Annotated in this window: 61 protein-coding genes and 2 pseudogenes (1 of these 63 cut by a window edge); 34 read left to right on the forward strand and 29 right to left on the reverse strand. The window is 43.5% G+C overall.

What is annotated here, in order from left to right; genetic code table 11:
- Positions 1-11: 11 nt before the first annotated feature.
- The 10 genes and pseudogenes from AC0L46_RS06710 (at position 12) to AC0L46_RS06755 (ending at position 8,039) form a co-directional block, all read left to right on the forward strand.
- The gene (locus AC0L46_RS06710) at positions 12-428 is read left to right on the forward strand and encodes a rhodanese-like domain-containing protein (RefSeq protein WP_317002507.1); all 417 of its coding nucleotides are present in this window, start codon (positions 12-14) and stop codon (positions 426-428) included.
- A 10-nt stretch (positions 429-438) separates the two neighbouring features.
- A complete protein-coding gene (gene grxC, locus AC0L46_RS06715) occupies positions 439-693 on the forward strand; it encodes a glutaredoxin 3 (protein WP_317002506.1) in 255 nt (84 codons plus the stop codon).
- Positions 694-754: 61 nt separating this feature from the next.
- The gene (gene secB, locus AC0L46_RS06720; RefSeq protein WP_347984085.1) at positions 755-1,237 is read left to right on the forward strand and encodes a protein-export chaperone SecB; all 483 of its coding nucleotides are present in this window, start codon (positions 755-757) and stop codon (positions 1,235-1,237) included.
- A 271-nt stretch (positions 1,238-1,508) separates the two neighbouring features.
- On the forward strand, positions 1,509-3,167 hold the full coding sequence (locus tag AC0L46_RS06725) for a COG3014 family protein (protein WP_473506738.1): 1,659 nt from the start codon (positions 1,509-1,511) through the stop codon (positions 3,165-3,167).
- Between the two features lie 69 nt (positions 3,168-3,236).
- A complete protein-coding gene (locus AC0L46_RS06730) occupies positions 3,237-3,866 on the forward strand; it encodes a penicillin-binding protein activator LpoB (RefSeq protein ID WP_473506740.1) in 630 nt (209 codons plus the stop codon).
- Between the two features lie 2 nt (positions 3,867-3,868).
- Positions 3,869-4,894: an LPP20 family lipoprotein gene (locus AC0L46_RS06735; RefSeq protein ID WP_473506742.1), complete on the forward strand. Its 1,026-nt coding sequence runs from the start codon at positions 3,869-3,871 to the stop codon at positions 4,892-4,894.
- 108 nt (positions 4,895-5,002) lie between these two features.
- On the forward strand, positions 5,003-5,176 hold the full coding sequence (locus AC0L46_RS06740) for an RSP_7527 family protein (protein WP_473506744.1): 174 nt from the start codon (positions 5,003-5,005) through the stop codon (positions 5,174-5,176).
- A 203-nt stretch (positions 5,177-5,379) separates the two neighbouring features.
- Positions 5,380-6,035 (forward strand): annotated as a pseudogene (locus AC0L46_RS06745) (EAL domain-containing protein); the annotation flags it as partial.
- A gap of 18 nt (positions 6,036-6,053) precedes the next feature.
- A complete protein-coding gene (locus AC0L46_RS06750; protein WP_473507113.1) occupies positions 6,054-7,142 on the forward strand; it encodes a diguanylate cyclase domain-containing protein in 1,089 nt (362 codons plus the stop codon).
- Between the two features lie 93 nt (positions 7,143-7,235).
- Positions 7,236-8,039, forward strand: coding sequence for a UDP-2,3-diacylglucosamine diphosphatase (locus AC0L46_RS06755; RefSeq protein ID WP_414681212.1), 804 nt, complete (start codon positions 7,236-7,238; stop codon positions 8,037-8,039).
- A gap of 162 nt (positions 8,040-8,201) precedes the next feature.
- On the opposite strand, the gene AC0L46_RS06760 is transcribed toward AC0L46_RS06755, so the two are convergent.
- The 5 genes from AC0L46_RS06760 to AC0L46_RS06780 all read right to left on the reverse strand — a co-directional run bounded on the left by AC0L46_RS06760 (position 8,202) and on the right by AC0L46_RS06780 (position 12,859).
- Positions 8,202-8,438 (reverse strand): NIPSNAP family protein, encoded by a 237-nt coding sequence (locus AC0L46_RS06760; RefSeq protein ID WP_473507115.1) that lies wholly within the window; start codon positions 8,436-8,438, stop codon positions 8,202-8,204.
- A 199-nt stretch (positions 8,439-8,637) separates the two neighbouring features.
- Positions 8,638-9,444, reverse strand: coding sequence for a DUF4145 domain-containing protein (locus AC0L46_RS06765; protein WP_473506746.1), 807 nt, complete (start codon positions 9,442-9,444; stop codon positions 8,638-8,640).
- A 126-nt stretch (positions 9,445-9,570) separates the two neighbouring features.
- Complete coding sequence (locus tag AC0L46_RS06770; protein WP_473506748.1) at positions 9,571-10,026, reverse strand: hypothetical protein; 456 nt, start codon at positions 10,024-10,026, stop codon at positions 9,571-9,573.
- A gap of 283 nt (positions 10,027-10,309) precedes the next feature.
- Positions 10,310-10,972 carry a 3'-5' exonuclease gene (locus tag AC0L46_RS06775; protein ID WP_473506750.1) on the reverse strand — a complete coding sequence of 221 codons (663 nt, stop codon included), beginning with the start codon at positions 10,970-10,972 and terminating at the stop codon, positions 10,310-10,312.
- A complete protein-coding gene (locus AC0L46_RS06780; protein ID WP_473506752.1) occupies positions 10,973-12,859 on the reverse strand; it encodes a DUF294 nucleotidyltransferase-like domain-containing protein in 1,887 nt (628 codons plus the stop codon).
- Between the two features lie 300 nt (positions 12,860-13,159).
- Between AC0L46_RS06780 and AC0L46_RS06785 the strand changes: the two genes are divergently transcribed.
- The 9 genes from AC0L46_RS06785 (at position 13,160) to fecE (ending at position 21,581) form a co-directional block, all read left to right on the forward strand.
- Entirely contained in the window at positions 13,160-14,176 is a 1,017-nt protein-coding gene (locus AC0L46_RS06785; RefSeq protein WP_414681207.1) for a TRAP transporter substrate-binding protein, read from the forward strand.
- Between the two features lie 82 nt (positions 14,177-14,258).
- On the forward strand, positions 14,259-14,816 hold the full coding sequence (locus AC0L46_RS06790; protein ID WP_414681206.1) for a TRAP transporter small permease subunit: 558 nt from the start codon (positions 14,259-14,261) through the stop codon (positions 14,814-14,816).
- Positions 14,809-16,125: a TRAP transporter large permease gene (locus AC0L46_RS06795; protein ID WP_473506755.1), complete on the forward strand. Its 1,317-nt coding sequence runs from the start codon at positions 14,809-14,811 to the stop codon at positions 16,123-16,125. Before AC0L46_RS06790 ends, AC0L46_RS06795 begins: the two co-directional genes overlap by 8 nt.
- Positions 16,126-16,207: 82 nt before the next feature.
- Positions 16,208-16,699, forward strand: a complete 492-nt coding sequence (locus tag AC0L46_RS06800) for a gluconokinase (protein ID WP_414681204.1) — start codon at positions 16,208-16,210, stop codon at positions 16,697-16,699.
- 116 nt (positions 16,700-16,815) lie between these two features.
- Positions 16,816-17,844: a gluconate operon transcriptional repressor GntR gene (gntR, locus tag AC0L46_RS06805; RefSeq protein ID WP_414681203.1), complete on the forward strand. Its 1,029-nt coding sequence runs from the start codon at positions 16,816-16,818 to the stop codon at positions 17,842-17,844.
- 108 nt (positions 17,845-17,952) lie between these two features.
- Positions 17,953-18,834 carry a Fe(3+) dicitrate ABC transporter substrate-binding protein gene (locus tag AC0L46_RS06810; RefSeq protein ID WP_473506758.1) on the forward strand — a complete coding sequence of 294 codons (882 nt, stop codon included), beginning with the start codon at positions 17,953-17,955 and terminating at the stop codon, positions 18,832-18,834.
- Between the two features lie 4 nt (positions 18,835-18,838).
- Positions 18,839-19,840: an iron chelate uptake ABC transporter family permease subunit gene (locus AC0L46_RS06815; protein WP_473506760.1), complete on the forward strand. Its 1,002-nt coding sequence runs from the start codon at positions 18,839-18,841 to the stop codon at positions 19,838-19,840.
- Entirely contained in the window at positions 19,840-20,796 is a 957-nt protein-coding gene (gene fecD, locus AC0L46_RS06820; RefSeq protein WP_473506762.1) for a Fe(3+) dicitrate ABC transporter permease subunit FecD, read from the forward strand. Before AC0L46_RS06815 ends, fecD begins: the two co-directional genes overlap by 1 nt.
- Positions 20,797-20,813: 17 nt before the next feature.
- The gene (gene fecE, locus AC0L46_RS06825; protein ID WP_473506764.1) at positions 20,814-21,581 is read left to right on the forward strand and encodes a Fe(3+) dicitrate ABC transporter ATP-binding protein FecE; all 768 of its coding nucleotides are present in this window, start codon (positions 20,814-20,816) and stop codon (positions 21,579-21,581) included.
- A 12-nt stretch (positions 21,582-21,593) separates the two neighbouring features.
- Here fecE and AC0L46_RS06830 read toward each other — a convergent pair whose 3' ends face one another.
- Positions 21,594-21,944, reverse strand: a complete 351-nt coding sequence (locus AC0L46_RS06830; RefSeq protein ID WP_473506766.1) for a hypothetical protein — start codon at positions 21,942-21,944, stop codon at positions 21,594-21,596.
- A gap of 162 nt (positions 21,945-22,106) precedes the next feature.
- On the opposite strand from AC0L46_RS06830, the gene AC0L46_RS06835 reads away from it, so the two are divergent.
- A complete protein-coding gene (locus AC0L46_RS06835; RefSeq protein ID WP_473506768.1) occupies positions 22,107-22,697 on the forward strand; it encodes a LysE family translocator in 591 nt (196 codons plus the stop codon).
- On the opposite strand, the gene AC0L46_RS06840 is transcribed toward AC0L46_RS06835, so the two are convergent.
- The 7 genes and pseudogenes from AC0L46_RS06840 to AC0L46_RS06870 form a co-directional block, all read right to left on the reverse strand.
- Positions 22,690-23,541 (reverse strand): AraC family transcriptional regulator, encoded by an 852-nt coding sequence (locus AC0L46_RS06840; RefSeq protein WP_473506770.1) that lies wholly within the window; start codon positions 23,539-23,541, stop codon positions 22,690-22,692. The genes AC0L46_RS06835 and AC0L46_RS06840 overlap by 8 nt on opposite strands.
- Positions 23,542-23,554: 13 nt before the next feature.
- Positions 23,555-24,196: a response regulator gene (locus AC0L46_RS06845; protein ID WP_473506772.1), complete on the reverse strand. Its 642-nt coding sequence runs from the start codon at positions 24,194-24,196 to the stop codon at positions 23,555-23,557.
- A 33-nt stretch (positions 24,197-24,229) separates the two neighbouring features.
- A complete protein-coding gene (locus AC0L46_RS06850) occupies positions 24,230-25,567 on the reverse strand; it encodes a cache domain-containing protein (RefSeq protein ID WP_473506774.1) in 1,338 nt (445 codons plus the stop codon).
- A gap of 163 nt (positions 25,568-25,730) precedes the next feature.
- A pseudogene (locus AC0L46_RS06855) lies at positions 25,731-27,019 on the reverse strand (TRAP transporter large permease).
- A 33-nt stretch (positions 27,020-27,052) separates the two neighbouring features.
- Positions 27,053-27,592: a TRAP transporter small permease subunit gene (locus AC0L46_RS06860; protein ID WP_347983313.1), complete on the reverse strand. Its 540-nt coding sequence runs from the start codon at positions 27,590-27,592 to the stop codon at positions 27,053-27,055.
- A 65-nt stretch (positions 27,593-27,657) separates the two neighbouring features.
- A complete protein-coding gene (locus AC0L46_RS06865; RefSeq protein ID WP_473506777.1) occupies positions 27,658-28,743 on the reverse strand; it encodes a TRAP transporter substrate-binding protein in 1,086 nt (361 codons plus the stop codon).
- 282 nt (positions 28,744-29,025) lie between these two features.
- A complete protein-coding gene (locus tag AC0L46_RS06870; RefSeq protein ID WP_473506779.1) occupies positions 29,026-29,715 on the reverse strand; it encodes a platelet-activating factor acetylhydrolase IB subunit in 690 nt (229 codons plus the stop codon).
- Between the two features lie 55 nt (positions 29,716-29,770).
- Here AC0L46_RS06870 and AC0L46_RS06875 point away from each other — a divergent pair, with 55 nt between their 5' ends.
- Entirely contained in the window at positions 29,771-30,496 is a 726-nt protein-coding gene (locus tag AC0L46_RS06875; protein ID WP_473506781.1) for a DUF1223 domain-containing protein, read from the forward strand.
- Positions 30,497-30,603: 107 nt separating this feature from the next.
- Here AC0L46_RS06875 and fabG read toward each other — a convergent pair whose 3' ends face one another.
- On the reverse strand, positions 30,604-31,383 hold the full coding sequence (gene fabG / locus AC0L46_RS06880) for a 3-oxoacyl-ACP reductase FabG (RefSeq protein ID WP_414681182.1): 780 nt from the start codon (positions 31,381-31,383) through the stop codon (positions 30,604-30,606).
- 135 nt (positions 31,384-31,518) lie between these two features.
- Here fabG and AC0L46_RS06885 point away from each other — a divergent pair, with 135 nt between their 5' ends.
- Positions 31,519-32,547: a phosphotransferase enzyme family protein gene (locus AC0L46_RS06885; RefSeq protein ID WP_473506783.1), complete on the forward strand. Its 1,029-nt coding sequence runs from the start codon at positions 31,519-31,521 to the stop codon at positions 32,545-32,547.
- 25 nt (positions 32,548-32,572) lie between these two features.
- Complete coding sequence (locus tag AC0L46_RS06890) at positions 32,573-33,892, forward strand: aspartate aminotransferase family protein (RefSeq protein ID WP_473506785.1); 1,320 nt, start codon at positions 32,573-32,575, stop codon at positions 33,890-33,892.
- 40 nt (positions 33,893-33,932) lie between these two features.
- Here AC0L46_RS06890 and AC0L46_RS06895 read toward each other — a convergent pair whose 3' ends face one another.
- Positions 33,933-34,700, reverse strand: coding sequence for a DeoR/GlpR family DNA-binding transcription regulator (locus AC0L46_RS06895; protein WP_473506787.1), 768 nt, complete (start codon positions 34,698-34,700; stop codon positions 33,933-33,935).
- Between the two features lie 237 nt (positions 34,701-34,937).
- On the opposite strand from AC0L46_RS06895, the gene AC0L46_RS06900 reads away from it, so the two are divergent.
- The gene (locus AC0L46_RS06900) at positions 34,938-35,216 is read left to right on the forward strand and encodes a type II toxin-antitoxin system RelB/DinJ family antitoxin (protein ID WP_473506789.1); all 279 of its coding nucleotides are present in this window, start codon (positions 34,938-34,940) and stop codon (positions 35,214-35,216) included.
- Between the two features lie 3 nt (positions 35,217-35,219).
- Positions 35,220-35,495 carry a type II toxin-antitoxin system RelE/ParE family toxin gene (locus tag AC0L46_RS06905; protein WP_473506791.1) on the forward strand — a complete coding sequence of 92 codons (276 nt, stop codon included), beginning with the start codon at positions 35,220-35,222 and terminating at the stop codon, positions 35,493-35,495.
- A gap of 81 nt (positions 35,496-35,576) precedes the next feature.
- Here AC0L46_RS06905 and AC0L46_RS06910 read toward each other — a convergent pair whose 3' ends face one another.
- Genes AC0L46_RS06910 through AC0L46_RS06920 form a run of 3 tightly spaced genes read right to left on the reverse strand, consistent with a single transcriptional unit; the run spans position 35,577 to position 37,907 of the window.
- Positions 35,577-36,239: an anthranilate synthase component II gene (locus AC0L46_RS06910; RefSeq protein WP_473506793.1), complete on the reverse strand. Its 663-nt coding sequence runs from the start codon at positions 36,237-36,239 to the stop codon at positions 35,577-35,579.
- A 10-nt stretch (positions 36,240-36,249) separates the two neighbouring features.
- On the reverse strand, positions 36,250-37,683 hold the full coding sequence (locus AC0L46_RS06915) for an anthranilate synthase component I family protein (protein WP_473506795.1): 1,434 nt from the start codon (positions 37,681-37,683) through the stop codon (positions 36,250-36,252).
- A complete protein-coding gene (locus AC0L46_RS06920; RefSeq protein ID WP_317005873.1) occupies positions 37,680-37,907 on the reverse strand; it encodes a Trp family transcriptional regulator in 228 nt (75 codons plus the stop codon). Before AC0L46_RS06920 ends, AC0L46_RS06915 begins: the two co-directional genes overlap by 4 nt.
- Before the next feature lie 198 nt (positions 37,908-38,105).
- Here AC0L46_RS06920 and AC0L46_RS06925 point away from each other — a divergent pair, with 198 nt between their 5' ends.
- From AC0L46_RS06925 to AC0L46_RS06940, 4 genes are all read left to right on the forward strand, one after another.
- A complete protein-coding gene (locus tag AC0L46_RS06925; RefSeq protein WP_473506797.1) occupies positions 38,106-38,489 on the forward strand; it encodes a hypothetical protein in 384 nt (127 codons plus the stop codon).
- A gap of 208 nt (positions 38,490-38,697) precedes the next feature.
- Positions 38,698-39,678, forward strand: coding sequence for a TRAP transporter substrate-binding protein (locus tag AC0L46_RS06930; RefSeq protein WP_473506799.1), 981 nt, complete (start codon positions 38,698-38,700; stop codon positions 39,676-39,678).
- Positions 39,675-40,187 (forward strand): TRAP transporter small permease, encoded by a 513-nt coding sequence (locus AC0L46_RS06935; protein WP_473506801.1) that lies wholly within the window; start codon positions 39,675-39,677, stop codon positions 40,185-40,187. Before AC0L46_RS06930 ends, AC0L46_RS06935 begins: the two co-directional genes overlap by 4 nt.
- A gap of 1 nt (position 40,188) precedes the next feature.
- Positions 40,189-41,490 (forward strand): TRAP transporter large permease, encoded by a 1,302-nt coding sequence (locus tag AC0L46_RS06940; RefSeq protein WP_473506803.1) that lies wholly within the window; start codon positions 40,189-40,191, stop codon positions 41,488-41,490.
- Positions 41,491-41,493: 3 nt separating this feature from the next.
- On the opposite strand, the gene AC0L46_RS06945 is transcribed toward AC0L46_RS06940, so the two are convergent.
- Positions 41,494-42,417, reverse strand: a complete 924-nt coding sequence (locus tag AC0L46_RS06945) for a histone deacetylase family protein (RefSeq protein ID WP_473506805.1) — start codon at positions 42,415-42,417, stop codon at positions 41,494-41,496.
- A 152-nt stretch (positions 42,418-42,569) separates the two neighbouring features.
- On the opposite strand from AC0L46_RS06945, the gene AC0L46_RS06950 reads away from it, so the two are divergent.
- Positions 42,570-44,990 carry a bifunctional acetate--CoA ligase family protein/GNAT family N-acetyltransferase gene (locus AC0L46_RS06950; RefSeq protein WP_473506807.1) on the forward strand — a complete coding sequence of 807 codons (2,421 nt, stop codon included), beginning with the start codon at positions 42,570-42,572 and terminating at the stop codon, positions 44,988-44,990.
- 78 nt (positions 44,991-45,068) lie between these two features.
- On the opposite strand, the gene cdd is transcribed toward AC0L46_RS06950, so the two are convergent.
- The 9 genes from cdd to radC form a co-directional block, all read right to left on the reverse strand.
- On the reverse strand, positions 45,069-45,476 hold the full coding sequence (cdd, locus tag AC0L46_RS06955) for a cytidine deaminase (RefSeq protein WP_414681163.1): 408 nt from the start codon (positions 45,474-45,476) through the stop codon (positions 45,069-45,071).
- A 1-nt stretch (position 45,477) separates the two neighbouring features.
- Positions 45,478-46,446 carry an ABC transporter permease gene (locus AC0L46_RS06960; protein WP_414681161.1) on the reverse strand — a complete coding sequence of 323 codons (969 nt, stop codon included), beginning with the start codon at positions 46,444-46,446 and terminating at the stop codon, positions 45,478-45,480.
- Positions 46,447-46,455: 9 nt separating this feature from the next.
- Complete coding sequence (locus AC0L46_RS06965; RefSeq protein WP_414681160.1) at positions 46,456-47,553, reverse strand: ABC transporter permease; 1,098 nt, start codon at positions 47,551-47,553, stop codon at positions 46,456-46,458.
- The gene (locus AC0L46_RS06970) at positions 47,550-49,106 is read right to left on the reverse strand and encodes an ABC transporter ATP-binding protein (protein ID WP_473506810.1); all 1,557 of its coding nucleotides are present in this window, start codon (positions 49,104-49,106) and stop codon (positions 47,550-47,552) included. Before AC0L46_RS06970 ends, AC0L46_RS06965 begins: the two co-directional genes overlap by 4 nt.
- A 216-nt stretch (positions 49,107-49,322) precedes the next feature.
- Entirely contained in the window at positions 49,323-50,312 is a 990-nt protein-coding gene (locus AC0L46_RS06975) for a BMP family lipoprotein (protein ID WP_414681158.1), read from the reverse strand.
- 213 nt (positions 50,313-50,525) lie between these two features.
- On the reverse strand, positions 50,526-51,344 hold the full coding sequence (gene mutM, locus AC0L46_RS06980) for a bifunctional DNA-formamidopyrimidine glycosylase/DNA-(apurinic or apyrimidinic site) lyase (RefSeq protein WP_473506812.1): 819 nt from the start codon (positions 51,342-51,344) through the stop codon (positions 50,526-50,528).
- A gap of 86 nt (positions 51,345-51,430) precedes the next feature.
- Entirely contained in the window at positions 51,431-51,601 is a 171-nt protein-coding gene (gene rpmG, locus AC0L46_RS06985; RefSeq protein WP_011978459.1) for a 50S ribosomal protein L33, read from the reverse strand.
- 11 nt (positions 51,602-51,612) lie between these two features.
- Positions 51,613-51,849, reverse strand: coding sequence for a 50S ribosomal protein L28 (gene rpmB, locus AC0L46_RS06990; protein ID WP_317005857.1), 237 nt, complete (start codon positions 51,847-51,849; stop codon positions 51,613-51,615).
- A 178-nt stretch (positions 51,850-52,027) separates the two neighbouring features.
- Positions 52,028-52,702 carry a RadC family protein gene (gene radC / locus AC0L46_RS06995; protein WP_414681156.1) on the reverse strand — a complete coding sequence of 225 codons (675 nt, stop codon included), beginning with the start codon at positions 52,700-52,702 and terminating at the stop codon, positions 52,028-52,030.
- A gap of 138 nt (positions 52,703-52,840) precedes the next feature.
- Between radC and coaBC the strand changes: the two genes are divergently transcribed.
- The 4 genes from coaBC (at position 52,841) to slmA (ending at position 56,463) form a co-directional block, all read left to right on the forward strand.
- Entirely contained in the window at positions 52,841-54,061 is a 1,221-nt protein-coding gene (coaBC, locus tag AC0L46_RS07000; protein WP_473506815.1) for a bifunctional phosphopantothenoylcysteine decarboxylase/phosphopantothenate--cysteine ligase CoaBC, read from the forward strand.
- A gap of 54 nt (positions 54,062-54,115) precedes the next feature.
- Complete coding sequence (dut, locus tag AC0L46_RS07005; RefSeq protein ID WP_317005855.1) at positions 54,116-54,574, forward strand: dUTP diphosphatase; 459 nt, start codon at positions 54,116-54,118, stop codon at positions 54,572-54,574.
- 335 nt (positions 54,575-54,909) lie between these two features.
- Entirely contained in the window at positions 54,910-55,818 is a 909-nt protein-coding gene (argB, locus tag AC0L46_RS07010) for an acetylglutamate kinase (protein ID WP_473506817.1), read from the forward strand.
- A gap of 51 nt (positions 55,819-55,869) precedes the next feature.
- Complete coding sequence (gene slmA, locus AC0L46_RS07015; RefSeq protein ID WP_414681153.1) at positions 55,870-56,463, forward strand: nucleoid occlusion factor SlmA; 594 nt, start codon at positions 55,870-55,872, stop codon at positions 56,461-56,463.
- Positions 56,464-56,503: 40 nt separating this feature from the next.
- Here the strand turns inward: slmA and pyrE are convergent, their stop codons facing one another.
- A protein-coding gene (gene pyrE / locus AC0L46_RS07020) for an orotate phosphoribosyltransferase (protein WP_473506819.1) crosses the window boundary here: on the reverse strand, positions 56,504-56,545 show its final stretch. It continues 606 nt past the right edge of the window; 42 of the gene's 648 nt are visible here — the last part of the coding sequence; the start codon falls outside the window, past its right edge — the gene reads right to left on this strand; it ends in the stop codon at positions 56,504-56,506.

Raw genomic sequence — 56,545 nt, forward strand, 5'->3', positions numbered from 1 at the left:
GCTTTAAGATTATGATGAACCAACTTATTGAATTTTCACTAAACCACTGGGAAATGGTCGCTGTTTTCCTTGCTATTCTGGCTACTGTTATTTTTGTTGAAAGTAAAAATGGCGCTCAGGCTCTTTCGCCTTCTGCGGCAACCAACCTGATGAACTCAGACAACGCGGTTATGGTCGATACTCGTCCAGCCAAAGAGTTCTCTACAGGGCACATCACAGGCGCAATCAACATTCCAGCCGCCAAGGTAAAAGAAAGTCTCAACCTACTTGAGAAACACAAAGAAGTCCCAATCATTATTGTATGCAAATCAGGAATGACTTCTGGTGCAACGGCAAAAGACCTTAAAAAAGAAGGTTTTAAAGTATTTAAACTTCAAGGCGGGATTGCTGAGTGGCAATCATCTAACCTACCTTTAGTAAAAGGATAAGAAGCATACAATGGCTACTGTAACGATATACTCAAGCAATTACTGCCCATTTTGCACAAGAGCAAAACAACTGCTTTCGTCTAAAAATGTAGATTATAAAGAAATCCGAGTCGACGGCGCGCCGAAAGTTCGTGCAGAAATGACGAAGAAAAGTGGCCGTACTTCTGTTCCTCAGATATGGATTGGCGAGCAACACATTGGTGGCTGCGATGACCTTTACGATCTAGAGCACAAAAAACAGCTTGATGGTTTACTCAATAAATAAGCATTTTATTCAATAAAATTGCAGCAACATATTAGTCTAACGATATAAAAAAGGAGCAATCATGCCAGAGGCAACAGAAACAAACGCAGCAGCAGAAACACAAGAAGCACCGACACCACAACTATCTATGCAGCGCGTTTTCCTAAAAGATATTTCTTTCGAGTCTCCTCGCTCTCCTATGGTTTTCCAAGAAGAGTGGAAACCGGAAGTTGGCATGGAGCTTAATACGAAAAGCCGCCAAGTTGGTGAAAACGTTTACGAAGTAGTTCTAGAAATCACAGTTACTGTGAAGAACAAAGGCGAATCTGCTTACCTAGTTCAAGTTCAACAAGGTGGTTTATTCGTTATTTCTGGTCTAGACGATCAACAACTACACCACGCTTTGGGTGCATTCTGCCCAGCGACACTTTTCCCATACGCTCGCGAAAACATTGATGCGGTTGTCGTAAAAGGTAGTTTCTCTCCTCTTATGCTTGCACCAATCAATTTCGATGCGCTATATGTTGAAAGCCTACAAAAGCAACAGGCTGAAACACAGCAGTAAGCGAAGTTAAGTATTAAAGCGCTCTACTTAAAAATAGATCGTCATTAAAAAAGGAGACTACTTAAGTCTCCTTTTTTGTATCATAACCAGAGCTTGCCAAAGGAAAGCCCTGTTTATTCTTTGGCGCCTTACACTAGAATGGAAATTGTGATGAAAAAGAAAAAGCCTTGTCCATATTGCCTCAAAGTTCGCTGGTTGATTCTCTACCTTGGCTGTTTTTCACTTTTTGCGGTTCTGATTGTTAACCAGTTTTTAGAAAAAGGAATCTAGTGTGCGAAAGGCTCTTCTTTGGTTTCTTGTTGTAACGCTCAGTGGATGTGCGACCTATAAGCAAAGTATCGACGAAGGATTAAACCTTGCCAAAGAAGGCAATTGGGCGCAAGCAGAAAGCACTCTAGAACCCGTTTTAAACAACCCTCAAGATCAACTACTGTATTATTTGGAAATCGGCACGCTGGCGCAAAACCAAGGCGATTACGAGCGCAGTAACGATTTATTGGAACAAGCCGAAGCGCTAAGCGACACCTTTCTAAAAGACAGTTTTTCCAACCGATCTTGGGCACTACTGAGCAACCCAAGACAAAGCAACTATCGCGGTAACGGCTTAGAACGCGTTTATATCAGCTACTTAAAATCCCTCAACTACCTCGCTTTAGCAGAACAAGCCAAAACACCCACTGAAAAGCTCAAACTACAAGATGCCGCTTTGGTTGAAGTACGACGTATAGACATCAAGCTAAATGAAATTCGAGCACAAAACCCAAGCTACCAAGACTTAGACGACAAAAACAACCAAGCCTTTTATCTGAAAGCTCTAAACTGGTTAGGCGACTTTTATACTGGCGGACGAGACACAGATAAATACCTCTATCGTGATGACGCTTGGGCCCGTTACATGGAAGGCTTGCAGTACGAAAACAGCCAAGAATTCGACGATGCCAGAATCAGCTACCAAAAAGCAGCCGAACTTTATGAAGCCGGTTACGCTAAACAATATGCTTTATCAGACTTAACCGCTGAGCGGGCGTGGCTGGATACGATTCGGATGATGCAAAAAGGCGGTTTCAGCCAAGATGAGATCGACAAAAAAATCACCGACAAGCTCTCATCAAGCATGCAAAGCACTCTGGAGAAATACCAAAACAAGAGTTCAGAATTGGTTGTTTTAGAGCACCAAGGCTTCATTCCTCACAAAGAGGAAATGACACTTTTACTCTACGCTGATCCACGAGCCTATTCCTTAGTACTAGAGCCTCTTCATGGCGGAGGAAGAATAGAAGAAAACGATGCATTCCGCTGGTTTACCATGGTGTATGCGGATATCAATCCACTCAACCTCATCACCAACTATAAAGCTGGCGGCGCTTGGGGAACCTTTTCTGGCATCTTTACCAAACGAGTGATTCTTGGTCGCCCAGTATGGCGACAACTTGAAGCTGCCAACGTGGACACCTTACTGACACGTCAGACCATTCGTGTCACTGTACCGTATTATTCGCGCTTCAAATTGAATAATAACCAGCCAGTTTTAGAAGTGAATAATGCCAGAACCTCACAAAGCGTAAGAATGACATCCTTGGCCGACATCGCTTTTCAAGAGCAACTAGCGCAAGCGCAACGAGACATTTATGAAGGCCTAATCCGTGAGTTACTGCGCAGTTGGTTGGCTTACCAAGTCGCCGCGAATGTCGAAGATGATGGCGCCAGCTTGCTATTAGGCTTAATTGGTCAAGTGGCTGTGTTTGCCTCTTCGGCCGCCGACACTCGTAATTGGCTAACATTACCAGCGCAAATAAGGCTAACAAGAGAACCGCTTCCACCAGGAACTTACTCACCAAATTACCGAGTAAGTGAGAAACAATTTTCACTGAGAGAGGTCTCATTGGAAGCCAACAAAATAAAGATATGGAATCTACGCAATCCAGACTAAATTGATTACACTAACCCTTTAACATTACGCAAAATGAGTATTGGGAAAATCGAACGTAAGGAAAATATTATGCAAACAAGCAAGATCAAAATGCCTTTCTGGTCACAAGTTTCAGTCAGAAACCTTGTTACCCTTTCCATGCTTATCCTATTAACAGCATGCTCCAGCGGCAGTGTAAAACGCCTTGATGTGAACGAAGAAGTCGCGCTTTCTGACCGTTGGAACGATACAGATTCACGCCTTGTCGCAGAAGAAATGATGGGCGACATGCTCACTTTCCCGTGGTTCCGTGACTATAACTTCAGCCAAAAAGGCAACCCAACCGTTATTGTTCAGACCATTCGTAACAAAACCTCTGAGCACATTCCTGTTGATACCTTCGTAAATGACATCAAACGCAGCCTATTACGCGCAGGCAAAGTGGACTTTGTTGTTTCGGGCGAAGAGCGAGAAGAAATCCGCAACGAACGTGAAGAGCAAGCACTCAACGCCGCACCAGACACTGTGGCTCAGTTTGGTCTAGAGCAAGGTGCAGGATTTGCGTTATCCGGCACCATTAACTCTATTGTTGATTCAAATGGCGACCAACGCGTGAGCTTCTATCAAGTGGATTTGAAACTGATTGATATGACCACCAATCGCGAAGTCTGGAACGGCCAGAAGAAAATCAAAAAGTTAGCGGATAAAGGCTTCTTCTAAAGATGAAAAGCACCTTAGGCTCTAAACCGTTTCGTTGGATGCTGACCCTAGGTTTGCTATCCAGCTTAACGGGCTGCATCGGCACCAACACCAAAACAGAGCAGGCCGAAGTCTTGCCAGAATGGGTTGTCTCTCCTCCGAAAGACAACACACATATTTATGGTGTTGGTAGCTCTGCGCGCATTGAAAACCTTGCCTTGGCGTTTATTCAAGCCGAGCAAAATGGCAATGCGCAAATCGCCCAGCAGCTAAGAACCCAAGTTAGCCAAACCAATATCCAAGACACTCAAGTCACTTCAATGCAAGGCAATGAACGGGTCTTAAAAGTTCAAAGCGCCTACACACAAGTCACCACAGCGCCCATTGAACTAGAACAAGCCCTCAATGAAGACCGCTTTGTGGGCAAAAACTACGTTTACGCCTTACAGTCTATTGATCGATCACGGATTATCGCCAACCTGACCGAAGCACTTGATGACTTAGATAACGTCATTCGCAAGCAAGCAAAATCGCTAAGCACGCGTTCTGATCAAGTGCCCGTCGCAGAGGATTGGCCCCATTATATGCGCCTCATTCCTCATTTCGCGCAAAGAAAATCCTATGAAGAAGAGCTTAGTCTTTACTCCACTCAGCGCACACTCGCAGGGAAAGCAGACAGCGACATTCAGGCGATAGAGGAACAACTCAATCAAGCCTTATTGAGTTATGGTTTTGATGTTTCAAACACGGCTCAGGCGAATCAATTAGCCAGTGCCTTGTCTCAATATGGCTTCACGCCAAAAGCCAATGGCTTATTCACATTACAAAGCCAAACAGCTCAGCATCAGGAAATACAGTCCGGCCGTTTCTACGTGTTTGAAGAAGGCACATTAGAGCTTATCGACCCGAACGGCTCTCGATTAGCATCATGGACAGTCAGCGCCAGAGGCATTGCAGCAAGTCAAAAAGGCGCTCAAAGTAAAGCCACCGAAAACTGGGCAAATCAGGCAGTAAACGCCATGTTTACTTGGCTCACACGACTGGAATAAGAGTGACTTTTTCTAACCTATTAGCTGAAATATGATCGTTTGATGTACAGCTGACCAACTCCTATCATAACCATATTGAAACACTCATTAATTGATAGGAGATCCACCATGAAAAGCGATATCAAATACGACACTTTTAATAATGTTGATGTAGATTACTACGTAGAACAAGCGTACAAACTACGCCGTGAATATTACGCTGGTGTCATTAAAAAAGCAGTTGCTCGCGTTAAAAGCGCTTTCACTAACCTAACAGTGAACCGCCCATTAAAGTCAGCGTAAGACTCTAAACAAACTGTATCCGATGATCGACAGGCAAAATAAAAATAGCGATCCGGTAACAGTGTTTTCTCTTTCAATTCCTTAGATTTTTTCCTTTCCTAGCTTTTCGCCTTTATTTCAATCTCGCCTTGTCATTAGTCTGTCACAAATACGACATAAGATAACCTGTTGCTAATTCATAATCAGGCGAAGTATGCGAAATGATGAATCAAATCAATGATAACGCTCTATTTGATCGGATTCTCAAAGATGAGTTAATCACCCCTTACTTTCAACCCATTTACGATTTAACCAATGGCACAGTGCATGGTTATGAAGCCTTATCTCGTGGGCCAAAAAACTCCGCTTTATTTTCGCCTATTCCATTATTTGATTTGGCTCAGCAAGAAGGGAAGCTGCACCAGCTAGAGCTGCTTTGCCGAAAAAAGCTCTGTCTAAGTTTTCCAAATTAGCACTAGAAGGTAAGCTCTTTCTCAACATTAGCGCCTCTCTGTTTTCGTCTCCTGAGCACCAATCAGAAATGAGTTTATCGGAGCTCGATCAGCTCGGAATCGACAAAAACCAAATCGTCATCGAGCTATCTGAACAACACCCTTACGAATACACGGATTTAACTCACAGTCGCATCAAAGGCTACAGAGACATAGGTTTTCAAATCGCGATTGATGATTTGGGCGTCGGTTATTCTGGCTTACAACTTTGGTCCGAGCTGCAACCTAATATTGTTAAAATAGATCGGCATTTTGTTCAAAACATAGACACAGACAAGATCAAACAAGAATTCATCCGCGCCATGATCTGCATTGCCGAAAGAACCAATTGCACCGTCATTGCGGAAGGCATTGAAACCAAACAAGAATTGGCTTTCCTCATTAAAATGGGCGTCACGTTAGGGCAAGGTTACTTCCTTGGCCATCCGACAGATTCACCAAAGTTTGCGACCAATCCCGACTTGGCTAAACAAGCGAAAAAACCATCACAATTCAATGAAGAGAACTCAGAAAGCGTTCAATCCCTTTGTCGTCCAACGCCCTATTTACACGAGAACAGCGTTTTAGATGATGCTTCCAAGCATTTCAAAAAGCACAAAGAGCTGACTGTCATTCCAATTCTCGACCACCAGCATTGTCCTATTGGCGTTATTCGTCGTCACCAACTGCACGAAATCTTCTCGACACCATACGGCCGCGCTTTATACGAACAAAAACCAGTCACTCAGCTATTAACCAGCAATGTATTAGTGGTTGAAAGCAGCATTAGCCTTGCGACCGTTTCCACATTGATAACAGACCAAGAAGCCGACGTATTAAACAACGAGATTATTATCGTTCGTAACGGAAAATACTCAGGAACAGGCCACTTAAAAGACTTACTTAAGCGCATCACAGAGTTAAAAATACAAACCGCCACCTATTCAAATCCGCTTACCTTGCTGCCCGGCAACGTGCCGATTCATAAAGAAGTCAGCCGACGCTTATTAGCCGATGAAGATTTCCATGTGGCCTATTTTGACCTAAACGATTTCAAACCTTTTAATGACTTTTTCGGCTATGCAAAAGGCGACGCAGTCATTCAGCTGGTCGGCTCACTTATTAAAGATTTTGTCTCGCCAGAAAATAACTTTATCGGTCATATTGGCGGCGATGATTTTGTGGTGATTTTTGGAGATAAAGACTGGAAGCCACAATGCGAAGCAATTTTATCGGCATTCGCACAAGAGATCAGCGACTTCTATTCACCAGAAACCCTACAAGAAGGCGGCGTTTGGACCAAGAACCGAGAAGGTGAAATGCGCTTTCACGCCATTCTTAGCTTAGCCATTGGCGTCATAAGAACCAGTGCCAGACAATGCAGCAACCACCATCAAGTGGCCGAAATGGCCGCTCACGCGAAAAAATCAGCCAAAGAATACGAAGGGAATTATGTTCATTTGCTCCCTTCTAACTTCCTTGAAATCGCAGAATAGCCGCCTCTGCTATTGTGATCTAATTGTCATAAAGAACACACAAGTCTGTCATAAACGGGAATTAGTCTAAAGGTAACTCATGAGGAGAAGCTTATGCAGACGACATTTCGATCCGTATTTATTTCTGATGTTCACCTAGGAACAAAAGCCTGTCAGGCAATCCATTTATTGGATTTCTTACAAAACATTAAAACCGATACGCTTTATTTGGTTGGCGACATTATTGACCTTCAAGAAATGCGTCATAAAGCTTACTTTGTTGATACTCACCACAAAGTCATTGAGCAGATTTTGCTGATGGCGAAAACAGGCACAAAAGTCGTTTATATCCCTGGCAATCACGACGCCTTCTTCCGCCAGTTTGCAGGGCAGACCTTATCCGGCGTTGAGATAAAGTTAAACACTCGCCATAAAACGGCAGATGGTAGAACCTTCCATGTCAGCCATGGTGATGAGTTCGATCAGATGGTGAAAATCAGCCCACTAATGTTAGCTATAGGTGACAAAGCTCATAACCTAATGCTTTCCCTTAACCAATGGATAAATGGCGTGAGACGCTTCGCTGGTAAACCTTATTGGTCGCTCGCAGGCTATGTGAAAAGCCACATCAGCAAGGCGAAAGAATTTATCGAACGCTTTGAAACCGCAGCAATTAAGTCAGCCAAAAACCAGAAAGTCGATGGTTATATATGCGGCCATATTCACTTCGCTTCTTTTCAGATGAAAGAAGGCGTTTTGTACTGTAATGACGGCGACTGGGTTGAACACTGCACCGCTCTAACAGAATCCGCTTCAGGCGAACTCAACTTACTGCATTGGTCTGAACAGCCTAAAATGCTGGCAACAGAACCTAAGCAAGAAGAATGGGGATATGAGCCGATTCCATCAAACAGCTGAATTGTTGGCATCATGAATTTGATAGTGAAAGATGATGTCAGGTGAGGTTCTGAAACTTTAAAATGCTCACTTAAGTGAAAAATACAGCTGACTAAAGTATTGAACAAGGTAAGCAGTTGGCTGTATTTTTTCATTTGAAGCGCTTTTTGTCCCTTTACTATCCTATTTAAAGATAGGGTTAAAGAAACTGCGTTCGTAACTTAATATACACTTTGTATCATCTGCAAATTTGAAAGCAGCAACACACTCTGAGTCATTCAAAGAATCTTTTCGATATTGCTCATATTCGGCAAGGCTAGGAAAAGTAAATAAAGCTAGCGCTATATTATTTGCACCCTCAGATGGTAAGAAATACCCGTTATGAGTACCACCAAATTTATTTACTAGAGGGATCCACATTCTCGCATATGCTTCGAATTCACTAAGTTTATATGGGTCAATTACATATTTTAAATAACAAGTTACCACTTTGAGTATTACTCCATCATCTAATTATTACGTATGACAGCCTAATAAGGAGCTGATAATGTTTGACTGAAATGTGAAACGAAGCGAAACATAACCGACTATTTTAATCCCGTTTAAGTTGTTAGGTGCTCTACTTTACTTTCATAGCATTAGCATTTCGTATTTCAATGCCTTTAAGCTTATCTTTTGGTAAATCACCATATAAAGCTTCAACATGTTTTGGATGAGAAATCATTTGATCACAAATCAAATTGACTAAACCAAAAAGCTTTATAGCAATGCCTTTATTGTCATCTAAATTTATTTCGCCAGGGTGCACTGCTTCATTACCGATAACACGCACTACATCAAGTGCTTTTTGAACTAAAGGATTAAGTCCTTTACCCACCAAACTAGCGATATCTTTATCTATTTTATTACCACTTTCACCAAGTTCCTTACATAAATATTGAATACACAGTCTTAATAATGCAGCAGCTCCTTTAGGTGATAAGTCAGCTATTTCTCTAGCTTCATTGAAAAGCTTTTTAATATGTTCAGGAAGATCTGTATTTGGCTTTATATCAATTCTCGTATTCGGATAAACAATTTTATCGTGAACCCATACTGTTATTTCCTCGCAATTATAGCAACTTGAAATATTACAATTCTGTACGACTGGTCGTGAGTATAAATTTTCTTTTGAAGCTTCGAAGAAAGGTTTTCCTGTTAGCATATCGTCAACCCATTTAATTAGGTCCCTTTTTTGCTCTTCTGGAATGTCTGTTGCTACTCGAAAGTCTTCTGCAAGAGATTCATCTGGAAGCATCGGTGTACGACTATCTCCGTTGTATGAATTAGCACTTAATGCATACCAATGCTGAGTTGTGTATGCACTACAATGTGGACAACAGAATGCTGTCTTGGATATTGATGGGGTATTATTTTCTTCTGCCATATTAGAATTCCTTGATTGACATCTAACGTCCTACTCACTAGCGCTTTGAATTGACGCAGTTTTTGAGTGTGTTTTCAAAAAACTAGCCTAGACCAAAGCGCTAGTGAAGCTGCATGTTAGGTTGTATTATTGCTTTATCTCAGTATCTGGTGGACTATTATTAGTTGTGCCTTTATTTAAACCAGAGCCTTTCGCTATTGCAAAGCCTGACACAGCGGAAAGAATCGGAAGACCTGCTTCTGCACTTATAGTCTTAGTTATCATAAGAATAGCCAAGGTGATAACTATAAATATCGCTAGAATTGTTTGCCCATAAATCGACCAAAATTCATTTCTTTTGTCACGATGATCTGCATAAGAATCAACTAACGCTTTCAATTCGTTAGCGCTATTGGGAGAATTACCAAAAAGTGCATCAAGAAGTTGCTTTTCTCTAACTCTAATAGAGTCCCACAATGAAGCAGTATATATTTTATTTCCTAGCCAAATGACGCCTCCAACGACAATAATCCCTAGTATTCCGAAGAATATTGAAAGCCAAAATGCCCCGTCATTTAATGTAAATGCTATTTGGTTATCCATTATTATTTCCCTTTTACCTAGCATTTAAATAATGCACATACACGTTTAGACATTTTCAAAACCTAAAAAAAGTAAAACGAGCTTACGCATTATTCCCTTTATCCACAGCGAGTTATCTCAACACTGCAAACCTTGTTGATTGATACTAAAAGACTTTTAATTTATCTACCAGAACAAACACACAAAGCTTTGTCAGCCTAAAGGCTGACCTACAAGAGCCAGACACAGCCCCTCCTCTACTCCTCCCCTTGAAGAAATGAGAGGTAATTTGACGAGCGAGATATTAACGCGGTGTGAAGGACGTTTTACCGCCGCCCATTTGGTTTAGGTCGTGCAGACGACAATCGACGCCTTGATAAGCAATTTGAGCCAATAACAGTTCTGCTGTCGCTAGAGCATCTGTTAGAGCGTCATGACCATCGTAATCCGGCAAGCTGTAGCGTTCTCGACAAGCGCATAGACGAAAGCCTCCATCTTGAATCGGCTGCTGGGTTCTATTGGCTTTGGCGCGTTCTATGGCTAATGTGTCTAGCCAATTCACTGAAAAAGCAGGCAAGACTTCTTTCTTCCAAGCTTGTTTTAGAAAGTTTAATTCCAGCGGCGCATGGTGCATGACTAAGATGCGATCTCTTAAAAGGTGGCGAAGGTAACGCAACACACTTTCTTGCCGTTTTCCGTGTAACTCTATGTCTGAATCCGTAATCATGTGAATACCGACGCTTTCACCCACATCTGTGCTTTCAATCACAATATGGCGAGCGGTATCCAACTCGATCACGCCATTCTGAATACAAACCCAACCGACACTGACAATGTGATCTTGCTTGGCGTCTAACCCTGATGTTTCGATATCCAATATCAAATAATTCCATTCAGACCAAACATGCTTACTGGCCTGATACGACATCCAACGTTCATTAACGCTCTGTATTAACCCAGCCAACATTTAACTGTACCCTCGCAAGAAACGTTGTTGAGCCACATCCTGTACATCGCTAATAATGCCGAATGTCGTTTTTAAATGCTTACGCTCTAAGGAACTCAGGCTTTCAGGGTCTAAATAAGCGCTGGCTTTACCTGTGGATTGCCAATGGGCTCTTTGGGTTTCTAAACGCAGTTCGTTTAATTGATCCCATGCGTCCATCAGGTTGCGCGCTGTGTCCACACTGATCAACTTTTCCCGAATCGCCTGTTCGATACGATCCAGCGTCGCCACACGGTAGGTTCGACAAGACAAGCCATAAAGCCTTGCAAGATCATTAATCAGAGCCAAGCCTTGGTGTTTCAGATCCAACTGATGCTTATGCTCACCAGAAGACTCTAATAAGAAGTGGCGGAAGAATCCCAACGGAGGTTTAGTAGACAGTGCGCTGCGAGTTAAGGTCGCCAGAAACACACTGTTTTTACTGATGGTTTGCTGCATTTTGAGAATCAATTCATCAAACACGGAAGCCTCGCCATAGACACAACGAATATCAAAAAAGATACTCGCATTTAATAGGGCGCTCGGTGAACCAGATTGAATCCACGAGGTAAATTTCTGCTGCCAACCTTGGTTCGTCATTCGCCATTGTGGGTTGCTCGCCATAATGTTTCCGGGACAAAGTCGAATCCCACAAGCGCCAAGGCCATTGCAGACGAACTCAGCCAATGTCGCGAAGTACTGACTCTCTTCGTCGGTTGGCTCTCTTTCTAGCATCAAACCATTGTCTTGATCACTTCCCAAAGATTGATCTCGACGGGCTTGTGAGCCAAAGACCAAAAACTGAAACGCCATCGGCGCTGGCCCCAGTGTTTCTAAAGCCAGTTCGATTAAGCGACGGGTTAAATTGTCGCTTACTGTCGCCAACACCTTACCGATATCAACGGGTTTCATATCGGTCACAATCAGGTTAATCGTTAAAGTTGGCCATTGCTTACAGGTTTGCGCAAGACCTTCCACCGTGTGCTGGCGATGAATTTGATTCACCAAAAGCAAAGGACTTAGCTCTTGGTGGCGCAGTAAATCCGCTACCGTGAGCATTCCCATCACGTTCAACGCGTCATCGACAATCGGCAAATGGTGAATATTACTTTCGCTCATTAAGGTCTGAGCCTGCATCACCAAGGCATCGGTTTTCAGACTCACCGGATCTTTCGTCATCACTTGTTCAATTGGAATGTCTGACGATCCGCCCACAGCCAAGATACGTGAACGCAAATCTCGGTCAGTTACTATGCCTAATAAGCGCTTATTCTCTAGAACCAGAATCGAGCTAACTCGCGCTTCCGTCATACGCATCGCAACAGTTTGTACGCTTTCATCTGGCGAGGCTTGAATCAATTGCCGAGACATAATTTGCGTCACCGGCATAGACAATTGCAACGCCGGAGAAGAGAGTTCGCTTGATTGGCTGCGGGATAATTTTCGGAGGCGATTGTGCCGCTTATGTTCAAAGAAAAGGCCGAACGCTTCATTTTGTTCAACGGCGTCTAAAAAGCGCTTTTTCTCGAATCGGTAAACAAGGCTGTCTTCCATCGCCACAACCTGCAAACCATCTGGATTCTGCGACATGGTACTCGATAAACCAAAACACTCACCGTCTGCGATTTGATCCACCAGCCCGCCTTTGGGGGTACGGATTTCGCACGCGCCTCGACGAATTAAATGCACTGTCGCCGCACCGTTTTTGAGGGAAATAACCTGCCCTTGGCGCACATAAAGCATAGACACGCCCGTCAACAGCTGCTTCCTTTCGGTTAAGTTCAAACTGGAAAAAGGAGGAACCGTCGCAATAAATTTATGCACTTCAGGAATGTCTATGGCGGCCATATTATTTTTCTCATTTAGCATTCGTCATCTGTTCTTCATCTGGAGTGTGCGCTTTTATTATTCAGAACAAAATGCTTTTAAGACCAATGTCTAAAGCTAAGGAAAGCTGTTTTTGTATCTCCAGCTACCACTATCCGCCCTACTACTCGTATTAAATTCTTATATAGATCAATCAACTATCTAATCTTTTATTTAATTAGCTATCAAACGCTTGACTAGAAGGAAAAGTTACCGGTAACATTCGCCCAAGAGTTACCGGTAACATAAGATCGGATTTGAATACTCTTTTCCTAAAAAAAATAATCATCAGGAAGTTATATTATGAGCAAGATTAGCACAGTTCTTCTGACTGCCACTTTAGCTGGCGCACTATCTACTTCTGCCATTGCTGCAGACTATAAATTCAAATTCCAGTCTTCTGATCCAGCAGGCGACAAAAATTTCCAAGTCCAAAAAGAGTGGACGGAACGCGTTGAAGCCATGACAGGTGGTCGTGTTCAAATCGATTTACTTCCTGTAGGCAGTGTTTTTAAACATACTGAAACCCTTGATGGAATCAAAATGGGCATCCTAGATGGCCACATCACTGCGACAGAATTTTTCTCTGGTAAAGATCCAGCATTTGGATTAATTGGTAATACCGTTGGCGCATGGTCAAGTACTCAGCAACTTCTACAGTATGTAAACTACGGTGGTGGTTACGAGCTAATGACTGAACTTTATGCACCTTATGGCGTGAAATTCATCGGTGGTTCAACAACTGGTGTAGAGTCTTTTGTTTCTCGTGTTCCATTGAACGGCGTTGCAGATCTTAAAGGCTTGAAACTTCGTGCTCCAGAAGGTTTAGTTCAACGTGTATTTGCCGCTGCAGGTGCTGCTCCAGTAAACCTACCAGGTTCTGAAGTATTCACAGGCCTAAGCAAAGGCGTTATTGATGCAGCCGATTATACGGTTTTCTCCACAAACCAAAAAGCGGGCATGAATGAGATCGCGACACATCCTGTACAACCTGGCTTCCATTCTTTGCCATTGATCGATATCTCAATGAACCAAAAGAAATGGGATAAGTTACCAGCAGATATCCAAGAAATCCTTACTGTCTCAGTACGTGATTTTGCTCAAGATATGACAACACAATTACATATTGCGGATCAGATCGCGGTAAAAGCAGCTCAAGCTGATCCAAATATCACCATTCATGATTGGTCTGCTGAAGAGCGTAAAAAGTTCCGTGCAATTGCCCGTACACAATGGGAAGAGTTTGCTAAGGGATCTAAAAATGCTCAGAAAGTATACGATTCCATTACAAGCTACTTAGAAACAAACGGTCTTCTATAAGTTGTAAACACACAACTAAGACGATTTATTAAGCCACGCAAAGCAGGTGTAATATTGCGCCTGCTTTTCATTGGACCTGATTATGAAAGAAGCTATTCATCCTCCTATTACTGATAACTCAGACGAACCAAGAAACGCTTTAGATCGTTTCATCTATAAGCTTGGCAACATCTTGAGCCTATTATTTATCCTCACTGTTGCGATTTCTTTTTATGAAGTATTGATGCGCTATGTATTCAACGCCCCCACAATATGGGTACATGAAACCGCTTCCTTCCTTGGCGGTTGTTTATTTGTTTTCGGTGGAATTTATGCGCTATCGATTAACAAACATGTTCGCGTCGTGTTGATCTACGATATGGTTTCAGACAGAACTCGACGCTGGCTAAATGTTTTCCACCATATTATGGGACTGATTTTTTCTGGTTTATTAAGTTGGGCGGCTTATCAAGTAGTACAAGATTCTTGGTTCTCACCATTTGGTGAAATACGTTTAGAGACATCTGGTTCAGCTTGGAACCCAGCTTTCCCTGCATTAGTAAAAGGCATGATTTTTCTTACTTTAAGTATCATGTTTGTGCAGTTTTTATTGCACCTGATTCAAGAGATTAACGGCCTAAGGAAACGCAAAGATGTTTGATTTATCCGCTATGGGCATAGGCTATGGCAGCCTACTCATGCTCGGTTCCATGATTCTATTATTGTTAACTGGTATGCAGTTGGCCTTTGTTACTGCTCTTGTCGCGCTAGTTTTTGCTGTTGGTTGGTTTGGTGTTGGCGCATTACCACTAATTACCAGTCGCTTATATAGTTTTGTTGGCAGTTATGTTTTCCTCGCTGTTCCCATGTTTGTCTTAATGGCGGCACTTTTAGATAGGTCTGGCATTGCGCGAGACTTGTTCGATGCGATGAAGGTTTTCGGCCGTAAACTTCGTGGCGGTGTTGCCGTACAAACATTATTAGTTGCGATTGTTTTAGCTTCTATGTCTGGTGTTATTGGTGGTGAAACCGTTCTGTTGGGTATTCTAGCTTTACCTCAAATGTTACGTCTTGGTTATAACCGTAAGTTAGCAATCGGAACAACCTGTGCAGGTGGCGCACTTGGCACTATGCTGCCTCCAAGCATTGTATTAATTATCTACGGTTTAACGGCCAGCGTTTCTATTGGAGACTTATTTAAAGCGGCGTTTTTACCTGCTTTTATATTGGCTTTTGCCTACATGGCTTACGTCCTTATTCTATGCCGTATTCATCCAGAATACGCGCCGTTACCAACAGCAGAAGAACTTGCCGCTGATGATGACATCAACTATTTCAAAGCGCTTTTCTTTCCTCTATTAACTGTTATGACAGTTCTTGGCAGTATTTATTTAGGTGTCGCATCGGTAACAGAAGCTTCTGCTCTAGGCGTAGTCGGTATCTTAATTAGTGCAGCTATTCGAGGCGAGCTTGATTTTTCTATGATCAAAGACAGTGCCAAAGCGACTATGAGCACATGTGGCATGATCATCTGGATTGGTATTGGTGCAACTGCTCTTGTTGGTGTCTACAATTTGATGGGCGGTATCGATTTTGTTGAAGAAATCATTCTTGCTCTAAGTGGCGGCAGCATTATGGGTACCATTATGATCATGATGGTTATCTTACTTGTCTTAGGTATGTTCTTAGATTGGGTAGGCGTCGCATTGTTAACTATGCCTATCTTTGTACCCATTATTGTAGGACTCGGCTTAGATCCAATTTGGTTCGGAGTGGTGTTCTGTTTGAATATGCAGGTTTCTTTCTTATCACCACCTTTTGGCCCAGCCGCTTTTTACCTTAAATCTGTTGCACCCAAAGATATCAGTCTAGGTGAAATATTCAGCTCCTTGCTTCCTTTTATTGGCATTCAAGTTGTCGTACTCGCCTTGGTCATATTCTTCCCAGAATTGGCACTTTGGTGGAAATAGACAGCAAAAAATAATGCCGTTCAAGCGGTTCTTTGAACGATACAGCCTTGCTGATAACAGCAAGGTATAAGGATTTAAGAAGATGATTAAAAAAATTGTAGTATTGGGCGTTTCAGGCTCAGGCAAGTCTTTAATAGGTAAAAACATCGCGGATAAACTTGGCTATCGTTTCTTTGATGGTGATGATTTTCACAGTGCAGAAAATGTAGCAAAAATGAGCCAAGGAATTCCTCTTACAGACGACGACCGTAAAGATTGGTTAGCGGTACTCAATAGATTATTAATCGATAATCCAACTGCTGTCATTGCCTGTTCTGGTTTGAAGCCTGAATATCGAACTATGCTCCGTCAGGGTCTGGATGATGTTGCTATGATCTACTTAAAAGGCAATATTGATACTATCTGGGAACGTCACCAAAAACGCGATGGTCATTATTTTAACGGTCGTGAGATGCTAGAAAGCCAGTTTGCGACCTTGGTCGAACCGACAGAAGAAGAAGCATTTGTTATTGATATCTCTCAAGATGCAGATGCGGTTCTGAACGAAGCCCTTTCGCTTCTCTCTAAAACCTAAAGATGAAAGATACAAAGGCATAATTAAGCTGTTATGCCTTTGTACATTGTCACGCTAAATTACCTTTTTTATTTCTAGCCATGAATTGCTTATGCTAATGTTACAGGTAACAATTCATGGATAAATCTCTTGATATGAAAAGCTCAGGCATAAAAAATAAACGCCCTACACTACAAGATGTTGCCAATTTAGTCGGCGTGACAAAAATGACGGTGAGTCGTTATCTTAAAGATTCAGATCAAGTCTCTCCTCCTCTACGAATAAAGATCAAAGAAGCCTTAGATGATTTAGGCTACATACCTAATCGCGCGCCAGATATTTTGTCTAAGTCTAAAAGCAATGCGATTGGAGTTTTACTGCCATCATTAACCAACCATGTTTTTGCTGAAGTTATTCGTGGCATTGAATCCATATTAGAACCTGCTGGTTATCAAACCATGTTGGCTCATTATGGTTACAGTCAAGAAGCCGAAGAAGCCCGAATTGCAACCTTACTTTCTTACAATGTTGACGGCCTGATTATTTCGGAAAGTTATCATACCGAGCGTGTTCGAAAGATGCTTAGTGTGGCTGGTATTCCAGTCATTGAAATCATGGATTCCACATCACAACCAATTGAGCAAGCAATCGGTATCGACAACCAAGCAGCCGCTTACGCCATGACAGAATGCATGATTAAAAAAGGTCATACTAAAATTGTGTATTTTGCTGCCCGAATGGATCAAAGAACTTTGTTAAGGTTGCAAGGCTACAAAGCGGCAATGAACGATAATAGTTTGACTGAACTCTGTATCACTACAGACAGTGCCTCGTCTTTTTCATTGGGTGAACAATTCATGAAAGAAGCCTTAGAAAAACAACCAGATACAGATGGCATCTTTTGTACCAATGACGATTTAGCAATTGGCGCTCTCTTCGCTTGTCAAAAGGCTGGCATTAAAGTCCCAGAAGAAATGGGAATTGCAGGTTTTCATGGTCACGATATCGCAAGAGTTATGGTGCCATTGTTGGCTACAGTTATTACACCTCGAGAAGAAATAGGTCGCTTGGCAGCTGAGCACTTATTATCTCGCTTAAAAGGCAATCCAGTCACAGAAAGAATCATTAACTTACCCTTTAAGATAGAACCCGGAGAGAGTATTTAGATCCACAAAACCTCCTAAACATGACTTCTATAGGGAAATAACACTTTATGCGCAATTAAGAAGTGTTATTATTCTCATGTTTTTATTTCCTCATTAAGGTTTTGTTTTATGAAACGCTTTTTCGCGTTCGTTTCTTTACTCCTTTCTATGTCCAGTTTTGCCGTCACAGTTCAAGACAGCCAAGGCGATTTTCACATTGATTATGTACCGCAACGCATTGTGGTGTTGGAATACTCTTTTGTGGACGCCCTCGCCATTGTTGGCGTCAGCCCAATTGGCATCGCGGACGACAAAGACCCAAGCCGCATCGCCTCAGAAATACGCGAATTAATCACACCTTGGGAATCCGTTGGCACACGCTCACAGCCAAGTTTAGAAGTTATTTCCTCCTTAAAGCCGGACTTAATCATTGCAGATTACAGTCGCCATCAGAGCGTTTATAAAGATTTGCAGAAAATCGCACCAACCTTGATTCTGCCGTCTCGCCGAGAATCTTATCAAGGCAACTTAGCAGCGGCGGCGATTATCGGTAAAGTGCTCGATAAAGAAGACGCCATGCAAGCGCGCCTCGCCAAACACCAAGAAATCATGAGCGAATACGCAGCGCAATTACCAAAGGGCATTGAAGTGCAATTTGGTAATGTAATGGAAAAATACGCGTCTCTTCATCCAGGCAAATCCTATGTTGGCACCTTACTGCAATCCTTGGGTTTTAAAGCGCCGCCTATGTTAAAAAATGAGCTGAGCTCAGTTCACACAGGCTTAGAACAATTATTGGCGAGCAACCCTGAGTATTTGATTCTGGGCCATTATTCCTCTTCTGACATTGCCAATACATGGGGAAAATCCCCATTGTGGAAGGCGCTCAAAGCCGTGCGCAATGACCATGTGTATCACATTTATAACCCAAGTATTTGGTCTCGTAGTCGTGGCATCATCGCGGCGGAAATCATTGCGGGTCAGTTAGTCGAGCTGCTTACTTCAAAATGATGTTATGAAACTTTCGCCTCTTATTTATACCGCTTATTGCCTGCTCTTCTTCGCGCTGCTGTTACTTGGCTTTTGGACAAGCTTATTCACTTGGTCGAGCTTTCCCATTTCTGCTATGGACGCCATACAAGGCTTATTGTCGCCGAGCGAAGATGTCATTGCGCAACACATAGTTCATGACATTCGCCTCCCAAGAGCCTTACTTGCTGCCACTGTTGGCGCCTGTTTCGCAGCGGCTGGCGTGGTCATGCAAGGCTTAACGCAAAACCCGCTTGCTTCTCCTGCTGTTCTTGGCGTGAACGCTGGTGCGGCGCTTGGCATGGCGGCGGTTTCGACCATTACGCCTTGGTTTGGTTTGCTCGGTATTTCCATGGCGGCGATGATCGGTGGTGGCGTCGCTTGGACGTTAGTGATGATTCTCGGCAGCGCGTGGCGTGGCGGCAGCGACACTGGCCGTTTGGTGTTAGCGGGCGTGGCGATTTCAGCCCTTTGTGCCGCGTTCACCAAGGCATTGGTGATTATGGAAGAAGATCAGGCGTCCGCTGTCTTGTCTTGGCTCGCTGGCAGTTTCGCCAATAGCAACTGGGAGACTTGGTCACTCTTCTGGCCTGTCGCGTTATTCGCCTTGATCGCCAGCCAATTGCTCACGCCAACACTCAACTTATTACAGCTGGGCGATGACAACGCTCAGAACTTAGGCATTTCATTGATTTGGACAAAACTGGCTGGCAGTGTGTTAGTGCTGATTTTAGTCGGTTCCGCCATCGGCGCATCTGGCAGCATCGGCTTTGTTGGCTTGCTCGTCCCGCACATGGCAAGAATCTTATGCGGACAAGATCACCGCTATTTTCTACCTTTATCCATGTTAATGGGCAGCGCCTTGGTGGTGCTTGCAGACACCTTAAGTCGTGGCATTATTTTCCCATTAGAGACACCCGCTGGCGCTATATTAGCTCTCATTGGCGCGCCTTTCTTCATCTATCTTGTTAAGAAAAGGGCCTCGTGATGTCACTCAAAACATGGCCGTTATTACTCGTCATTCTGTCCCTTTTACTGGTGGCGAACTTAATGCTTGGCGCGGTTTCTATTTCTTTCGAGGGAATATTGGACGGCTTTCAAGCAGACAGTGAGCACTATTTCACTGTCTACGAATACCGCTTTCCTCGCACCTTGTTAGCCATGATGGTGGGCGCCATGATGGCTCTGGCGGGCGCGCTCGTTCAAGGTGTGATTCGCAATCCGTTAGCCTCGCCAGATGTGCTTGGCGTGAGTCATGGCGCTGGTTTAGCCGCTGTGACTTATATGACATTGTTCCCAACATCCGACATTGCTTGGTTGCCCGCCATGGCGTTATTGGGCGGTTTTTCTGCGGCCTTTATTTTGTGGTGGTTGTGTGGCAATCGCAGCAGCGCCATTAAGCTTGCCATCACAGGTGTTGCCTTGGGCGCACTTTACGCCAGCACGGTCGACTTCCTCATGTTGGTAAAACCCTTAGAAATTAACAATGCCTTGCTCTGGTTAACGGGCAGTTTGTGGGGACGCGGCTGGAATCAATTTTTCATCTTGTTGCCTTGGCTCGGTTTAATCCCCATCGCACTTTGGTTAGCCAAATCTCTGAATTTAATCTCGCTGGGCGACGACAGCGCGATCAGCCTCGGTGTGAATGCCAATACATTGCGTTTAACATCATTGGCGGTTGCAGTGGGGCTCACCGCATCGTGCGTCGCCATTTGTGGGCCAATCGGCTTTTTAGGCTTAGTCGCGCCCCATTTGACGCGCAAGTTAGTGGGCGGGCAGCATCAAATATTATTGCCTTGCACCATGCTAGTTGGCGCAATATTGCTGTTATTTGCGGACTTAGTGGCTCGCACCATTGACCCGCCGATTGAATTATCCGCTGGGATTATGACAGCCATTATTGGCGCACCTTACTTTCTTTGGCTTTTATTTAAAAACAAATAGTTCGGACGAAACACATTATGTCACTTAGCACTCAAGATTTATCCGTTGGCTACCACGGCAAAGCCATTGTGAAAGAGGTGAGCTTTGAGCTTCCGAAAGGGAAAATCATCGCTCTGTTAGGACCAAATGGTTGCGGAAAATCCACCTTATTAAAAGCCATGGCGCGCATTCTAAAACCCATGACAGGCCAAGTGTTTTGGAACGATCAAGATTTGCATCAAATGCCTTCTCGCCAATTATCAAAGGAATTGGCTCTGCTGCCACAAACACAACCGATTCCAGAAGGCGTGAAAGTAAAAGACTTAGTGGCTTACGGTCGCAGCCCTTACACAGGTTTTTGGGGACGTTTAAACAAGGAAGACAATCGCATTATTAACGATGTGATGGCGCAAGTGGGCATTACCGAATTGGGTGAACAACTCGTAAGCGAACTGTCTGGCGGACAACGCCAACGCGCTTGGTTAGCCATGACATTAGCGCAAGACACGCCGTATTTATTATTGGACGAACCAACGACCTATATGGATTTGAGCCACCAAGTGGAATTAATGCAAACTCTCAGAAAGCTGAATTCGTCTGGCAAAACCATCATCACAGTGCTTCACGACATCAACCAAGCGGCACGTTATTGTGACCACTTGATCGTCATGAAAGACGGCGAAATCATCACCCAAGGCGAACCAGAAAACGTCCTAACTCAAGACATGCTGAAAACGGTTTTCTCATTAGACGCACAAATCCACCGAGACCCAATCGCCAACACACCAATGTGTGTGGTTGAGTAAAAGCTGGAGTATTTAACTATTCTCGTTGGCTTCTTCTTTCGACGACTCTAGAGCCAATAATCGTTTATGCTGATGACGAACTTGCAGAGAAAGCGCCACCAGAGCGATACACAAAATAAAGGTAAGCACAGCAAAGAACTCCACTCTGCCTTCAAGAGAAGTGATACGAGCCATTTTCTCATTCATGACCTGATAATCTTCCAAGCTCGCCTTAGAAAGCTGCAAGATGGCGACACTGCGCTCTAACTCAAACACCGTTTGAGCCAACTCTTTACTTTCTTCCATGCTGCTTTCGTCTGATTCCGCCATTGACGCCGACATAAAAAGACTCAAACACAGAATAAACGCCAATCTTGTTAACATCGTTCTCTTCCTCAATATAAATGCTTCTTTATCTTAGCTGACCCGCAAAGCAGGCAAACATCAAAGAATTTTCGAAAACCCTTATAAGGTCAATTTCGTTCAATACTAAAGACAATTCAAAGACGATAGTAAGCGCCTGTTTAAACTTCTGAGAAACATCTTATGACCTTTTCCCTAATCACGTCTATGTCGGTATTTGCCTTGGCCGCTTCTTTGTCACCCGGCCCTGTGAACCTTCTATCATTAAGCGGCAGCGCACGTTATGGCACACGAGTTGGGCTAATTTATATCACTGGCGCGACATTAGGTTTTATTGCGTTATTTTTGCTGATTGGATTAGGACTGCAACATGTCATGATGGCGCTGCCTTGGGTAACTCAAGTATTACAATGGCTTGGCATCGCCTTTTTGTTATACCTAAGCTACCAACTCTTCGTAGACAGCGGCGACCTCAATACAGACTCTTCCAAAGCAGAACCAACCTTTATGACAGGTGCCATTATGCAATGGCTCAACCCAAAGGCTTGGTTAGCGTCTGTTTCTGGCATTGCCGCTTACATCCCAGAAGCGACAACCGATCAAGTTCTATTGTTCGCAAGTCTATATTTGCCGATTTGCTGGCTATCGCTCGGAGTCTGGGTGTTGGCTGGCATCATGTTAGGTCGCTATTTTCAAAGCCCAGCAAAGATGCGTTTGATGAACAAAACCCTGTCGGTTTTGTTGGCAGGCAGCTGTGTGTTGCTAATTATTTAAGGGCAGCGCTCGACAGAGAAAAGGCACGGCGATACTGATCGGGTGTGGCCGCCACTCGCTTTTTAAACACTCGCTGAAAATGTGCCTGATCGCTAAAGCCTACTGCTTGTGCCACGTCTACGATGGATTGACCTTCTTTTAGTGCTTGCTGACTTAATTGGACTCGGCGATTTAAACGATAAGCATGGGGCGTCATATTAAAATGGCGTTTAAAAGCTCGCACAAAATACGCTGCACTGAAACCAAACTGCCCACTGATCTCATCAATGGGCGTTTCATCTAAACAATGATGATGTAAATACTCCGCCACATGATCAAGCTTGTGAGTCAGTCGCTGTTTTTCAGCACCCGCCACCGAGCTATCCAAGTAAGAGAACAAATCCACAAAATAGGTTTTTAATACCTGCTCTTTTTCATTAGCGGATATCTCTTCGGACATCAGGCTTTCACACAGGTTAAGAAAGTCCGTATAAAAAACATCGTCCGTTAGCGTATCCAACAAACTGTCTTGCCAACGAGTGATATTTCTCACTTTAGATTCATGCAATAAACTCGCTAACCAAGCTTTATCCAGATGCACCATATAATACGCCCAAGGTGAATTCTGGCTCGGATTACAGGCATGCACCACATTCGGATTCATCATCACCAAAGCGCCAGACTCCACGATATGACGACGGTCTGCGCACAAGAACTCACTCTGCCCATTGAGAATCGCGCCGATGGACCACTCTTCACGGGAATGCAGCGCATAGCTGACGTCTCGGCCGTCCAGAACTTGTCGAAGCTCAACAAAAGGCAAAGCGCTATCGCGCCAAAACAAAGGATGAGTGGAAGGCATCATGAAAAATAAACCATTATTCAATTAATTGATGAGCCAGTGCGTATTTCACTAAGCCTGCTGAGGTATGAATATCCAGTTTGTTTTTAATATTTTGCCGATGGGTTTCTACGGTTCTAACGCTAATATCCAATACTTGCGCTATCTCTTTATTTGATAAACCCGTCGCTACTTCCACCAGCACAGCGGTTTCGCGCTTTGTTAATTCTTCGTGTTTTTGCTCTAAAGAGGTTTGTGCGAACAAGGCGTCTGAAGCGCCGGAGCTAAAATAGGTGCCACCTTGATGAACCGTATTAATGGCTTGAACCAACTCTTCAGACGATACGTCTTTTAGCACATAACCATTCGCTCCAGATTGAATCAACGACATGATGTATTCCTTGTCGTTGTGCATACTGAGCATCAGAATTTTTATGTCTGGTTGTTCGATTTTAAAGCGTTTTGTCGCTTCTAATCCGTTCAACACTGGCATAGAAACGTCCATTAATACTAAGTCTGGTTTCAGCTCTTTGGCTTTATCCAGCGCTTCTAAACCATTAGTTGCCGTTCCAATAACTTGTATGTTTCCTTCTAATTCTAGGCGAGCTTGAAGGCCATCCAAAACTAAAGTGTGGTCGTCTACTAGCAATACTCGTAATAAAGAAGGCAAGGCTGTCATATTCTTAATTCGCTCTAATATTTTATATAAAAACTACACAGGGAAAGCGGCATAGACCCAAGTTCCCTGGCCTTTTTGGGAGGCAATATGGAAATCACCACCGATCAATTCTAAGCGCTCTCGCATATTAATAAAGCCAATCCCCGGCTCTGGGTTATCTGAAATCCCTTTGCCATTGTCTCGGCATTCGAACTCAATTTTCTGATTTTTCTGTCGCAATACGAGCCTTACTGAACTCGCTTCCGCGTGTTTTTCAATGTTGGTTAAGGCTTCTTGAGTGAGTCGATAAATACTGATTTCCACTTCATCTGACATCTCTCTCGTTACTTCAAAGCGGTAATCCACATAAATTTCCGTACGCTCAGAAAATTGGTCGATCAAGGAGCGTATCGCCGTATCTAACCCTAAGTCATCCAATAAAGTAGGACGCAAGTTATGCGAGATCTGTCTTACTTCATTGATGGTTTGGCTAATCAAATCACTGGCTTTTAATAGCTCTTCTTGAACAATTTCATGGCTATCGTTACGACGCAACTTGTTGCCCGCTAATTCTATACGAAACTTACAACTCACAAGCGATTGGTTAATGCCATCGTGAAGCTCTCTTGAGAAGCCTCGGCGCTCGTTTACTTGTAATCGCATAAAGCGTTGAGCAACCGCATTCAAGCGCGTGTCTGCCAACTTGTGCTCGTGCAAGTTAATCACCACACCCAATAAAATCACCAAGAGAACAGTAATAACCGCGACAACAATGACAACAAAAAAACTCCCTTGAATATTACGGTTCATGGTCGCTTCTGTTTTTGCTAGCTCATCGTAAATATCGTCTAAATACAGGCCCGTTCCCATCATCCAATTCCATCGGTCGATGGCAACAACATAACTGAGTTTGTCTTCTAATCGCATTAATGGCGGCTTTTCCCAAACGTATCTATGGAAGCCTCCACCAGCTTGAGCGGCATTAATCAAACCTTGAATCAAATAGTTACCAGAGCGATCTTGAAACGCCCATAAATCTTTGCCGACAAACTCTGGGATAGTGGGATGAACAAGGTTCACACCTGACATTTCATAAACGAAAAAGTAGCCATCTTCATCGTAGCGTAAGTTTTCTAATATTCTTTTTACTTCTTCCTGTGCCGTCGCATCATCCATCTGATCGTTTTCTAAAACAGATGTAATCGCGGACAAAGCAATATTAACGTGGTTTTTAAGGGCTTTTTCTTTCGCGTTGACTAGATTGTATTCATAAATTGCCAACTCTTCTGCCGCCAGTTCTTGGGCAGATTGTAGGCTCAGATAAATAATAATGGCTGTCGCAAGAATCAGCGGCGCAACAGCTAATAGGATGATTTTACTTTTTAAGCCCACTCGGCAAGACCTGTTTTATAGAATGTAAGAAGCGTAATGGGTCACTTTAACCTGAAAACGCACAAAAACAAAAAAGCGAGCTCAAAGCTCGCTTCCTTTTGACTTTGCATTTTGTGAATAAGGCCAGCCTATTCACAAAATGTTTAACTTTCCCATGGCTACTTTAGCCCATGCCGTACCATGCAGGGAAAATCATAATGCTGGCAAGTACAAGTATTTGAATCATGATAAACGGCATAACCCCTTTATAAATGTCCGTTGTACGAACAGATTTTGGAGCCACACCTTTGAGATAAAAGAGGCTGAATCCAAAGGGCGGCGTCAAGAAAGACGTCTGTAAGTTCATCGCAATCAAGATCGCAAACCACACCATGTTGATGCCCAAAGCTTCAGCCACTGGCGCTAGAATTGGTACAATAATGAAGGCAATTTCAACGAAGTCGATGAAGAAGCCCAAGATCAAAATCGCAATCATAGCTAAGATGATGAAGCCCCATTTTTCGCCAGGTAAGCTCAACAATGCTTCTTCAACGATGTAATCGCCGCCTGTGTAACTAAAGGCCATCGAGAAGGCTGTCGCACCCATTAGAATCGCGAAGACCATCGCGGTTACTTTAACCGCTTCTAAGCCACTGTCGTAAAGCATTTTCCAGCTGAACTGGCCGTAGATCAACGCTAGAATAATCGCACCAACGCCACCCAATGCAGAAGATTCTGTTGGTGTCGCAATACCGGTAAAGATAGAACCCAATACGATTAGAACCAAAGCCAATGGTGGGATAATCGCTTTCAATGCGCTAATGATTTGCTCTTGACGAGTCTCGCCACTTTCATCCTGAGGCATAGCTGGTGCCATTTCAGGGTTCATGAAAGTCACAATTAAAATATAAACAATGTAGCAACCGATCAGAACCATACCAGGCACAAGCGCAGCTTGAAAAGGTCGCCGACTGGAATGCCCAACACATCACCTAGGATGATCAGGATAATCGATGGTGGGATAATTTGTCCCAATGTACCAGACGCACAAATGGTGCCGCAGGCCAAAGACTTGTCGTAGTTGTATTTCAACATAACAGGCAAAGAGATAAGACCCATTGCCACAACACTCGCACCAACAACACCGGTTGATGCCGCTAACAAAGCGCCAACTAAGATAGTCGAAATTGCCAAACCACCACGAACACCACCAAACAATTTACCCATGGCTTCAAGCAACTGCTCCGCCAATCGGGTTTTCTGCAATACGATGCCCATGAAAATAAACAGAGGAACTGCCATCATGACGGTGTTTTCCATATAACTCTGTATACGGAACGGCATAAAAGCAAACATATCAAAACCTTCGGCAAACACACCGAAGATCAACGCAATACCGCCAAAGGTAAAGGCGACAGGGAAGCCCAGTAACAACATTACTAGAGCAACAAAAAACATGATAATGCCAATCATAAATGACCTACTAGCTTAAAATAATGACTTGGATTAGTGTTGAATAGGCGGATGAGAAAAACCTTCTTCACTCACACCACGGATCGCATTAATAGAGCGAATCATCATTCCTAAACCACTGATTGCCATAGAGAAAAAGGCAAAAGGAATCACCGCTTTAATAATCCAACGATAAGGCAAACCACCAGGATCGCCACTTGTTTCACCTAAAAGGTAAGCTTCTTGGGCAAAACCGACACCGTAGTAGCCAACTAGTAAGGTAAAAGGTATCAAAAGAAACACACAACCGAGTAAATCAATCCACGCTTTGCCTTTAAGTGGCAAGTTCTCGTATATCAAATCCACACGTACATGCCCGCCATGTTGTAATCCGTAAGGAATACCTAGCAAGAAAATCGCCGCATATAAGTGCCACTCTAATTCCTGCATTGCAATAGACACATCGTTAAACACATAGCGCATCAACACGTCATAAAACACGTTGAATAACAGGCCAATGAATAACACTGTGGAGACAACACCGAGCAGATTTGAGAAACGAGTAATACCTCGTTCTAGGCTCACTAAAAACATAACAAACTCCTAGAAATAACAAAGGGCGAGAGCACATCTGTTCATGCTCTCACCCTGTAGAGGTCTTATTTCGCTAGATTATCAACACTATCAAGGTAAGCACGGTCAGAGATGTTTGTCCAAACACGTACTTGTTTCATGTAGTTCGCTTGAGAATCAAGGATTTCTTTCGCTAACGGATCCGCTGCTGCTTTCTCATCAAGTAGTTCTTGGTTTGCTTTTTCCATAGCAACCAATACATCATGTGGGAAAGTTTTCACTTGAACATTTGGGTATTCTGTTTTCATTGTCGCCCAGTTTTTCGCACTCTCGTGGTAAGACTGGATGTACATGTCGTAAGAAGCTAGCTTCATAGAAACACGTAGGATTTCGCGAAGATCTTCAGGTAGTTTTTTCCAAGTACGTTCGTTAACTAGGAACTGAAGTTCAGTCGCTGGCTCATGCCAACCTGTGTAGTAGTAAGGTGCGATTTTGTGGAAGCCCATACGCAAATCAAGTGATGGTCCAACCCACTCTAGTGCATCGATAGTACGACGTTCAAGGGCTGTGTAAAGCTCACCAGACGCGATGTTTGTTGGCTTAGCGCCCAATTTCGCCATTACTTCACCAGCGAAACCTGGAATACGCATTTTCAGACCTTGAAGATCTTCAAGAGAGTTGATTTCTTTTTGGAACCAACCGCCCATCTGATTACCTGTGTTACCACCAGGGAAAGATAATAGGCCGAAAGGCTTATACACTTTTTCCATCAATTCCATGCCGTCACCTTCATAGAACCAACCATATTGTTCTGGTGTGGTCATACCGAATGGCATAGTTGTGAAATAAAGCGTGTTTGGCACCTTGCCTTTCCAATAATAGGAAGCAGAGTGACCCATGTCGTATTGACCAGAACGAACCATATCAAATACACCAAGTGGCGCTTTGTGTTTGTTCGCTGAATCAATGGTGATTTTTAAACGTCCGTTAGACATTTTTTCAGCGATGCTTGCCATGTTACGTGGCGCATCACCAAAGATAGGGAAGTTAGAAGACCAAGTTTCAGCCATCTTTAGTTTGTACACTCGGTCTGCTGAAAAAGCAGGCAGAGAGAAAGCGCTAATAGTAACGGCCGCGGCAGTAACAAGAGTTGTGATTTTTAAGGATTTCATTGTTTTTATCATCCTGCTGTCATGTGAAGAAACCTAATGACACCCACTTATGCGAGACTAGAAAGCGGCTTTGACAAACATTTGTTCATTCAAGCCCAAGTAGCAAACATACATCGATACGCAAAGGTTTCGTTTATTATTGTTTTACATAATTGTGCAGGACAGATAATCGCGTGAATAGAAAGTGCAAACAATTCGTATGAATACCGAACTGAATAGGAAAATACGTAGGCAAAACTAAGTAGTAATACTGATTTTTTGTTTACTATAGGTTGGCTGCTTTCACAGCCATTTTGACAAAAAAGGCTCTATCGCTTCCGCCCAAACCCTGTATTGGCTTGCATTAGGATGGAGAAAGTCATTCATCACATTGCTGGTTAAACATCCCTTTTCATCTAAAAAGTGATGGTTAATATCGAGAAAAAATACGCGCTCATTATCCGCAAAATACTGAATTTTTTGATTAATAGCGTCATTTAAAACTCGTAATTTCTGTGTCGGCTTCGCACTTCGGGGAAAAATAGCCAACAACAAGATTTTCGTTTGCGGCAATTTCTTCGATAGCACAGAGAGAATCTGCTTGATACCTTCGACCGTATCTTCCGGTGAATCCTGTCGATGACCTGTGTTATTGGTGCCAATCAGCAAAACCAATAATTTAGGTTGAAGACCATCCACTTCGCCATGCTCCAAACGCCACAAAACATTTTCTGTACGGTCGCCATTAAACCCAAGGTTTAACGCATGACGAGCTGCGTAGTACTCATCCCAAACCTCTGCGCCTTCTTTCTCCCACGCTTGCGTGATGGAATCCCCTAAAAACACCAAATCCACACGAGACATAGATTTTTTGAGTGCCAGTTTCTCTTCATGGCGAGGCATCCACCAAACGGCTTCTTGCGGCATTGGGTTTAACGCTAAAACAGAATTCAAAGAAACTTCACTCATTAATTCACCCTCTTCACAATTCATTGGAACCGATCCTTGTTTTTGAAATCAGATATAAAAACCACCACGGAGCCGTCAGATGAAAGCCTTACTTCGCGCCAGCTTAGCATTAATGCCACTTTTGATATTTCAGGTACACACTATTCAAGCACAAGAATGGCATAGTGGAACCAAACAAACGCAACTTGTTGAGCTTTATACCTCGGAAGGTTGCAGTAGTTGCCCACCGGCAGACAAATGGCTCTCCACATTAAAAGATCACCCCGCTCTTTTTGATGGTTTAGTTCCTGTTGCATTCCACGTAGATTATTGGAATTACATTGGTTGGGAAGACCCTTTCGCATCACCAGTTCATACACAACGCCAACAAACTTATGCTCGTGTTGGGCACATTAGCCAAATGTATACACCAGGATTTGTTATTGATAATAAAGAATGGCGTGCTTGGTTTCGAGGACAAAAAGCACTTCCTGCATCTAATAAAACCTCGGGGGAATTAAGTGTCGTCTTAAATGACAACAACATTTTGGACGTGAGCTATAGCCAAAACCAAGATATGGAACTGCACGTCACTTACCTTGGCATGGGGTTGTCTACGAATGTAAAAGCAGGAGAAAACCGAAATCGCCAGCTGCACCACGACTTCGTCGCTTTGAACTACTTAACGCTTCCTGGTACTCAAAGCTGGAAATTACTCCTACCGAGTATTCCAGAAAAAGGCCAAGAAAGAACCGCCTTAGCAGTTTGGGTGTCAGACAGAAACACAAAAGAAGTGCTACAAGCCGTGGGCGGATACTTAAATTAAAAATCAGCCCACTGGCCTATTCGCCTTTATAAAACAGAACGAAAAAGGAGTAATGACCAAGGCCATTACCCCTTTAAACATTAACGCCTAAGACATGACTCTTGATTCTACATCTCGGCAATCGCATCCATACTTTCCGGAAGAATCTGACCACCATCCACGACAATTTGCTGACCCGTAATATAAGCCGCTTCGTCAGAAGCAAAAAACAACGCAGCATTAGCAATATCTTCCACCGCCCCTAACTTCTTTAATGGGATGGAAGCCGCCATAGAAGCAAGATACTCTTCGCCTAAGTCATCCAATCCTTCAGTGGCAATATTTCCCGGCATGACAGCATTAATAGTCGTATTAAAACCAGCTAATTCCATTGCGGCGGTTCTAATAAAACCAAGTTGCCCTGCTTTGGAAGCGCCGTAATGTGACCAACCTGGATAGCCGGTAATCGGGCCAGTAATAGAAGAAGTAACAATCACCCGACCTTTATTTTGTTTCTCAAAAATAGGCATACAAGCTTTGACGGTTAAAAAAGTACTTTTGAGATTGGCAGACATGACATCATCCCAATCGCTCGGCTCCATGTCTGACAATTTAATTTGTGGAAAAATGCCCGCATTGGCACACAGAATGTCAACACTGCCAAATTTTTCTACCGTGGTCGCGATTAATGCTTGAACAGCTTCCCAATCAGAAACATCACAAAGAAAGTAATCTGCAATACCGCCATCAGCCAAGATTTCATCCACAGCCTTTTTGGCAGAGTCTTCACCACGTGCCGCAATCATTACCTTGGCACCTTTTTTAGCAAAGACTTTTGCTATGCCTTTACCTATCCCTTTCGAGCCGCCAGTGACTATGGTTACTTTATCTTTAATTGGGGTCAGCATGAAAACACTCCTCATAATGAAATCGTTCGATTGTTCTTATAATCCACCCATAAAAATTTGAAATCAACATAAAAATGTTGCAAGTCAAACAAAATATTATTATTAATACCTTATTGATTCTTGGAGAGCGCTTTGATGTCAGACATATACAACTCAGATTTCATTAACAGGCTAAGCAAAGGCGTTAACCTTCTAAAGCACCGTTGGGGAATGAGTGAAAGCGCGAAGGTTCGCTTATTAACCCTCTCCGAAAATGCCACTTTTATTGTTGAAGACAGCACCTCAAAAGATAAGGCACTCGAAACCAAAATCATTGTTCGTGTCCATCGACCTAACTATCACTCTTCTGAAGAAATCGCCTCTGAGATCGCTTGGATTAACGCACTGCGCCAAGATTCGACCATTAATATTCCTGCGCCTTTGCCTTTAGACGATGGCTCTTACATCGCCTCGTTTGATGACGAAGGACAAACACGACATCTTGTCGCCTTTGAATTTATGACAGGTTCAGAACCTTCGGTAGATGATTCGCTTACTACAGGTTTTGAGTTACTTGGAAAAATATCGGCTCAGCTTCACCTTCATGCAAGCCAATGGCAAACACCTGAGAACTTCATTCGTAAAAGTTGGACGTTTGAAACCAGCTTTGGGGACAACCCATTATGGGGAAATTGGCGACAAGCATTAGGATTGGAAAAAGAAGGTAAAGCGGTTCTAGAAAGCCTATGTAAAAAGCTCGAAAGTCAGCTGTCTATTTATGGAGAAACACCAGATAGATTTGGTTTGGTTCATGCAGATTTACGCTTGGCCAATTTGCTTATTGATCAAAATACCCTGTCAGTGATCGATTTTGATGATTGCGGCTTCAGCTGGTTTATGTACGATTTTGCCTCTGCCATTTCATTTTACGAAGACTCTCCGCAAGTACCCGATTTAATCACCGCATGGCTGAAAGGTTATCGAACAGTGAGACCTTTAAGTCCAGAACACGAAGCGATGATTCCTACTTTTATCCTGTTTAGACGCTTATTACTCACGGCTTGGATTGCTACGCATTCCGAAACAGAAACCGCCATCGAAGCAGGATTAGAAGCTTACACAAAAGGCACTGTGGAACTTGCACAGCAATATTTGGAAGATCGTTACTTAGCAACGACGGCCTAACTGAATCATCAATAGAGACAGCCTTATGATGGAAAAAAGCGTACGCCCGATATTAGAAATGAATGCGTTCGATAAACAATCTCCGCACAATGCAAATGTCGCTCGACGCCTCGCCAATACTGGCGCTTCTTCTGTTTTATTCTATCGTGAACCCATTGAAATGGTGTCAGCGGAAGGCGTATGGATGACAGCAAAAGACGGCACTCGCTATCTCGATTTTTACAACAACGTTCCTTGTCTCGGTCATAGTCATCCAGCTGTTGTTACGGCTGTCAGCCAGCAACTCGCTAAACTCAACACCAATACTCGTTACATAGTGCCCATTGTGGATGACTATTTAGAAGCCTTAAAAGCCATCTTTCCTGAGCCTCTTTCAAATGTGGTTTTAACTTGCTCCGGCAGTGAAGCCAATGACCTCGCCATGCGCCTTGCGTGCAAACATACTGGTGGAGAAGGTTTCATCGTCACAGAATCGGCTTACCACGGAAACACATCGCTGGTGACTCAAGTCTCGCCTTCTGCTTTAAAAAACACAAAGCTGCCAGACCATGTTATCGCGATTCCACCACCATCGAAAAAATACTATGGCGACAACGTCGCCCAAGGATTTGCAGAGCGAGTAAAAAGCGCCATCGCACAATTAGAACAAAGAGGTGTTAAAGTCGCCGCGTTATTACTGGACAGTATTTTCTCTTCAGATGGTGTGTTTGCTGAGCCAGATGGCTTCTTAAAGCAAGCTGTTGAAGTCATTCATAAGGCAGGCGGTTTATACATCGCAGATGAAGTTCAACCAGGATTTGCTCGAACAGGCACCGCTTTTTGGGGATTTCAAAACCACAATGTGGTGCCTGACATTGTCACGCTAGGAAAACCCATGGGAAATGGTTTTCCTATGGCGGGCGTGGTTACTAAGCCACAATTCCTCGATGAATTTTGTGCGGATGTAGGTTACTTCAATACCTTTGGTGGCAACCCAGTAGCCGCTGCAGCAGGCTTAGCGGTTTTAAACGAAATTAAAAATCAAAACCTACAAGACAATGCTCGAATATTAGGTGACTACTTAAAAGCAGGTTTACAGAAGATAGCGGACTTATCACCACATATTGGCGAAGTAAGAGGTTCTGGTTTGTTCTTAGGAATAGATATTTGTCACCCTAACGACAACAATCAACCCGATCCAGAATTTACACTTGCCATCATCGACAAGTTTCGAGACGAAAATATTTTAATTGGTGCCGCTGGTGCCGATGGTTCTACTCTAAAGCTTCGCCCAGCATTATGCTTAGCCAAGTCAGAAGCAGACGTATTTCTTCAAGCTTTTGAAAAGATACTGGGTGACGTTTAAGAAAATATGGAACAAGAGTTGGGAAAGTAAAAAGTAAGCGCTAGTTCGAACTCAAGACAACACTGACTTTTTCATCTTCAAGCGCCTGATTAAGCGCACCGTCTGGTTGAACATCCGTCGTCAAGTAATCAATATCACTCCAGTGGCTGAACTGCGCGACAGCTTGTCGATCAAACTTCGTATGGTCGGCCGTAATCATGCAACATTCACTGTTTGCAATCATAGTTCGATACACATCCGCGGCTTCCATCAAGGCATCACTCGGGCCGGTAGCCGTCATGCCACTAGCCCCCAACACAGCCCAATCAGCCGTTAATTCAGATAAAAATCGAACCGTTTGAGCGCCATGAACCGCGCCTTCACTAGCATAATATTCACCTGGCGCCATGATCACTTTAATCGTTGGATTTAAGGACAGAACCGTTGCCACACCAAAAGAGTGAGTAATAACAGTTACATTATTCATTTCAAAAGCAATACGCTTCGCCACATGAACCGTTGTTGCGCCAGAACCAATCATGATCACTTTCGCCCCTTTCAATAAAGGCGTAGCAACCTTCGCAATCGCCGATCGCTCTTCACGCATGGCTTTATGTCGTTCAGACAAAACCGCTTCCGAAGGCTGACGCAATACCGCACCACCGTAAGTTCTGTCGATAATATTCTGCTCGGAAAGCTCTTCTAAATCCCGTCGAATCGTTTCCTTCGTCACACCCAATACATTAGATAACTCCCCAACTCTCATAGAAGGGTTCGTTTCTAATTGATCAATAATGGCTTTATGACGAATGGCTTTCTTACGCGACATACGATTCCTAGTTTATGAGTGAAGTGTTTATAATGTCATCTAATGATACCAAACTCAGGCAAACCTGAACGCAGTTTCTTTGCTGGTGTCATCCAATAACGCATCCGTGGAATAACGAATTAATCCTATATCACTAACAGAAAAACTAGAAACTTTTATAAACCAGATATGCCTTGTTGAGACTTTCATTCTGTACTAACATTTGTGTGACAAAGATGGTTGATCAAGGTGCAAAACATGGACACTAGAATACAATTCAGAGTAGATGAAGAAACTAAGCGTCTCGCTCAAATGATGACAGAAAGCCAAGGCAGAAGCTTAAGCGATGCATGCCGCGCAATGACAGAACAGCTCGCAAATGAACAAAGAAAGCGTATGTCACACGATTCATGGGTAACAGAACAAGTGAACCTTGCTTTTGAGCGTTTGGATCAAGGAACAGCAGAATTTGTTACTCAAGAAGAAGCCAATGCACAAATGGAAAATTTCAAAGCTAAAATACGTGCTCGGAGATAAATTATGATTTTATGGGAAAAGGAAGCCCTAAAAGACCGTCAAACCATTTTTGAATATTTATATGAATTCAGTCCAATAGCTGCGGAAAAAACAGACGATATTCTTACAAGTAGAATTGAAAACCTACTTCATCAACCTTTAATAGGTGTAGTACGAGAAAACCTCAAGGGGCGACTTTTAATTATCCCTGAAATATCCATGCTTGTTTCCTATATTACTGACAAAACAGACATCAAAGTTCTTCGCATATTGCATATGAAACAAAAGTTTCCGGCATAACCTCTTACTCAAATATAAAAAAGTTCAAAGACAAAAAAAGGCCGAGCAATCACTCAGCCTTTTTACATAATTCACACCTTTTTACACCTGAAACAAGAAGTTTTTAATCAGGTCTTTTCCACCTTCTGTGGCGAAGGATTCTGGGTGAAATTGAATACCTTGAATTGGGTATTCTTTGTGGCGAATGCCCATGAGTTCAAAATCACCGCCTTGGTGGATTTTACTCACGTTACCAAAGTCACCTTCTTTCAAGTCGCCAACCGATGCGGTGACTTCTAGCACATCAGGGAAGCTTTCAGCTTCAGCGATGAGCGAGTGATAACGCATGACTTCCAGTTGGTCTGGAATGTCGTAGAAAATGCCTTCGCCGTTGTGATTAATCGGGCTGGTTTTACCATGCATTGGCAGTGGCGCTTTCACGACTTTGCCACCAAACACATGACAAATTCCCTGCATGCCAAGGCAAACGCCCATTAATGGAATGGTTTTGCCAAATTCTAAAATCACATCCGCACAGACACCAAAATACGCTTTGTCGTCTGGCGAGCCTGGCCCTGGAGAAATGATGATGCGATCTGGTTCGGCTTGACGAATGTCGTCTAACGTCACTTCGTCGTTACGTTTCACAATCACCTCAAAGTGATCAATCGCGCCTTTGCTTTTTTCGGTTTCCAACACTTCGCCAATAAACTGATACAGGTTGTAAGTGAAGGAATCGTAATTATCGATAATATAAACTTTCATCTTGCCTTCCTTAAACCTTCGCTTCTGTCTTGTTTGCGTCTGGCGCAAAGCTGTCTAACACACGCTTAGTACCAGCAAATTTGCGTTGAATTTCTTCGTATTCGTCTTCGGCATTTGAGTCGTATACGTTACCGCCACAGGTTTGCACATAAGCTTTATTGCCCTTGGCGAATACCGTACGAATCGGAATGGCAAACATGCAATCGCCATTGAAAGAGAACTGTCCTACCGCGCCACCGTATGGGCCACGGCCATCACTTTCCAAATCGTCGATGATTTTCATCGCTTCGATTTTCGGTGCGCCAGTCAAAGTACCCGCTGGGAAGTTACTTGCCAAGGCAGAAAACATGTCGTGATCTTCTGCCATAATGCCGACAATTTCACTGGAAATGTGTTGAACGTGGCTAAAACGTTTAATGTCCATCAAGGAACGAACTTTTACCGTTCCAAAACGCGCCACTCGGCCGATGTCGTTACGATGCAAATCCACGATCATATTGTGCTCAGCGATTTCTTTTGGATCGTTCAACAAAGCGCGAGCCAACGCCGTATCTTCTGTGGCGTCTTTACCGCGCTTCGCCGTACCTGCAAGCGGGAAGGTTTCCATTTCACCTTGGCGCACACGGAACAAGAGTTCAGGGCTCGCGCCAATCACTTTTTGTTCACCAAACTTGATGTAATACATTTGTGGCGAAGGGTTCACTTGGCGCAATTCTTCGTACAAGTTGATGGTGTCGCCTTCAAGGTCAAACCATTTTTTGAAGCCCACTTCACACTGGAAAATTTTACCTTCCACAATGTCTTGTTTAACTTTCGCGACCGCATCCGCGTGGTCTGATTTGCTCATGGATTCACCAACAGGACGAACCACAAACGGGCCGTTTTCTGGCGTAGGTTCCGCCATCATCGCTTTCACTAATTCGACACGATTGCCTTGCGAGCCTTCACCATCTTCATAATAAAAATAGAAAACTTCGCCAGTCATTTTGTCGAGGATCAAACCGTCTTTGTACAAGCCGAAGCGGAAGGCATCAAACATCTCGCTGGATTGCAGATCCAAAGTCGGCTCGAAGTAATTCATACTGTCGTAACCGATATAACCCGTTAATCCACCAGCGAAGCCACGCGATAAAATATTTTGTGGCACGATATCACGCAATAAATAATACGGATTGTCCGAGCCATAAGCTTCTGTCTCACCAGTGCGTTCTTGGATGAACAGCTTTTTGCCTTCTGCCCAAATCAGCTTTTCAGGGTCAAAACCAATAATAGAATGGCGGGAAATGAAGCTCTCTTCACCAAGGGATTCCAACATAAAACAGTTCTCAAATCGCTTTTCCACCTTCTTAAACAAGGCAAAAAAATCGCAATCGGAACTGATGGTAATGTACTTAGGTTTGCGCGGCAGCGTGATGCGCTCCGGCTTTTTGTGATGTGTACTCATTCTTCTTTTAATTCCTTCAATGCTCTAGAACCACGTGTCACCGTGGCAATACCAACGCCCAACTGCTTGGCAATGTCGCGCTGCGGCACACCTTGCTCCAATAGGGAAAATATCTCTAACCTGTGCTGCAACTCATTCAACTCATTTGGTGTCAGCAACGCCTTTAAACGCTTCTCCAACACCGCATCGTCGGCGTCTTTTAAAAACTCGATCAAATCTTTCATAAGGGTTTCTATCTAATGAAATCACCATGTATTCATGTACTAGTACAGTAATACATTTCTTATCATTAGGCAACTGGGCAATGCATAATGAGCAAACCTTTTCTTTAAGAAAAAATATGAGAATTGAACTTCTAACACCAAAATGGGACAAACAATTATTACTTACACATCTCTATAGCCAATTAACGGAGCAAGCACATGGGCATTGTGGTCACGATTTTTATGGCACTTATTTTGTTTCTGTCGATCCCTAATCCCGTTGAGAAGCGTTTGAAGAAGCATCAGGATAAGATCTTTGCCATTACTTTTTTGATGGGGGCGTGGAATGCTTTTTGGTATGGCATTCAACATTTTGATGAGTTTTGGGGAATTGCGGCGCTGATTTCGGGCTTTGCTATGATGATCACAAGCTTGCCAAACATATCATTGGATAAATCACCCTCTTATCTCAGCACACCGCTTGGCTGGCTTCAAACTAAGATCAACTCGCTACCGCAAGGCTTCCAAGAGTTAATGCTTTTAATGCTGTTTGGCTGCGCCTGTATTTATGGTTATACACTGATTCAACTGAACTTAGCTTAATTTAGAAAAGCACAACTTACGACACTAAGGGAGTAAGCCAATTCAGGTTTGTCCTCTTTTCCTGCCCCCTACTTCAAACAAACTGTTGAATGAATATAACAATCGTCTTTGTCGTTTTTTGTCAATCTTTCGACGGAATTAGAAGTCCATCTTAAACAGAACAGTCTAAAGTTGAATTATCTCAAATTCATACAAGGAAAGTGATTATATGCGCTGTTCTAAACTACTATTAACCTCCATAGCTCTATTGCAAACTCCTTTTACACTAGCTGTTGAAAAGTTCGACTTCTCTAATGAATATAACGCGACATCGATTCATGCTGAAGGTGATAAGTATTTTATTGAACAGGTGACAAAGCTAAGTGAAGGCAACATTGATATTACTCTGCATACTGGCGCATCACTTGGCTTTAAATCAGCAGATAACTTTTACGCTGTAGCTGACAATGCAATTCAAATTGCGGACACGTTAGCCGGAACGATGGCAGGAATTGATCCAATATTTTTACTTTCTTCACTTCCATTTATTGTAGAAAATGAAGACCAAGCTGAGCTGCTTTATAACATCGCAAAACCCTATTATCAGAAGGTATTTGCACAAAATGGACAGATTTTACTTTACGCTTCCCCTTGGCCAGCCAGTGGTATTTGGTCAGAAACTCAAGTAACGACCAAAGCAGAGCTCGCTAATTTAAAAATCCGCACTTACGATAAAAATGGCACCTTAACCTTGCGAGAAGCAGGAGCTGAGCCGATTAGACTTTCTTGGGGTGACGTTGTTCCTCAGTTGTCCACCGGAGCAATTAAAGCGGTTCTGACATCAGCAGATGCTGGAGCAAGTGCAAAATTCTGGGAACATTTAGACCACTACAGCGCCATTCAATATGCCATCCCTCTTAACATGGTACACATGAATAAAGATGTCTTTGATGATTTATCGACAAAAGATCAAAGTAGCATTCTTAAAGCTGCAGCCTTAACGGATGAGCACAACTGGAAAACCGTTAGAACTCGAGTAAAAGAAAACTATAAAGAGCTAACATCAAACAATGTTTTGATACATCAAAACCTTCCTGATACGTTTATCAGTTGGCTGCAAGAATCAGCAAAACCATCCCTAACAGAATGGCTAGAAGATACGGGTAAATCAGGTGACGATATCATTATGGAATTTGAGAAAAACAAATGATTCTAAACCTAATTGTCAATCTCTCCAGACTGCTGAATCAGCTGTCTGGAGCTTTGGCTATGCTACTTATTGCCTACTTACTTTGCCATATTCTTTTAGAGATTATTCTCAGACAATTTGGCACTTCAACCTACGTTTTAGATGAGTTTGTTGGTTATGCCATAGCAACAACCACATTTTTAGGTCTGGGCTACAGCCTAGAAAGAGATGGATTAATTAAAGTTAACATTCTAAGTGATCGCTTACCTGAAAAGTACCACTGGCAACTAGAGCTCCTTATTTCACTTTTATCCCTCACTCTTTTTTCATGGATCTCATACTACTGGTACATCAATGTAGCCAGAAGCTATAAACGTAATATTACTAGTGAGTCTATCGCAGAAACACCATTATGGATTCCTGAAGGCATAGTTCTTATTGGGTTAGGCTTACTTTGTGTAACGTTATTCGTAAGAATCTTATCTCTGGTTTTTACCCATCAAACACCAACAATAGAGAGTAATAAATAATATGGAAATTGTATTCTCTGCTGCTGGTGTCATCACCCTTATTCTAATTTTTCTTGGCCTAGGAGTCTGGGTATTTTCCGGATTAGCTATTGTCGCTTTACTTTCGCTTATCCTTATTGGAGATGTCAGCTTCGATCGTGCAGGTGCCATATTAAGCCGTATCATCTTTCGCGCAGGAAACTCCTGGGAACTATCAGCAATTCCTCTCTTCATATTAATGGGAGAGCTAATTTTTCGGTCCAATATATCAGACCGACTCTTCAGAGGGTTGGAGCCTTGGACTAAGAGCATTCCAGGAGGTATTTTACATACGAATGTATTTGGCTGTGCTCTTTTCGCCGCAGTAAGTGGTTCTAGTGCTGCAACAACTGCAACTGTGGGAAAAATCACAACAACAGAATTAAAAAAACGCGGGTATGATAGAAACTTATCAGTGGGGTCTTTAGCAGGCGCGGGAAGCTTAGGCTTATTAATTCCACCATCATTGGTCATGATTGTATATGGTATTCAAGCAGAGGTTTCTATCAGTAAACTTTTCATGGCCGGTGTTGTTCCTGGACTTTTGATTGCTGCACTTTATTCAGGTTATATAATCTCCCGAGCTTTAAGAGATCCATCATTGTGCCCTCCAGAGCAATCGAATACAGCAACAAAACTCGAAAGCTTACTACTACTATCTCCTGTCATATCTTTGATTATTATTGTCATGGGAGCAATTTATACAGGCATTGCGACACCATCAGAAGCGGCTGCTGTTGGCGTATTTGCCACTATTGTTCTTTTAATAAAAGAAAAACAGCTATCTTTTAAGATGATACAAGAGGCCATGAGAGCAACTTTACTCAGCTCTACCATGGTCTGCAGCATCCTCATATCTGCTGCGCTTCTTTCCACCGCAATGGGTTTTTTACATTTACCTTCTGAGTTAGCTGCTTATATAGCAAGTCTTAATCTCTCACCTATTTTGCTGCTTTTAGCCTTGGCTCTTTTTTATGTCATATTAGGTCTATTCTTAGATGGTATTTCGATCACAGTAATGAGCTTACCGATTACATTACCTATCGTACTTCAGGCAGGATTTGACCCCATATGGTTCGGCATATTTTTAGTAATACTCATAGAGCTCGGACAAATAACTCCTCCTGTTGGATTTAACTTGTTTGTTTTGCAGGGACTCACAAAAGAAAAAATAAGTACTGTAGCAAAAGCCGCCTTTCCATTTTTTCTATTAATGTGTTTTGCTGCTTTTTTACTATGCTTAGTTCCTAGTATTGCATTATGGCTACCGAGTTTATTAGCTTAGGTCTTACAACCTCATCAGGCTCTTAATATGACAAAACGCGGCTCGGCCAAGCGCGTCTATGTTGTAGCCGCCTTCCAGCACAGAGACCACTCGTCCTTCACAGTGCTTATCAGCCGCATCCATTAACATATCGGTAATCCAAGTGAAGTCCGCTTCGTCTAGTCTTAACTGTCCCATTGGGTCTTCTTTGTGTGCGTCGAAACCCGCAGAGATCATGATGAGCTGAGGCTTGAACGCGTCAAGCGCTGGCAAGAGTTGCTCAGTAATGATGGCGCGAAAAGCGTCGCTGCCAGAACCCGCTTCCAATGGCATGTGAAGAATATTGTCGTGAGAAACACCCGGATCGGCGTAAGGATAAAACGGATGTTGATAACTGGATGCGTACAATACTTTGGTATCCGCTTTAAAAACATCTTCTGTGCCGTTACCGTGATGAACATCGAAATCAACGATGGCGACTCGCTCTAAACCATACTGGTGAATAGCGTAACGCGTGCCAACTGCGATGTTGTTGAACAAACAAAAACCCATGGCTTTGTCGGATTCCGCATGATGTCCCGGCGGACGAATCGCACAAAAAGCGTTATCCATTTCACCGGCCATGACTAAATCGACCGCTTTCACGACAGAGCCAGCGGCATGAAGTGCTGCGTCTAACGTGTGCGGCATCATCAAGGTTTCTGGCTCTAATTCAACATGCCCTGATTCTGGCGCTCGGGCAAAAATAGAATCCACGTAAGCGGTTTCATGGGTTTGAATCAACTGTTCATAAGTAGCAGGATCGGCTTCTAGACGACGAATAAAATCCATCAACTGTCCGGTAATCAAACGATTTTGGATTGCTCCAAGACGTTTCGGTGACTCTGGATGATCTTCACCCATGTTGTGGCGGTCACAATAAGTATGTGTAATGTAGGCGGTTGTCATCTCGTCTCTCGGGTTCTTTATTCTTGTTTTTACTCTCGTTGTTTTAACGAAAACCACAAAGACAGTCTACCCTACCATGGTCTACAATCCATAAAGATAGAAACCGTGGTACCTTAATTTTTTGTTCTGTATTAGCCACTCGGAGAACGTCAATGAGCCAACATGCATTGCATCCCTTACTTGCACCAAAGTCCATGGTGGTTTTGACCGGTGACGATGCAAACGATCCTCTCATGCTGGCGCTGTTAAAGTCCTTGGCTCATACAGACAAATCTAGTCGTCAAAAGTCTTGCCCTGTTAGCTTGGTAGGCGCGGAACCGACGGCCTCCTTTTCATTCCCTTTATTTACGTCTTTGGATGAATTCATTGTTTCAAATGGAGCAAAGCCAAGCCCAGACCTTGCAGTGCTGGTTGGTACTCATTCCAGTTCATCAATGGAAGACATTATTGCGGCATGTGGCGAAGCTGGCATAGGCTCTTTGTTGATGCTGTCTTGGACAGGTGAACCCGAAGACAAATTAATTCCCATATTGCGCAAGCACAATGTTCGTTTGCTTGGCCCAAATAGCTTTGGTATTTGCCGCCCTAAGCAAGGGGTTTACGCTTGGCTTGGTCTAACTCAGCCATTAACAGGACGATTAGCCTTGATGTCTCAATCTGGCACCGTCGCCAGCGCCTTGGTCGATTGGGCAACATGGCAAGGCATCGGCTTCTCTCAAGTTGTATCAATGGGTTCGCCTGTTGATGTGATGCCGTCACAAGTTCTGGATTATTTATCAACCGATTTCGACAGTCAGGCCATCCTGATGTATCTACAGAAAATCGGTCGTCCAACTCGTTTCTTGAGTAGCTTACGTGCAACAGGTCGAAGCAAACCTGTCGCAGTTGTCACAGAACATTCCGTTGGCTCTGACGAGCGCGTACTGGATGCCGCCCTTAGCCGAACTGGCGCGGTTCGCGGTCGTCGCCTAAACGATTTAATCGCTGCGGCATCCGTCATGACAAACGCTCGTCGCGTCAAAGATGGCTCTTTATTAATTATCGGGAACGGTGCTGGCCCTGGCGAACTAGCCGCCCAACGCGCGATGGAATTGAATATCGATTTGCTCACACCTGAAGGTGAGCTGTGCGAAAAACTAGAATCCACCATGATGGGACGAGGCGGCATTGGCCCAGTAACGACCGTTTGGGCGAGTTGTGCCACAGATTTATTTATTGATTTAGCCGCAGACGCACTCAGCAGCCCGCAATGCGGTGGCGTATTACTCACTCTAAGCCCAACCGCCTTGATCGATATCGACTCCTTGTACGACCTAATCACCAAGCTTCATCGAGACCAGAAAAAGCTCGTCATGGTATGTTTGCTTGGTGGCGGCAACATGACCAACATGCGTACTCGCATCAACGAAGCAGGCATTCCAACCTTCCGAACGCCCGAAACGGCAATTGAGGGCTTTCAGTTTTTAGTGCAATTCCAACGCAATCAGTTATTGGCAAAGCAATCACCAGACAGTCATGCATTTCGTTTTAAAATTGATGTATCAGAAGCTACTAGCAGCCTGAATGAGCTGTTAAAAGCGGGACAAAGCACAGCAACCGCAGACGATTTACGCAGCATTTTTGAGTTGTTCCATATTCCCTTAATTTCTCGTAGGCAAGCATCTCACCAGCTATTAGCGCCGATTCATTTACGCGTTTTCCAAGACCCAATATTTGGACCAGCAATTGGCTTGTCTTTAGAAGGCGCTCATCAGCATAAACAAGTTGAAGCCGTTGCTTTGCCGCCACTCAATACCGTTTTAGCAAAAGACCTAATACAACGGGCATTTCCTGGAGAAGAATCCTTTGAATTAGAAAGCTTGCTGAGAAATTTATCCACTATGGTTTGTGAGCTCCCTGAAATAGAAAGCCTAGAATTGGCCGATTTGAGAGTGCATGAAACGGGCAGTGTCTATGCGGATGTCAGTGCAACGTTACGACCGCGCAAAAGCGAACGACGATATGAGCATTTGGCAATTCACCCTTACCCTAGACAATGGGTTTCCGAGCGGATTTTGAAAAATGATGAAGTCGCGACCGTTCGCCCTGTTTTACCAAGAGACGCCGTTATTTTAGCGGATTTTGTTCGCAGCATGTCTCACGAAACACGCTATTTTCGTTTCATCTCTAACATATCAGAACTAACGCCGCGCATGCTGGCGAGCATGTCTCATATCGACTACGACAGAGAAATGGCACTGTTGGCCGTTATCAATCGAGATGGCCAAGATTTATTGATCGGCACTGCGAGATATGTGGACAACTTCGACGACCAAAGCTGTGAATTTGCCGTGGTTTTAGGAGATGAGTTTCAAGGGTTAGGGTTAGCTTCTTATCTCATGCGACAACTGTTCAAAGTTGCGGCAGACAAAGGCATTAAGGTGATGAAAGGTATCGTACTGGCAGAAAACAAACGCATGATCGCCTTCTGCCGCCATCTAGGTTTTACTATTCAGCGGGATCCTGATGACTTTGGGCAAGTGGTTGCAACAATCAAACTGACACCGAACATGCTAAGCAAACTCAGCGACTAGATAACACTTTTGCCTAACCTCCTGTTATAAAAAAACCACGCAAAGGCGTGGTTTTTGACAAGTCGTTTGAAGAACCAATTACTTCAGGTTTTCAGGCCCGAATGAGAAAGGCAGCAATTCTTCCATAGTAAGTGATTTACGCACACCTTCTGGACCACAAATGTGAATCATAGTGTCGGTAGACGAAAACTCTCGAATCTTCTGACGACAACCGCCGCAAGGCGTAACAAGTTGATCGCCTTTACCAATCACATAAATGTCTTTGATTTGCGTGTCACCACCCAAAACCATGGCCGAGATAGCGCCACCTTCGGCGCATACACCTTCTGGATAAGCTGCGTTTTCAACATTACAACCTTTGTACAGATTGCCACTGGCGGTACGAATCGCAGCCCCAACTGTGAAGTCTGAGTAAGGAACATAAGCCTTACTCATCGCTTCTTTTGCCAGTTGAAAAAGCGTTTCGTCTTGCTTTACAACAGACATATTAGGCTCGCTCTTTCACATAAGGTCGACCGACGGCTTTTGGCCCTATCGCTTTGCCAATGAATCCAGCAAGCAGCAATACGGTCAACACGTAAGGAAGCACTTCAATCGCCTGTACTGGCACTTCACCAATACCTGGAATCACCACGCCTTGCATACGAATCGCAACCGCATCTAGGAAACCAAACAACAAACATGCAAACAACACAGGAACGGGACGCCACTTACCAAAGATAAGCGCTGCAAGAGCCATATAGCCTTTACCTGCACTCATGTCTTTCAAGAAGCCTGCGTTGTGCGCTGTTGATAAATAAGCACCAGCCAAACCACACAAGATGCCACAAACAATCAAGGCACGGTAACGAATAAAGGCAACGGAAATACCTGCTGTATCAACCGCATGAGGGTTTTCACCCACCGCACGAAGACGTAAACCAAAACGTGTTTTATAAACAACCCAATAGGTTAATGGCACCATGGCAAAGCCTAGGTAAACCAAAATATTATGGCCGCTCAGTAGCTCAGAATAAATTAAGCCAATCACTGGGACATCGGCTAATGCATCAGCAAAAGGTAAAGTAACAGAGAGGAATCGAGAATCACCAGACAGTGTTGGCGTTTGACCGCCCATACCGAACCAGTTCATCGACAAAGTCACCGTTAAACCCGCCACAATGGTGTTAATCGCAACACCAGAAACGATATGGTCACCACGGTGAGTGATACAAGCAAAGCCATGAATCATCGCCAAAGCGACTGATGTCGCGATGCCAAAGCACAAACCAATCCACGCAGAGCCAAACACAGCAGCCCCTGCTGCCGCAGCAAATGCACTGCCTAGGATTTTACCTTCCAAACCGATATCAACAATACCAGCTCGCTCTGAATATAAACCCGCCAATGCAGCAAAAATCAAAGGCGTAGATACACGCATGGTTGCATCTAGCATAAGTATTAATGTTTCAAACATATTCTTCCCCTACGCCACAGCTCTGCGAATAAAAAAGCCTTCGATGCGATCTTTAAACATGTGTTCAAGCGCACCAGAGAATAAAATAACCAAACCTTGGATCGCGACAACGATCTCTGGCGTGATGGTCGGAATTTCAAACGCCAACTCTGAACCACCTTGATACAAGGCACCAAACAGAATGGCAGCAAGGATAATTCCTATCGGATGGTTACGTCCCATCAAGGAAACTGCAATACCAGCAAAACCGTAACCTGCGGTGAAGTTAAGCAGCAAGCTGTGGTTTACACCCATAATTTCATTGATACCGACAAAACCAGCCAAACCACCAGAAATCAACATCGCCCAAATGGTTACTTTTGCGGTATCAATACCAGCATACTTAGCCGCCGTTGGGTTGGTTCCTAATGTACGTAACTGATAACCCCAGCGAGTGTGCCAAAGCAGTCCCCACACAAAAACACAACATACTAAAGCTAATACAAAAGCAAAGTTAAGCGGCGAATCACCAATATCAATACCAAGTGGCGCAAAGAATTCATGTATGTAAGGCATCCAAGCGTTTTCGCCAAACGTACGGCTGTTCGGTGCCATGCGGCCGTCTTCTTTTAACCAGTTCACAATTAAGTAAACCATCAAAGAAGAAGCGATAAAGTTGAACATGATGGTCGTGATAACGATGTGACTACCACGACGTGCTTGTAGATAAGCCGGAATATAACCCCATGCAGCACCAAATGCAGCAGCACCAAGAATGGCGAGAGGGGCGATGATGTAAAACGGCATTGTGTGGTCTAAAGCCAAACAAACCAAACCAACACCCAAACCACCAATATACGCCTGACCTTCTCCACCTATGTTGAACAAGCCGCCTTTAAAGGCGACCGAAACAGCCAAACCAGTGAAGATTAAGTTCGTTGCGTAATATAAGGTATATCCGATGCCTTCGTTGTAGCCAAACGCACCATAAATCAGATATCCCGCCGCTTCGATTGGGTCTTCGCCAATGGCGAGAATCACCAAACCAGACACAATAAAAGCCAACATGATGTTTAAGAAAGGAATAAGCGCAATGTTTACCCAAGCAGGAACTTTTGCCTGACTCATGCTGACACCTCTGCTTTTTCTTCGTTGTAGGCGTTCGCCATCATTAAGCCAAGGGTTCGTTCATCTGCATCTTTTGCATCAAGCTCGCCCACAACTGCACCATCAAACATAACAATGATGCGATCACTCAGTGCCATAATTTCATCCAATTCAACAGAGACCAACAAAATTGCTTTGCCGGAGTCTCGTAATTTAACAATTTGTTCGTGTATATTTTCAATCGCACCGATATCTACACCACGAGTTGGCTGACCAATCAGCAAGATATCTGGGTTCTGCTCTACTTCACGAGCAATAACGATTTTTTGCTGGTTACCACCAGAAAAGTTTGCTGTTTTTAAATGAGGGTTTGGCGGACGAACATCCCAATCAGCCATGCGCTCATTACATTCATCAATCATCACTTTACGGTTCATCAGAATCTTACCGTTGTAAGCATCTGAATTGTGGTAACCAAGCACAGCAGCTTCATAAGCTTCAAAGCCTGTTACCAAGCCCATTTTGTGACGATCTTCAGGAACGTGGGCCATTTTAAGCTCACGCATTTGTGCGGCATTTTTCGGAGCTTTCGCAGTAATTACTTGGCCTGCGATATGAATTTCACCTTCACTCATTGGCTCAATGCCAGAAAGCACATTCAAAAGCTCACTTTGACCATTACCAGAAACCCCTGCGATACCAAGAATTTCACCTGCGCGCAGTTCTAAACTCACGTCTTTAAGACGCTTCACGCCTTGGCTATCAAATTGAGAAAGGTTTTTAGCAGAAAGGAATACATCACTTGGTTTGGCTTCGTCTTTATTAACAGTTAGACGAACTTTTTTACCAACCATTAACTCAGCAAGCTCTTCTTTGTCTGTCTTAGCTGTTTCACGATGCGCAACCATTTGGCCTTGTCTCATGACAGAAACATTGTCAGTAGAGGCCATAATTTCACGCAGTTTATGAGTGATAAGTAAGATGGTCACGCCTTGTTCTTTTAAGGCTTTTAAAATACGGAAAAGGTGATCGGCTTCTTGCGGGGTTAACACACCCGTTGGTTCATCAAGAATGAGGATACGGGCGCCACGGTAAAGGGCTTTTAATATTTCTACTCGTTGCTGTAGACCAACTGGAAGATCTTCCACAATCGCGTCTACGTCAATATCTAGGCTATATTCTTGCGCCAAACGCTGTAGCTCAACTCGTGCAGCGTCCACTCCATCTTTTAAGAGTGCGCCACCCTCAGCACCCAAGATAACGTTCTCAAGTACACTGAAATTCTCTACCAGCATGAAATGCTGATGCACCATACCTATGCCTGCATTAATAGCATCCTGAGAACTGCGGATATCAACACGTTTGCCATCTACTTCTATGTGGCCTGTATCAGCTTCATAAAAGCCATAAATAATGCTCATTAGAGTCGATTTACCAGCGCCATTTTCACCGATTATGCCGTGAACTGTGCCGACTGGAACTTGTAAGCAAATATCTTTGTTAGCCTGAACGGCACCAAAGCGTTTGCTGATATCTTGCAATTCAATTGCGTATGGCTTTGTTTTATTCGTCATATCTAAAAATAATTCATCTGCTTCAAAATGGAACACTCTAAGTGTATATCAAGACCAAGAACACATTAGGTGTTTTTATTGCTACTTTCTCGCAATAACTTAACTACCTGCTACAAAAGCCAATGAAAACTCTGTTGTTGTCGCATTTAATGAAAAAATATAAGAGCAAAAAAAACAGCTGCCTGCGAAAGGCAGGCAGCTGTTTTATCTTACAACTTAGTAGTTACAAGTGTTGTCTGACATGTAGTCATGAACAACGATTTCACCACTTACAATCTTAGCGCGAATTTCTTCTACCTTCGCTTTCATGTCAGCTGTAATCAAGCTTGCATTGTTGTCGTCAAGAGCCCAATCAACACCGCCTTCAGCTAGACCAAGAACCACTAGACCTGGCGCCCAAGTGCCTGCTGCAGAATCTTTATAAGTGTTGTATGCCGCTAGATCTACACGCTTAACCATAGACGTTAGCATTGTACCTGGCTGGATGTGGTTTTGGTTTGAATCAACACCAATAGCAAATTTACCTTCGTCTTTAGCCGCTTGATAAACACCGATACCAGTACCACCAGCTGCTGCGAAAACAACATCCGCGCCTTTAGAGAATTGGCTCTTAGCTAATTCAGAACCTTTAGTTGGGTCGTTAAACGCCGCACCAGTAGAACCTGTCATGTTTTGGTAAACAGATGTACCGGAAGCAACGTATTTCGCACCTTGCTCATAACCACAAGCAAAACGACGAATTAGAGGAATATCCATACCACCCACGAAACCAACAGCGTCAGTTTCAGACTTCATCGCAGCAACCGCACCAACAATGAAAGAACCTTCGTGCTCTTTAAACACAACAGATTGAACGTTTGGAAGATCGATAACACCATCGATGATAGTGAAGTGAACATCAGGGAAGTCTTGCGCTACTTTAGTAACCGCTGATGTCATGTTGAAACCAACAGTTACAATTGGAGAGAAACCACGGTTAGCAAGGCGACGTAGGCCCTGTTCTACCTGAGCTTCGTTTTTTGGTTCAAATTCACGAACTTGAATACCAGTTTCAGAAGTGTATTTCTTAACGCCGTTATAAACACCTTCGTTAAAAGACTTGTCATATTTACCAGCTTGATCATATACAACCGCAGGATCTGCTGCTTGAGCCATCGTTGATGAGATAGCTAACGCCGTAACAGACGCAATAAATATACCCTTCATTCCAATTCCTCTTTTTAGTGTAGTTAAATATATGGTTAATTCTTCTGCCCAATTGGTCAAAAATAAACCCATTAGTAAAATACCGCAATAAAATATGCACTCTTTTAACAATATTGTTGCACATAAAACCGTAAAGACAATCAAAAACTCACATCATGATTTCTCTATTAGCACGATTAATTAGCAATTCTCGTGCCTAATCTGAACAAAAGGTCAAGTTTGACATTTTCGGCAATAAACCGTGCTTCGCTGAGCCTGTCGAATCTCTTTTAGAGTCGTGCCACAAACCGTACAAGGCTTGTCTGCTCGACCGTATACTAGCAGTTCTTGCTTGAAGTACCCTGGCTTTCCATCGCCGCCAACAAAGTCTTTCAAGGTGGTGCCGCCCTGTTTAATTGCAGCTGCCAGCACCAACTTAATGCATTCTACCAATATAGCCAGACGCTTTTTACTGATATTGCCCGCCATGCGGCTCGGATGAATGCCGGCTTTAAAAAGCGCTTCATTCGCGTAAATATTTCCAGCGCCTACCACAACTTTACTGTCCATAATAAAAGTCTTAATTGGCACTTTGCGACCTTTCGCCCGAGCGTGCAGCATGTCTACATTAAATGCATCAGACAAAGGCTCTGGGCCAAGATGTTTTAACAAATCATGCTCTAGCCAATCTTTCGTCGTCCATAAAATAGCGCCAAAACGGCGAGGGTCGGTATAACGCAACAATGGCTCATCTTCTGCAAAGCAGAAATCCACATGATCATGAAACAAAGGTGGCGTTTGAGCTGGCACAAAATACAAACTACCAGACATGCCAAGGTGAACAATTAATGTTCCTTTTGCCGTATGAACGCCAATGTACTTACCGCGACGAGAAAGGTGTGTAATTTCTTGTCCGACCATTTCAGGGCTCAGCTCTGGCGTAATTGGCCAGCGGAGCTTTGGTTGACGAATATCTATCTTAGAGAGGGTTCGACCCACAAGATGAGGCTCTATACCACGTAACGTGGTTTCCACTTCTGGCAATTCAGGCATAAGCGACCTCGACAAACATTAAAGACGTTCTACTAGATACAAAAAAACCGACTCAATGAGTCGGTTTCTTCGGCAAGAATCAAAAATTATTTGATTTTCGCTTCTTTGTACATAACGTGTTTACGTACAACTGGATCAAACTTTTTCATTTCAAGTTTATCCGGAGTATTTCGCTTGTTCTTGTCAGTTGTGTAAAAGTGACCAGTACCAGCAGAAGATACCATGCGAATTAAATCGCGAGCGCCTTTAGAAGCCATGATTCAGATCCTTATACTTTTTCGCCGTTAGCACGCATTTCAACAAGAACTGCTTCGATGCCTTTTTTATCGATAATACGCATACCTTTAGAAGATACACGTAAACGGATGTAACGGTTTTCACCTTCGACCCAAAAACGGTGCCAATGAAGGTTAGGAAGAAAACGACGCTTAGTACGACGCTTTGAGTGAGAAACGTTATTACCTGTAACAGGGCGTTTCCCAGTAACTTGACATACGCGAGACATAATTAAATACCTTTTGCTATCCAGAAAGATTATTGGAAGTGTTTCACTTCCTCAGGCGGAGCATGATTCCTTATGAATCAAAAAAATCCCATACCGAGGATATAGCGGCGCGAATTCTCCCATAACATCGACCATTCGGCAAACTTTTTGTTAAAAAAATGATCAATTAATGAGTTTGCTAAAGCAAACCTCTTTCCGCCAATGAAACAGGCGCGCCATCGCCAACCACAAAATGATCCAACAACCTGACATCAACAAGGCTAAGGGCTTCTTTAATACGGCCTGTAATCGAGATATCCGCTTGGCTTGGCTCGGCGACACCACTGGGATGATTGTGCGCCAGAATAACCGCCGCTGAGTTGTACTTTAATGCTGCTTTCACCACTTCCCTCGGGTAAACCGCCGCGGCATCAATGGTGCCCATGAAAAGTTCTTGATAACAAATCAGTCTGTGTTGCGAGTCCAAAAACAGAACCGCAAAGACTTCCCGCTGAGCATGGCGTAATTGTGAAGAGAGATAGGTTCGGACGTGTTCCGCGCTACTAAAAACCGTTTCGCGCATGAGTTGTTCTTGTAAATGGCGTTTCGACATTTCTAGAACGGCTTGTAATTGGGTATATTTTGCGTCCCCCAGACCAAAACCTTTACAGAATTCTTCTCGACTGGCCGACATAAGGGAACGTAATCCGCCAAATTGGGTCAATACTTGTCGAGCAAGCTCAACAGCACTAATACCTTGGGTACCCGTTCGCAGAAAAATCGCCAATAACTCAGCATCGGTTAAGGCTTCGGCCCCTTGATGTATGAGTTTTTCACGAGGTCTTTCCTCTGCGGGCCAATGTTTTATACTCATGATCTGCTCCTTGATCCATGGTAATCTTGCTTAAGCGCTGTCAAGTTCAACAACAGCAAAATAAAATAACGAATAACAGAAGGCATCCTGCCTCGTTATCAACTTTAATCCATCACAGAACGAATTGAGAAGTTTTTTATGTCACATCTAGCCCAAAAACGCATTCTATTAGGCATTACTGGCGGCATCGCTGCTTATAAAAGCATCGAACTCATTCGTTTATTAACTAAAGCCGGCGCAGACGTTCAAGTCGTTCTAACGGATGGAGCAAAAGCATTCGTCACAGAAATGACACTACAAGCCATCTCAGGCCATCCAGTACGCAGCACATTACTCGACCCAAATGCTGAAGCAGGAATGGGTCATATTGAATTAGCCAAATGGGCAGATCTCATTGTTGTGGCTCCAGCCTCTGCCGATTTCATGGCACGCTACACTCAAGGCATGGCGAACGATTTACTTTCTACCTTATGCATCGCCACAGAATCTCCTGTCTTAATCGCACCCGCAATGAACCAAGCCATGTGGCGCCACCCAGCCACTCAAGCCAATACAGCACTATTAGCAGAGCGTGGCGTTTTAAGCATTGGCCCTGCCGATGGTGCGCAAGCCTGTGGTGACATTGGCCCAGGAAGAATGAGCGAGCCGGCTGATATTTTTAACGCCATATCTGAGCATTTTCAAACAACAAGCATTAAGCAAGACCTTGCTGGACAGCATTGGGTCATTACCGCAGGCCCAACGATGGAAGCTATCGACCCTGTTCGCTACATCAGCAATCACAGCTCAGGAAAAATGGGCTATGCGCTAGCGTCTTCAGCATTACAACGAGGCGCGACTGTCACACTCGTTAGCGGCCCAGTACAATGCACGCCGCCAGAAGGTGTCAATTTGGTTTCAGTGAAAAGCGCAGACGAAATGCTAGCTGCTTGCGAACAGGCAATGGAAAAACAAGCGGATGTGTTTATTGGTGCCGCTGCCGTGGCAGACTTTAAAATGAAAACAGCCACAGATCAGAAGATGAAGAAGAAATCTGATACTAACGAAATTCAGCTTACTCTTGTCAAAAACCCAGACATCATTGCGACTCTTGCCCAACAAAAGCGCTCAAAAGTGATGGTAGGTTTTGCAGCAGAAACACAAAATGTGATCGAATACGCGAAAGGCAAATTAGAGCGCAAAGGTCTAGACATTATTATTGCCAATGACGTCTCTCGTTCCGACATAGGTTTTAATAAAGATGAAAACCAAGTCACAGTAATCACTAAAGAAAACACATGGGAGCCAGCCAAAGCAGCCAAAAGCGAGCTTGCTAATCAGCTGGTAAACTTTATCTACGAACACACTCAGGCGAACTAACCTTTTTAAGGGCTGTTTCCCTCTGTACATTGAAGACATTAAAAAGAGAGTAATATGAAGCAAGCGATTCAACTCAAGATTTTAAGCGACAAAATTGGCAAAGAAATTCCTTTACCAACCTATGCAACTGAAGGCTCTGCTGGCCTAGATTTGCGCGCTTGTTTAGACACTCCTATTGAGCTTGCTCCAGGTGAAACAACATTGCTGCCGACTGGATTATCGATTTACATCCAAGATCCAAACTTAGCGGCGACTATTCTTCCTCGCTCTGGATTAGGCCACAAGCACGGTATTGTTTTGGGTAACCTTGTCGGATTAATTGACTCAGATTATCAAGGGGAACTGATGGTTTCCTGCTGGAACCGTGGAAATACCACTTTCACAATAGAGCCTGGCGAGCGTGTTGCACAGCTTGTTCTTTTACCTGTTGTACAAGCAGAATTCGATATAGTCACTGAATTTGAAAGCACTGAACGCGGCGAAGGCGGCTTTGGTCACACTGGTACAAAGTAATATCAAAATGCGAAATAGATGAGTTTTTCTCACCTATTTCGCATCACTTTTTCAAATAGCTCAACCATTCTCGCACACAAGAATCAAATTTGTTTTTTCGACCGCTAACTCTGTAATTATATTACAAATTTCTGTAGTTAATCCGTTTAGATCACGCTATTATTTCCACCCTAAGTGGTTGCTTACACTCGTTGTCAGCCTTGACTGTCACCGTTTTGACATCACAATCCACTAATTTATCTATCGATGACACTCTCTTCTTTTACTGTAAAGATTTACGGTGAGGCATTTTGTCATCGAGCCAGTTTGTTCTTATTGATAGGAGTATGTAATACGTGCCTTTTTCTCGTGAGTCTGCTTTAGATGTTGCTAAGGTTTTAAGTGAATCACTGCCTTATATTCAACGCTTCGCTGGTAAAACATTGGTCATCAAATACGGCGGCAACGCAATGACAGATGAGTCTTTACAAGCAGGATTCGCACGAGACATCGTTTTGATGAAGGCCATTGGTATTAACCCTATCGTTGTTCATGGTGGCGGCCCACAAATTGGCGAGATGCTGACCAAGCTTAATATTGAGTCAAAATTCATTAATGGCATGCGTGTTACTGATACAGCAACTATGGATGTTGTTGAGATGGTGCTTGGCGGCCAAGTAAACAAAGAAATCGTTAACTTAATCTGTGAAGCAGGCGGTAAAGCCATCGGCATCACAGGTAAAGATAGCCGCTTCGTAAAAGCCAAAAAGCTTTTCGTTAAGCATCAAGCGGAAGGCATGACAGCACCAGAGCAAGTGGATATTGGCCATGTTGGTGAAGTGGCGAGCATTGATACAAGCTTCTTAAAATTATTCGAAAGCAGCGACCTAATCCCTGTCATTGCACCAATTGGTGTGGATGATGAAGGTAACTCATACAACATCAATGCTGACCTTGTTGCAGGCAAAGTTGCGGAAGCAGTTGGCGCTGAAAAGCTAATGCTGTTGACCAACATCTCTGGCGTACAAGACAAGCAAGGTAACGTGTTAACTGGCCTAAGCACGGCTCAAGTGGATGCTTTAATTGCTGATGGCACAATTTACGGCGGTATGTTGCCGAAAATCAGTTGTGCTCTATCTGCTGTTAACTCAGGTGTCACAAGTGCTCACATTATTGATGGCCGAGTTCCGCATGCTACCTTACTGGAAATCTTTACAGATACTGGCGTTGGTACATTAATTTCCAACACCAAGTTAGGCGAATAAAGACAGTCTAAAAACTATACGAATAATACGGGTTAAAACTGGATACGACACATGAGCAATAAGAAGAACGATCGTCGCACACAGATTCTGCACGCACTTGCTCAAATGCTAGAGAGCAGCCCAGGTGCACGCATTACAACGGCCGCTTTAGCAAAGCAGGTTGGGGTTTCTGAGGCGGCGCTTTATCGCCACTTTCCTAGCAAGGCTAAGATGTTTGAAGGCCTAATAGAATTCATTGAAGAATCTCTATTCACCCGCATCAATCTTATTGTTCAAAACGAAAGCGATGTTGTTGTACGCATAGAAACCATACTCATGCTCATACTTGGCTTTGCCGAACAAAACCCAGGCATGTGTCGCTTGTTAACAGCAGATGCTCTAGCAGGCGAAACAGAGCGTTTACGAGTTCGCATTGCCCAAGTATTTGATCGTATTGAAACTCAGTTGAAGCAAGTTATTCGCGAAGCAGATTTAAAACAAGGTTTACGACCAGCAATGGGCGTAACGCCAAGTGCTAATTTTCTTGTTGCTATTATCGAAGGGAAAATTCGCCACTATGTACGCAGCGAATTTAAAGTGAAGCCAATGGATGTTTGGCAAGATCAATGGGCAGTATTGGCACAAAACTTGATGATAAACCGCTAGGGCTTGAAGTCACTTTTCAAACCCTAGATTTAGCACTAAATTAGATACCATATTCATGGCGATAGGCTTTAACTGCACCAAG

The organism is Marinomonas sp. 15G6-16 (assembly GCF_055809555.1).

What these genes read in the sequence shown, in the direction of transcription:
- AC0L46_RS06895 (WP_473506787.1), bottom strand. Translation starts at nt 34,700, where the DNA reads ATGTCGCGTAAGAAAGCCATTCGTCATAAAGCCATTATTGATCAATTA.
- AC0L46_RS06740 (WP_473506744.1), top strand. Translation starts at nt 5,003, where the DNA reads ATGAAAAGCGATATCAAATACGACACTTTTAATAATGTTGATGTAGAT.
- AC0L46_RS06755 (WP_414681212.1), top strand. Translation starts at nt 7,236, where the DNA reads ATGCAGACGACATTTCGATCCGTATTTATTTCTGATGTTCACCTAGGA.
- AC0L46_RS06970 (WP_473506810.1), bottom strand. Translation starts at nt 49,106, where the DNA reads ATGACGAATAAAACAAAGCCATACGCAATTGAATTGCAAGATATCAGC.
- fecE (WP_473506764.1), top strand. Translation starts at nt 20,814, where the DNA reads ATGTCACTTAGCACTCAAGATTTATCCGTTGGCTACCACGGCAAAGCC.
- AC0L46_RS06800 (WP_414681204.1), top strand. Translation starts at nt 16,208, where the DNA reads ATGATTAAAAAAATTGTAGTATTGGGCGTTTCAGGCTCAGGCAAGTCT.
- AC0L46_RS06860 (WP_347983313.1), bottom strand. Translation starts at nt 27,592, where the DNA reads ATGTTTTTAGTGAGCCTAGAACGAGGTATTACTCGTTTCTCAAATCTG.
- dut (WP_317005855.1), top strand. Translation starts at nt 54,116, where the DNA reads ATGAAGCAAGCGATTCAACTCAAGATTTTAAGCGACAAAATTGGCAAA.
- fabG (WP_414681182.1), bottom strand. Translation starts at nt 31,383, where the DNA reads ATGCTGACCCCAATTAAAGATAAAGTAACCATAGTCACTGGCGGCTCG.
- AC0L46_RS06840 (WP_473506770.1), bottom strand. Translation starts at nt 23,541, where the DNA reads ATGATGCCTTCCACTCATCCTTTGTTTTGGCGCGATAGCGCTTTGCCT.
- AC0L46_RS06790 (WP_414681206.1), top strand. Translation starts at nt 14,259, where the DNA reads ATGAAAGAAGCTATTCATCCTCCTATTACTGATAACTCAGACGAACCA.
- AC0L46_RS06935 (WP_473506801.1), top strand. Translation starts at nt 39,675, where the DNA reads ATGATTCTAAACCTAATTGTCAATCTCTCCAGACTGCTGAATCAGCTG.
- AC0L46_RS06965 (WP_414681160.1), bottom strand. Translation starts at nt 47,553, where the DNA reads ATGAGTCAGGCAAAAGTTCCTGCTTGGGTAAACATTGCGCTTATTCCT.
- gntR (WP_414681203.1), top strand. Translation starts at nt 16,816, where the DNA reads ATGGATAAATCTCTTGATATGAAAAGCTCAGGCATAAAAAATAAACGC.
- AC0L46_RS06915 (WP_473506795.1), bottom strand. Translation starts at nt 37,683, where the DNA reads ATGAGTACACATCACAAAAAGCCGGAGCGCATCACGCTGCCGCGCAAA.
- slmA (WP_414681153.1), top strand. Translation starts at nt 55,870, where the DNA reads ATGAGCAATAAGAAGAACGATCGTCGCACACAGATTCTGCACGCACTT.
- AC0L46_RS06785 (WP_414681207.1), top strand. Translation starts at nt 13,160, where the DNA reads ATGAGCAAGATTAGCACAGTTCTTCTGACTGCCACTTTAGCTGGCGCA.
- AC0L46_RS06780 (WP_473506752.1), bottom strand. Translation starts at nt 12,859, where the DNA reads ATGCTAAATGAGAAAAATAATATGGCCGCCATAGACATTCCTGAAGTG.
- AC0L46_RS06845 (WP_473506772.1), bottom strand. Translation starts at nt 24,196, where the DNA reads ATGACAGCCTTGCCTTCTTTATTACGAGTATTGCTAGTAGACGACCAC.
- mutM (WP_473506812.1), bottom strand. Translation starts at nt 51,344, where the DNA reads ATGCCTGAATTGCCAGAAGTGGAAACCACGTTACGTGGTATAGAGCCT.
- AC0L46_RS06940 (WP_473506803.1), top strand. Translation starts at nt 40,189, where the DNA reads ATGGAAATTGTATTCTCTGCTGCTGGTGTCATCACCCTTATTCTAATT.
- rpmG (WP_011978459.1), bottom strand. Translation starts at nt 51,601, where the DNA reads ATGGCTTCTAAAGGCGCTCGCGATTTAATTCGCATGGTATCTTCTGCT.
- AC0L46_RS06770 (WP_473506748.1), bottom strand. Translation starts at nt 10,026, where the DNA reads ATGGATAACCAAATAGCATTTACATTAAATGACGGGGCATTTTGGCTT.
- AC0L46_RS06875 (WP_473506781.1), top strand. Translation starts at nt 29,771, where the DNA reads ATGAAAGCCTTACTTCGCGCCAGCTTAGCATTAATGCCACTTTTGATA.
- AC0L46_RS06835 (WP_473506768.1), top strand. Translation starts at nt 22,107, where the DNA reads ATGACCTTTTCCCTAATCACGTCTATGTCGGTATTTGCCTTGGCCGCT.
- AC0L46_RS06945 (WP_473506805.1), bottom strand. Translation starts at nt 42,417, where the DNA reads ATGACAACCGCCTACATTACACATACTTATTGTGACCGCCACAACATG.
- AC0L46_RS06885 (WP_473506783.1), top strand. Translation starts at nt 31,519, where the DNA reads ATGTCAGACATATACAACTCAGATTTCATTAACAGGCTAAGCAAAGGC.
- AC0L46_RS06900 (WP_473506789.1), top strand. Translation starts at nt 34,938, where the DNA reads ATGGACACTAGAATACAATTCAGAGTAGATGAAGAAACTAAGCGTCTC.
- rpmB (WP_317005857.1), bottom strand. Translation starts at nt 51,849, where the DNA reads ATGTCTCGCGTATGTCAAGTTACTGGGAAACGCCCTGTTACAGGTAAT.
- AC0L46_RS06750 (WP_473507113.1), top strand. Translation starts at nt 6,054, where the DNA reads ATGGGCGTCACGTTAGGGCAAGGTTACTTCCTTGGCCATCCGACAGAT.
- AC0L46_RS06925 (WP_473506797.1), top strand. Translation starts at nt 38,106, where the DNA reads ATGGGCATTGTGGTCACGATTTTTATGGCACTTATTTTGTTTCTGTCG.
- AC0L46_RS06910 (WP_473506793.1), bottom strand. Translation starts at nt 36,239, where the DNA reads ATGAAAGTTTATATTATCGATAATTACGATTCCTTCACTTACAACCTG.
- AC0L46_RS06960 (WP_414681161.1), bottom strand. Translation starts at nt 46,446, where the DNA reads ATGTTTGAAACATTAATACTTATGCTAGATGCAACCATGCGTGTATCT.
- AC0L46_RS06815 (WP_473506760.1), top strand. Translation starts at nt 18,839, where the DNA reads ATGAAACTTTCGCCTCTTATTTATACCGCTTATTGCCTGCTCTTCTTC.
- AC0L46_RS06710 (WP_317002507.1), top strand. Translation starts at nt 12, where the DNA reads ATGATGAACCAACTTATTGAATTTTCACTAAACCACTGGGAAATGGTC.
- AC0L46_RS06730 (WP_473506740.1), top strand. Translation starts at nt 3,237, where the DNA reads ATGCAAACAAGCAAGATCAAAATGCCTTTCTGGTCACAAGTTTCAGTC.
- fecD (WP_473506762.1), top strand. Translation starts at nt 19,840, where the DNA reads ATGTCACTCAAAACATGGCCGTTATTACTCGTCATTCTGTCCCTTTTA.
- secB (WP_347984085.1), top strand. Translation starts at nt 755, where the DNA reads ATGCCAGAGGCAACAGAAACAAACGCAGCAGCAGAAACACAAGAAGCA.
- AC0L46_RS06975 (WP_414681158.1), bottom strand. Translation starts at nt 50,312, where the DNA reads ATGAAGGGTATATTTATTGCGTCTGTTACGGCGTTAGCTATCTCATCA.
- AC0L46_RS06830 (WP_473506766.1), bottom strand. Translation starts at nt 21,944, where the DNA reads ATGTTAACAAGATTGGCGTTTATTCTGTGTTTGAGTCTTTTTATGTCG.
- AC0L46_RS06735 (WP_473506742.1), top strand. Translation starts at nt 3,869, where the DNA reads ATGAAAAGCACCTTAGGCTCTAAACCGTTTCGTTGGATGCTGACCCTA.
- AC0L46_RS06950 (WP_473506807.1), top strand. Translation starts at nt 42,570, where the DNA reads ATGAGCCAACATGCATTGCATCCCTTACTTGCACCAAAGTCCATGGTG.
- AC0L46_RS06920 (WP_317005873.1), bottom strand. Translation starts at nt 37,907, where the DNA reads ATGAAAGATTTGATCGAGTTTTTAAAAGACGCCGACGATGCGGTGTTG.
- cdd (WP_414681163.1), bottom strand. Translation starts at nt 45,476, where the DNA reads ATGTCTGTTGTAAAGCAAGACGAAACGCTTTTTCAACTGGCAAAAGAA.
- grxC (WP_317002506.1), top strand. Translation starts at nt 439, where the DNA reads ATGGCTACTGTAACGATATACTCAAGCAATTACTGCCCATTTTGCACA.
- AC0L46_RS06765 (WP_473506746.1), bottom strand. Translation starts at nt 9,444, where the DNA reads ATGGCAGAAGAAAATAATACCCCATCAATATCCAAGACAGCATTCTGT.
- AC0L46_RS06760 (WP_473507115.1), bottom strand. Translation starts at nt 8,438, where the DNA reads ATGTGGATCCCTCTAGTAAATAAATTTGGTGGTACTCATAACGGGTAT.
- coaBC (WP_473506815.1), top strand. Translation starts at nt 52,841, where the DNA reads ATGTCACATCTAGCCCAAAAACGCATTCTATTAGGCATTACTGGCGGC.
- AC0L46_RS06810 (WP_473506758.1), top strand. Translation starts at nt 17,953, where the DNA reads ATGAAACGCTTTTTCGCGTTCGTTTCTTTACTCCTTTCTATGTCCAGT.
- AC0L46_RS06865 (WP_473506777.1), bottom strand. Translation starts at nt 28,743, where the DNA reads ATGAAATCCTTAAAAATCACAACTCTTGTTACTGCCGCGGCCGTTACT.
- AC0L46_RS06890 (WP_473506785.1), top strand. Translation starts at nt 32,573, where the DNA reads ATGATGGAAAAAAGCGTACGCCCGATATTAGAAATGAATGCGTTCGAT.
- AC0L46_RS06930 (WP_473506799.1), top strand. Translation starts at nt 38,698, where the DNA reads ATGCGCTGTTCTAAACTACTATTAACCTCCATAGCTCTATTGCAAACT.
- AC0L46_RS06775 (WP_473506750.1), bottom strand. Translation starts at nt 10,972, where the DNA reads ATGTTGGCTGGGTTAATACAGAGCGTTAATGAACGTTGGATGTCGTAT.
- AC0L46_RS06905 (WP_473506791.1), top strand. Translation starts at nt 35,220, where the DNA reads ATGATTTTATGGGAAAAGGAAGCCCTAAAAGACCGTCAAACCATTTTT.
- AC0L46_RS06795 (WP_473506755.1), top strand. Translation starts at nt 14,809, where the DNA reads ATGTTTGATTTATCCGCTATGGGCATAGGCTATGGCAGCCTACTCATG.
- radC (WP_414681156.1), bottom strand. Translation starts at nt 52,702, where the DNA reads ATGAGTATAAAACATTGGCCCGCAGAGGAAAGACCTCGTGAAAAACTC.
- AC0L46_RS06870 (WP_473506779.1), bottom strand. Translation starts at nt 29,715, where the DNA reads ATGAATTGTGAAGAGGGTGAATTAATGAGTGAAGTTTCTTTGAATTCT.